Source organism: Streptomyces sp. NPDC059477, from assembly GCF_042749375.1.
GTDB lineage: Bacteria > Actinomycetota > Actinomycetes > Streptomycetales > Streptomycetaceae > Streptomyces.
Window position 1 is genome coordinate 1 of record NZ_JBHYUG010000019.1, and the last position, 45,427, is coordinate 45,427.

Here is a 45,427-nt window from a genome sequence, read left to right on the forward strand (position 1 = left end):
GCCTCACCCTCCTGACGGGAGTGAGGCCACCGGCCTGGGCCTGGGGTTCGCGGCGCGACGGGCCGAGCGGGCGGATCAGGCCAGCTTGTCCGCCTGGGCGGTGACGAGGTCGGCGGGGAAGGGGAAGTCCTCGCCGGACGCGACGGCGGCCCCGGCGTTGATCAGCGAGAAGTGCGCGAGGGTCGCGCCGTCCCGGAACACCAGCACCTTCCACGGGGAGTCCTCGCCGTCGACGGAGGTGACCGCGGTGAACGCCACCGCCTCCTCGCCGCCCTCGGGCGCGGTGTCCTCGGTGACCTTGGTCACGGACAGTTCCTCACCGCCCACGCTCACCTCGAACCCCCCGGCCGCACACGCGGCGACGGCGTCGCCGAGCGACGTGAGCGCCTCGGCGGCGGCGTCGGCGCTCGGGTAGGAGGCGAGGGTGACCATGCCGGTGTTGAGGTTCAGGAAGTCCTCTTCGGAGCTGCCGCCACCGCTGTCTCCTCCGGTGACCCGACGATAGGCGGCTGCGTCGGCTTCCCCCACGGTCGTCCCGGCCACCGTCCGCCCGACCGGCAGGCACGGGTCGTCGCTCACCTCCACGGCCTCCACGACCGAGATGTCCGCCTCGGGCGCCTCGACGAACTCGTACCCGGCCAGGTCCGTCTTCGTGAGCGACGCCGCGTCCAGCTCGGCGGCGGTCAGCGGCTTCGCGTCGCTGACGGCGGAGGCGGACGCGGGGGCGCTGGAGTCTCCGGCTCCTCCCTCACTGCCGGTGTCGGTGTCGCCACCGCAGGCGGTGAGGAGGGCGAGGGAGAGGAGGGCGGTGACGGCCGGGACGGCGGTGCGGAGACGGGGGTGGCGTATGCCGGATCTGTTCACGTTGTGCTTTGTTCGCTTTCTCTGTTCTTTCAAGACGACTGACACATCATCAGTCGTTTCTGCTCATTAACCCAACTTGGCGAGTTGGGCGTTGACGACGACTGCGGGCACGGAGAATCCCTCGGCGGCGCCACCGTCCGGCACGGCGCTGAGGTAGGCGACGATGTTCCCCTTCCGGAGAACCATTGCCTTCACAGGCGTCTCCGCTCCGTCCCCCCGAACCACCGCACCCAGCCCCATCGCCTGATCCGCACCTTCGGGGGCGATCTCCGGGGCGGCCTTCTCGAACTTCCGCTCCACCCCGTCCACGGTCGCGGTGAAGCCGTCCGCGCACTCGGCGGCGGATACGGCGAGGGTGTCCATCACGGACTCGGCCTGCCCGTCGGCGTATTCAGCGAGCGCGATCGTCACCGCCGCCCCCTCGCCGACGGCCTCCCGGACCTCCATGGACACCGGCTCCCCCACCACGACACCGGACAGGGCCCGACCCAAGGGCGCACATCCGTCCTGCGCGACCTGCACCTCGCGCAGGCCATCCGCCTGGGAGACGGCGAATCCATCCACCTCACGGGAGGCCAGCGACAGCTTCCCCAGCCCTCTTGCTTCCGCCGTGCCGCTTTCCTGCGTGACCGGCTTGAGGAGGTCCTCAGCGGTACCACCGCCTCCGCCACTGGCCACGCTGCAAGCCGACAGCAGCATGCCCAGCACCCCCGTCAGACCGGACCGCCCCCAACGCCCCATGCGTCCTCCGTAAGTTGTTGGGTGGCCCAGGAGGGCCGGGTGTGGCCTATGGGTTCTTGCCTTCAGTGGCTTCGGCCGACGCGGTCGCCGGGACTGCCATGGAAGCGGCGCGGGCCCAGCAGACCGCGCTGCCCGGCGAGGATGCCGCCGCGCAGATCGTGGCCGACCTGGCCGGGCAGATCCTGGTCCTGGACAACTGGCTGAAGCGGATCGACAAGCAGATCCGCGACACGTTCCGCGGCCACTCCCAGGCCGGGATCATCGAATCTCTGCCCGGCATGGGCCCGATACTCGGGGCGGAGTTGGTTGTCGCCGCCGGCGACTTGTCCGCCTACGCGGATGCCGGCCACCTGGCCTCCGCAGCCGGACTCGTGCCGGTCCCACGCAACTCCGGGCGCCGCACAGGCACCCTGCACCGGCCAAAGCGCTACAGCCGCCGTCTGCGACGGGTGTTCTACCTGTCCGCGCAGACCAGCATCATCCGCGACGGGCCGAACCGGGACTTCTACCTCAAGAAGCGCGGCGAGGGGTGCAAGCACGTCCAGGCCATCATCGCCCTGGGCCGCCGACGGGCCAGCGTCCTGTGGGCACTCATGCGTGACAACCGGGCGTTCACCCCCGCCCCGCCGGTCACGCAAGCGCCATGACTTCAGCATTGAGACTCCCCTTCGCTCTGCCTCTACTGTCGCGTCCAGGCGAAGCTCTGCGGCAGCACTCCGTCCTCCCAAAGGCGGTCAAGTCTGGTGAAGAACCTGGGCAAGCTCGCGTCGAACTCTTCCCACGCCGTCCGATCCAACTCCCGCCACGGATCAGAGATGATCAGGCCAGGCGGCAAAGCGCCAGTTGAGCCGGACATCTTGCGGCACACAGCACACCATGTATAGCTGATCACAGCAGGACGATTCGCGTGTTGCACATTTCTGAGGTAGGTACGGACCGAAACATTTCCGCATGAAGGGCAAAGCCACTCTGACTGGTCCCGGAGGAAGTCTCGTTCTCGCCCGAGAGCCTCGATCTCCACGGGCGTGAACCGCGTTACCTTAATCACGAACCCGTCCTTCGCCTGAAAACGCCGAGCATAGCTTGCCCGTATGCCTCAGCAGCGGACTCTGTTCCACCCATAGAACCTGGCCAAGTGGCATACGTCCGGTGATGGTAGATCTCGTGGAAGATCGTAGCCACAGCCGTATTCATATCAGCCAGTCCCATGTTGGAGATCTGGATTACCGGACGTCCTCGCGGGCCCAGATTCGGTATTCCGTCACCGTCGTGAGGGCTGTTCGCGTACGCAGATAGGCCATCTCCTGCGGTGCGAATCTCTGGCACGTGCACGATGTCGTACTCGGAGACGCTCATGTCGGCCCTACCAAGTGCCATCTTCACCTGCTTGATGCTGACAGCAGCGCCGTTCTTCCCTCCAGGAGCAGCCTGCGGGTCGGGCTTGCAGTTGTGCACCAGGACCGGCGCATCCCCAGCCACCACATAGTACGTATGCAGATCACTGACGGTCAGGTTGTGAACCGTCGCATCGGTGGCCGTCCACCGTTCCACCGCCGTGATCTGGACATACGTGCCGGCGCTGGTGCGCAGCCAGTCGCCTGAGGTCAGGTCGGTGGCGTCGATCCACTCGCCCAGTTCCGGGACCCAGAACGGGTGGCCGTCCGTGGCTGTGATTTCCGATGTCTGGGTGTCGGTCACCGCGATCGTGAGCTTTACCAGGTTCTTGGCGCCCTCGCCCTGGATCTCGGCGATGACCGTTTCCGCGGCCGATTCGCCGGACTCCGGGTCGGTGGCCTGGACCTGGTCGCCGTTTCTCACCTGTTCGATCGGCTTGGTGGTGCCGTCGGCCATCAGGACCTGGGTGCCGGGGACGAAGCTGTTGGCGGGGTCGCAGGTTTCGGTGCCCTCGCCGGACGGCTTCGAGGGCTTGGCCTTGGCCTGGGGCTCGGGCGCCGCCTTCTTCGCCTCCGCCTTCTTCGTCTTCTGTACCGCGTTGCCGGTTTTCTCGGCCGCCTTCTTGGCCGCACGGGTCGCGGCTTCCTGGGCCTTCTTCTTCAGCTGGGCCGCCCGCTGCGCCGCCAGGCGTTTGGCCTCCTTCGCCTTGCGGGCCGCCTCACGGGCCTTCTTGGCCATCTCGATGATCTTGCGGGCCTTCTCCTTGGCCTTCATCCACGCCTGGATCGCGCCCGCGATACGGTCCAGGGCCTTCACCACGGCCCCGATCTTGAAGATGGCCCCCCAGGGCAGCGCGCTGACCAGCAGGCTTCCGCACGACCACAGGTCACCCCGGGAGAAGCAGCCCTCGACGTCGTCCCAGCCGATCAGCCCCTTCAGGACGCCCCAGCCGTTCGAGAGGATGACGTCCCCGATGGTCATGTTCAGCTGGCCCTGAGCCCATGCCTCGTCATAGGTCGTCGGGCCGCTGCTGCCACCGCCCCCGCCGCCGTCCGCACGTGACATCAGTCCCGTCGGGTCGGCGAAGGTGACCGGGTTGTTCTCGCAGTACACGTATCCGTTCATCTGGACCGGGTCCGCCAGGTCCAGGACCGGGTCCGGGGACAGGAAGCGGCCGGTCGTCGGGTCGTAGAGCCGAGCGCCCAGATGGACCAGGCCCGCGCCCGCGTCCTCGGTGCCGCCGATGTAGCCCTCGTGCGAGCGCCAGGACGACGACTCCGTACGCTCCACGCCGAAGGGGTCGGTCTTGGAGAATTTGACCCTGTTGCCGGTGGCCAGCGCGACATTGATGTACGCCGTGCCGTTCTGGTCGGTGATCTGCGCCGACAGTTCCGCCGCCGCCGAGCCCTGCGCGTGCCGCATGACCGTCGGGGCGCCCGGCTGGGAGTAGTAGCGCTCGGTGTAGGCGGCGCCGCCGGCCGCGTTGACCGAGATCGTCGACTCGCCGAGGTACAGGGTGCGTTCGGTCGCCGAGACCGACATCAGGCGGCTGCCGTCACCGCCGTAGATGTACGTCGTCGCCTTGTCCGGCACCCATGACTGGGCCTGTCCGGCCGTGTCGCAGGTGTACAGCTGGAGGTCCGTGCTGTCGGTGGAGTTGGCGGCCGGTACGTCGAGGCACTTGCCGGAGCTGACGTGCTTGAGCTTGTTGCCCGCGGGCAGTGACGTCCACTGCTGGCCCGCCGCGCCCGTGCAGTCGGCGATCACCACCGGGGTGCCGTTCGCCGTGGCACCGTTCTTGGGCACCGCGCACTTGCCGAGGATCTTCAGCGCGCCCGTCGAGGGAGTCGCGGCGGAGGCCGGGTCGATCCGCAGTTTCTGCGCCTTGGAGCCGTTGCAGGTGTACAGCTGGAGCGGGGTGCCGGGGGTCGTCAGCGACGACGCCAGGTCCAGGCACTTGTTCGCCAGGCCCAGCCAGGCACCGGAGCCGTTCTCACCGAAGCCGGTGACCGACTCGACCTGGCCGTCCCAGGTCCAGGTCAGCGCCTGCTCGGAACCGTCGGCCGTGCGGGTCTCGGTGTTGCCCGCGTCGTCGTACGTCAGCGAGGCCGCCTCGGTCACCTGCGCGCCCGAGTCGGCGGTGTAGGTCGAGGACGTGCCGGTCAGGGTGTGCGGCTGGCTGCCGTCCGCGTTGCCGTACGAGTACTCCGTCGTCGCGTCCTTGGCGGTGTTCAGCCCCGGGTCGTGCTCGACCAACTGCTCGCGGTTGCCCAGCGCGTCGTACGTATAGCTCTGCCAGTAACCGCTGTTGGCGGCGGTCACGTTGGTCGTGCCGTTGGCGTACTTCGGGGCGGCCAGGGTCTGGCCCGCGGCGACGCACGAGGCCGGCGCCGTCCACGCCTGGGTCAGCTGTCCCAGGCCGTCGTAGGTGAAGCACTGGCGATCGGTCACCGAGTTGGACGTGTCCGCGATCGAGGTGATGTTGCCCGCCGGGTCGTAGGCGTAGCCCCGGGAGTTGACGCGGTTGCCCGTGACCCCCGTGGTGTCGCTGGTCGACTGGCGGTCGACGATGCTCTGGGTCAGCTCACCCGTGGCCTCGTCGAACAGGTTTGTCGTCCACACCCGGTTGGAGTTCTCTCCGCTGACCGTGCGCAGCACCTGGCCGTAGGGGGAGTACGAGGTCTGGGAGGTGTACCAGGCCAGGCCGGAGGTGGAGACGGGCAGGCCGTCCTCGTTGTAGCGGATGGCGAGTTTCTCGGCCGGGAGGGTGCCGACCGCCGGAAGGTTGACCGCCTCCAGCTGGCCCAGGTCCGAGTACTCGAAGGCGTAGGTGTACTGGGGCTGGAGGTGGTACGCCATCGCGACGGACTCGGGGATGGTGATCTTCTGGCCGGTCGGCTGGTAGTCGGCCGTGTAGCCGGTCACCGCGGTGGTGTACGCCTGGCCGTCGGTGTAGCGGGTCTGCGAGGTGGGAAGGCCCGCCCCGCCGATCAGGGAGTCGTACACCGTCTTCGTCAGCGGGGTCCCGGTGGCGGAGCCCTCGCGCTGTTCGGTGGGGCGGCCCAGGACGTCGTAGTCCGTGTGGACGGCCGCGTTCTCGGTCGTGACCAGCGTGGGCCGGTCCATGACGTCGTAGGCCGTGGTGGTGGTACCGGCGTCCGGGTCCACCGCCTCGGTCTCCCGGCCGCGGGCGTCGTACGTCCAGGTCCAGAGGTTGCCCTCGGAGTCCTCGGCCGCCACCCGGTCGCCGCGCGCGTCGTAGGTGTACGTCGTCGCGCGGTGCGCGGAGCGCAGGGCGTCGGTGTAGGTGTCGACGCGTACCGTGCGGCCGAGCGCGTCGGACCAGGTGCGCTGCGCGGGGGCGCCCTGCGGCGGGATCACCGTGGAGTTGTCGTACCCGTACTCGTAGCGGGTCGCCTTGGCGGGGACCTCCTGGCCGTTGAGGTACGGGGTCTCCGCCAGGGTGCGGCCCACCCCGTCGTACGAGTACAGGGTGGCGTTGGGGACCTGGTAGTCCGACTTCAGGTCGAACGGCTCGGCCGTCGGGGTGCCCTCGGCGAAGTAGGCGTTGTTGGTCTGCCGGATGGTGCCGTCGGCGCTGTACAGGGTGTCGGTGATCAGCCGGCCGTCGCCGACCGCCGGTTCCTGGCGCTGGCGTTCCCGGCCCAGGCCGTCGTAGATGACGACGGACGCCTCGTAGTCGCCCTCGGCGGTGAGCGCCTCGGTGGTGATCGAGACGGGCTGGCCGATGGTGGTGCTGTAGCTGAACCTCGCCGACGGGGACTGTGTGGTCGGCCGGGTCGGTGCCCACACCTCGGTGGAGCGGCCCAGCGCGTCGTAGGCGAACGTCGTGGTACGGCCGTTGGCGTCGCGCTCGGACAGCGCCACCCCGCGGCCGGGCTCCAGCTCGGTGACCTCGCTGTGCTGGAGCGCGTTGGTGGTCTCGATCTCGTAGACCTGGCCCTGCGCCGGGCGGTAGACGGTGGTGGACGGGTTGCCCTCGGCGTCCTTGGTGGAGGTCGTGCGGCCGTAGGAGTCGTAGGCGATCTCGCCGTCCTTCACCCAGCCGCCGCCCGCGCCGGTGACGGCCCAGGTGATGGTGGGGCTCGGGGAGGCCGGGATGGCCGTGGCGCTGTACGCCGTGGCGCCGTCGTAGCCGATCCGGGAGCCGTCGATCCAGTCCGCGGCGGTCGCGGTCGCCGCCTGCGCGCAGGTGCCGGCGGTGGTGAGGGTCTGCGCGGCCAGACCGATGAGGTGCTTGGTCGTGTTGTGGACGTACGACATGACGGTGCAGTTCTCGTCGCCCGTCCGGCCCGTGTCGCCCTGGTCCTCGACCTGGGTGGGCAGGCCGTAGGTGTTGTCGTAGGTGTAGACGGTCTTCAGCGAGCGCCAGGTGCGGGTGTCCTCGCCCGTGCCCGAGGAGCGGGTGAAGGTCAGGCTCTGGCTGTCCAGGACCCGGTAGGCCTCCAGGGGCGGGATGCCCAGGTCGCGGGTGCGGGTCGCCAGCAGGACGGACCTGGGGTAGTCGACACTGCGCGTCAGCAGCTCACCGTTGTACTTCGCGTACGTCAGCGTCTCGGCGACCCGGCCCGCGTACTGCTTGTGGTCGACGGCGATGGGATCGCCGGCGCTGTCGCTGACGGTGACCGAGCGGGAGCCGCCCCCGGGGAGCGGGTCGCCGTCCATGCCCCGGAAGTACCGGAGTTCGGTCATGCCGCGCTGGGTGGACATATAGGCGGTGGAGGAGTCCGCGCCGGTGATCGTGCGCACTCTGGCGTAGCCGCGCCACTGGTCGTAGGTGCGGGTCTTCTTCTTGGAGAACTCCGCCTGGTTCAGCGCCCAGGCGGCTCCGCCGAGATACTCGTACGAGGTGGTGACGGGCGGGACGCCGGTGAGGGCGGGCAGTTCCTGGACGGATGCGACGCGGTATTTGTAGAACCAGTCGATCTTCTCGACGTCCGGGTCCGCGTGCCAGTACACCGGGTAGCACAGACCGGTGTTCTCGTGCGGTTCGGGGAAGTCCCCGCCGACCTTGCAGTCGTCGGCCGGGTTCTCGTAGGTGACGAGGGTCTCGCCGCCGTACTCGCTCACCACCCGCTGGACGCGGAGCCGGTCGAAGGCCGGGTTCGGGTCGTCGGCGCCGCGTTTGACGCGGTTGGGCATCGAGACGCTGTTGGCGAGGAACTGCACCGGGTTGAGTGTCTGGGGCTCGCCGTCCACGGCGTATCCGGTGCGGGTGATCGACTCCAGCCACAGGGCCGTGCCCTCGTCGGTGAGGTCGGCGGGGAGTGACTGCTGGAGCGTCCAGCTGTCCGTCTTCGACAGGGCGGTGGAGCCCTCGGTGCGCTGGGTCCAGGTGGTCACCTGGGCCAGGCGTTTGCGCGACCAGAAGGTGGGGACGGGGACGTAGCACTCCTTGCCCGCGGCGCAGTACAGGTCGGCCGGGGTGTCGTACCAGATGCGGTTCCTGGCGAACTCGCCGGAGGTGAAGTTGTCGTTGCTGTCGGTCTCCGACGTGCAGGCGAGGTCGCCTTCCTTGAAGCAGCGTTCGTCGACGTCGAAGGTGACCTGCGCGATCGGGGCCGCGTACATGTCGGCGCTGGTCAGGCCGTACTCGATGCGCCTGAGGTAGCCCGCGCGGTCGTAGCTGACCGGGGTCTCGTACCCGTTGTTCTTCGCGTAGTGGTTCTTCTCCTTGGTCCAGTACAGCGACATGGCGTTGCCGTCGGTGTCGACGACGTAGTCCAGGTTCCAGCGCCATGCCTGGGCGCAGAAGGAGCCCGCGAAGTCGCCCGCCTGGTAGCAGGGTTCGCCCTCCTGGTTGCCGGCGACGGGGACGGTGAGCGTGGAGTTGGTCGTCGGGTCGCCGGTGCCGAAGCCGGGCAGCAGATGCCGTCCGAACCAGTACTGGGTGCCGTCCCGGGTGGTGACCCGCCAGTACTCGCCGTCGGCGTCGCCGTTGCCGAAGCCGGTGTATCTCAGCAGTTCGACGCGCGAGCCGTCGCCGTTGGCGGTGACCCACTTGTCGCCGTACGGGGAGGTCGCGCTGTCGGGCAGGACCAGCTCGGTGGTGGCCCCGCCCAGTGTGAGGGTCGCGTTGTAGGAGCCCCAGCACAGGTCGCTGGTCTTCTTGGCGCTGTTGTTGCCGTCCTCCTGGTCGTCCTGGCAGGAGGTGTAGGTGCGGGTGATGGAGCCCGGGTTGTACTCCCAGCCGTCGCCGACCCAGGACGGCTGGTTGTTGGAGGCGGAGGTACGGCCGTCCACCGACTGGGAGTTGTAGTCGAACGACACGGACGGCGAGGGGCCGCCGGGGACGGACGGGATCTGGAGCGGATAGCCGTAGCTGAACGCGCCGGAGTTGCCGCCCGCGGACCACGAGCCCGCGCTGACCAGGGGGGTCGCGCCGAAGTCGCCCTTGGAGCCGGACCCGGAGTCGGTGGCGAGCAGGACGGAGGAGCCGGAGTCGGAGGCCGCCTGTGCGAGGGACGCGAGCTGGACGGCGTCCGCGTCGCCCGGTCCGTCGTGGAGCGCGTCGGTGACCGTGCCCACGGAGCCGGCGGACGCGGTGGAGGCGGTGGAGGCGGTGGACGCCGTGGGTTCCGTGGACGCGGTGGATTCCGTGGACGCGGTGGATTCCGTGGTGCCGCCCGCGGCGAGGGTCTCGGAGTCGACGGTCGCGAGGATCTTGCGCTCGTACACCGGTTTGCCGTCGGTGTCCGTGCCGGTCTGCTCGACGACGTTGTCGGTCACCACGTCGGTCGGCTCCGCGCAGCCCGCCGTGTCCGGCGTGGTCAGGAAGCACGCCGGATACTGCACGAACGACAGGCGGTCGGCCCAGTTGGCGCCGTACAGCTCGGAGAAGTCCGTGTAGTCCAGGGCGATGACCGCGTCCCCGGTGGCGGTGGCGGGCGGGGTGACGGTGAGGGCGACGCCCTCGATGGCGGTGGTGGCCAGCTCGGCCTGACCGGCCAGCGAGACCTGCCACTCCCCTTCCAGGGCGGTGGCCTGGGCCGGGTCGGCGTCCGTGGGGGCGCCGATCTCGACGGGCAGGGCCGTGCTGCCGTCCTGGCTGCTGATCGGCACCAGCTCGCCGGGGGTCAGACCCGTGAGGTCCTTGGCGACGGTGCCGCCCTCGGGGGCGGTGACCTGGGTCGGCTCGTACTCGGCGGGCTGCTCGGCCTCACTGGTCGTCAGCTCGGCCAGGTCGCCGCCGGTTTCGCCCTCCGCCGTCTCCGCGACGGGCAGGTCGACCAGGTCGACGCCGCTGCGGTCGTCCGCCGGCGGCAGCGCCGCGGCGGCGGGTGCGACGCCGGCCACCAGCGCCACCACGAGCGCGCCGATCACCCCGGTACGCACCCTCATCCGTGCCTGGCGGCCGGTCCGCGTCAGGACGCGTTCCCGTCTGCCGCTCCAAGAAAGTGATCCCCACACAGCGGCAGCCCCCGCGGACACAGTTCCTTCACCTTGAGGTCACGAATGCTGAACGACTGGTTCACGCAAAGTCAACACTTGTGAAATGGATCACGGAACGAATTCCCGCAGGTTTATCAAAAGCTGCTCAATGAATTGTTTTCCGTGAAGATCAACTCAATACAGGCGGCAGCCTTCGTCAAATGTGCTCGCCCTGTGTGTATTTGGCACGGAACACCCCGAGACGCGAAGCAGCAGCTCGGCTCACCCTCCAAGAGGGGTGAACGACACCCGCCGCTCCACATCCGAGGTAACGGAATGGCAAAGACAAAGGGGCTGTAGCGCAATTCCCCGCCATCAGCCATGCTCTGTGCTCGCTTTCCTGGCCGCCTTTGCGCCCGCCTGAAAAGCGACACAGAGTCTGAAGAGTTCCGGGCTTTCCGGAGCTTCAGGGGGAGGGGACGAAAAGCCCATGGAACGTCGTCGCTTCGGCCTGCCCGCAGCCGGGCGCGGCCGAGCGGGGCTGGCCGCCGTGGTCGCCGCCGCGCTCGGCTTCGGACTGCTCGCCGTACCGCTGCTCGACGGCGGCGACGCCCCTGGCGCCGGGGGGTCAGGCGGGTCCGACGGGTCCACCGGGTCCTCCCGGACGGAGCAGGCGGCCGGCCCGCTCGACGAGGACGCGGCCCAGACCCGTGCCGTCTCCACGGGTGAGCGCGTCGAGGTGACCGCGCTGCGCGACGAGACGTCCACGACCTACGCGCGGCCCGACGGCAGCTTCGAACTGGTCACCTACGCCGCTCCCGTACGGGCGAAGGTGGACGGCGCCTGGCGGCCGATCGACACCCGGCTCGCCCGGACCGGCGAGGGCTGGGCGGCCGAGGCCGTCGTCGACCCGGTGGTGTTCTCGGCGGGCGGTGACGGCTCCGGCGCCGGTCCGCAGGGGGCCGCACGGGTGGAACCGGCGGTGTTCACCGCCGGGGAGGGCGGACGCACCCTGCGGATCGCCGACGAGACCGCCGAGTACACCGAGTTGGCGACGCTCACCAGCGACGGGCACGAGGTGACCCTCAGTTGGCCGGGACCGCTGCCCGCCCCGGTGATCAGCGGCTCCAGCGCCCTGTACCGCGGTGTCCTGGACGGCGTCGATCTGATGCTGACCGCCCAGGAGAGCGGCTTCAGCCAGGTGCTCATCGTGCACAGCGCGGCCGACGCGGCGAATCCGGCGCTCACCTCGCTGTCCTACGGGCTGTCGTCCCCGGATCTGACCTTCCATCTGGACCCGGTCACCAAGGTCGTCACCGGCCGGGACCGCGACGGGGAGGAGATCGCCGTCTCCCCCACGCCGTACATGTGGGACTCGGCGGGCGAGTACGCCGTCACCGAGGGACCCGATCCCGAGCCCACCGCGGAACCCGCCGAGCCCACACCGTCGTACTCGCAGGAGCCGGACGCACCCATCGGCGAGGAGACGCTCGCGCCGGATGCCGGGAGCGACAGCGCGGCGCCGACCGAGGAGCCGGTGCCGGCGCCCCCGGCCACCGAGGAGACCGAACCGCCCGCCGAGGAAACCGATCCGCCCGGCGGCGAAACCCCTGTGGCCACCGGCGAACCGGATCCGCCGGCCGGCGACGCCGATCCCGCCGCTCACCGAGGAGACCCGGCACCGGGCGCCGACGCCGTCCCGCGCACCCCGTACCGGAACGGGACGGACGGCACCGGGCCCTCCGGCGACGCCCTGCGCACGGCCCTCGACGACTCCGAGGTGTTCGCGCTGCCCGGGCTCGCCGGACCCGACCCCGGGACCCATATGGCCGTGGTCGAGGCCGGACTGACCGAGCCCGGCACCACGGCCACCGGCCTGTCCATCGTCCCCGACGCCCAGCTGCTGGCGGACCCGGGCACGGTCTACCCGGTCTTCATCGACCCCACCATCTACGGCAAGACCAAGCACTGGACGACGGCGTACAAGAAATACCCCAGCTCCAGCTTCTACGACGGAACCAACTACAACACCGGTACCACCGAGGCCCGCGTCGGCTTCGAGTCGACGACCTGGGGGCTGTCCCGGTCCTTCTTCACCCTCGGCTGGTCGACCAGCATCAAGGGCGCGCAGGTCTCCTCCGCCTCCATCGAGCTGCGTGAGACGTACTCCTGGTCGTGCAGCGCACGCGAGATGCAGGTGTGGCTGACGGGGGGCATCTCCTCCAAGACCACCTGGAACAACCAGCCGGACTGGAAGTCGGAGATCGGCACGAAATCCTTCGCGCACGGCTACAACTCCAGTTGCCCCGACGCGTACGTCACCTACGACGCCAAGTCCGTCGCCCAGGACGCGGCCGACGGCGGCTGGTCCTCCCTGACCATCGGGCTGCGCGCCACCACCGAGGACTCCGCGTACGGGTGGAAGAAGTTCCGCGCGGAGAGCGACAGCGCGCCCAAGCTGAGGCTCGTCTACAACCGCAAGCCGAAGACCCCGACCGCGGTGACGATGTCCCCCGGCAACGCCTGCGACAAGACCTCGCCCTACCTCCACATCGGCAAACGGAACGTGATTCTGTCGGCGGCCTCCTCCGACCCCGACGACACCTCCCTCCAGCAGGACCTGAAGTACCTGGACTTCGAGCTGTGGCACACCGGCGCCACGACCAAGATCCTGAACCGGAACGTCGTGGTGACCAGCACCGGCAAGGCATCGGTGGAGATCGGGAAGGAGTTCTTCACCGACGGCTGGACCTACTCCTGGCGGGTACGCGCCATCGACCAGAGCGGAGCCGCCTCGGCGTACGCCCCCACCGCCAGCCCAGGGGTGTGCCGGTTCGTCTTCGACAGCAGCAAACCGAACGAACCGATCGTCACGTCCACCGCGTTCCCGGCGGCCGACGACGACGGCACGATCTGGTCCGCCGTGAAGTTCGGCACGCCCGGCGTCTTCACCCTCGCCCCGGACGACGACACCGACGTCACCCGGTTCGAGTGGTCCTTCAACACCACCAGCTACAGCAGCGGGAAGAACGTCACCGCGGGAAGCTCCACCACCGTGTCCCTGTCACCGCCGATGGCGGGACCCAACGTGCTGTACACGCGGGCCGTGGACAGCGCGGGAAATCCCTCACTGGGCGCGAAGTACCTGTTCTACGTCACCCCGCGCGACAAGGCCGACGAACCGGGCGACCTGACCGGCGACGGCACTCCCGATGTGCTCGGCATCAGCGCCGCCGGCAATCTGTGGATGTACCCGTCCACCACCACCGGTGACCTGCATGTCTCGCTGTCCGCCGCGCACGACGACGGCATCGGACTGCTGACCGACCCCGACCGCGACGGCACGGACCACCTGCCGGGCTACTGGATGGGACCCGACGGCGAGCCCGCGCTGATCGCCCACGGCGGCGACGCCCTCGGCGCCGACGGGATCGGCGATGTCTTCGCCCGGATGCCCGACGGCGAGCTGTACATCTACCCCGGTGACGGCTACGGCAGCGTCGACATCTCCCGGCGCATGAGCGTACGGCTGCCCGCGGGCTCGCCCGATCCGGCGACGCTCGACCAGATCGTGGTGGGCGACTACGACCTCGACGGCCGGACCGACCTGTTCGCCACCGCGGCGGGCGGCGCGCTGTGGGCCTTCGACGGCTACACCGGCGCCACCTTCCTGCACGTCACCAAGATCTCCGCGACGGCCTGGCTGGAACGGGACCTCGTGTCCGTCGGCGACCACGACGACGACGGCGCACCCGATCTGCTGTGGCGCTCCGAGGCCAGCAGCAGGCTGCTGCTGCGCTACGGGGTCGGGGACAGCGCGGGCGGATCCACGATCGCCTCGCTGTCGACGGCCGCGGCGTCCAGAACGGGTGCCGACACGGTCTACGCGGAGGGCTGGGACACCACGACCGTCCCCGTGACCCATCTGCGCGGCACCCCGGACGTCAACGGCGACGGCATCCCCGACCTGTGGGCGGTGGCCGGTGACAACGCCGTCCACTTCTACCAGGGCGGGGCGTCGGTCCTCGGCTCGCATGTCGCCGTGATCAGCCCGGACAGCGACTGGCGGACCGGGCAGCTGACGCTCGGCTGAGCCGCGCCCGGCCGAGCCCCGCGGTCACCGGCCGACGCCCTCTCCCGGGTGTCGGCCGGTGCTGCTCACGGCTCCCGTCGCACTCCGTTGTCCGTGCGCCCCGCCGGGTGGAACGGGCCCGCGTGGTCCAGCAGGCCCGTCCGGGCGGCCAGGGCGGCGGCCTCCAGGCGGGAGCCGACGCCCAGTTTCATCAGGACGCGCTGGACGTGGGTGCGGGCCGTGGAAGGGGCGATGCCCATGCCGGCGGCGATCAGACGGGTGTCCTCGCCGTCGGCGACCCGGACCAGGACCTCCACCTCGCGCGGGGTGAGCATCCGCAGCAGCCGCTGGCCCTCGTCGTCGGGCTGGGCCACCGGGTTGAGGAGTTCGCTGAACGCGCCCTGGAGGAGCTGCGGCGCGACCGCCGCCTCTCCGGCGCGGGCCTTCATGATGGCGCGTTCCACACCCTCTATCCGCTCGTCGTGCCGTACGTACCCGGACGCGCCGGCCGCGAACGCCGCCGCGATACCGCGCGGGCTCGGCACCGGCCCCAGGACCAGCACCGCGACCTGCGGGCGCTCCCGCTTGATCTTCGCCACCGGGTCGAACGTGCCCGGTTCGGCCGGTGTCGCCGTCCCCAGCAGGCACACTTCCGGTGCCCGCGCGATCACCAGTTCCGCCGCGCCCGCGGCGGGTGCCGCCGCGGCGAGCACCCGGTGCCCGCGCAGCTTCAATGCCGAGGCCAGCGCCTCGGCCAGCAGTCGGTGGTCATCGACCACCATCAGCCGCACTCCCATCGAGACCCCCCAGTCCCCCAGTCCCCCCAATGGATGCCCAAGGTCAGGACCCGTGCACCCGGGCCCTGGGCACCCCGGCCCTTCATGCCCCCGGAAGCTACACGCTTGTTCGACATTGCGCTCCCCCTACCGGAGAGAAGTGCCCCGGATCGCCGAAAATCCTCGGATTCGAGGGTGTTGCGCGAAACGCGCACGGCCCCGCCCCTGAGCTGGTGCCGGGCGATACGCGACCGCGCCTGGCGATACGCGACGGCGCGGGGCGATGCGCGGCGGACGGAGCGTGCGCGCGGGGCGGGAGGAAGCGCGCGCACGGCGCCGGGCTACGGCTTCGCGCCGAAGCCCAGGGCCGTGAACACCTCCTCGCCCTCGCTGAACGGCTTGCTGATCAGCTTCTTGCCCAGGAACAGCCGGCCATCGGTGTACCGCACCTCCGCCGAGCGCGGCACCATCTTGCTGATCGCGTCCCGCACGGACTCGTCGCCCGGGGTCTGGAGCAGCGTGGTCTGCTCCAGCGTCGAGCCGTTCACCGAAACGATCTGGTCACCCCCGTCGTACGGCCCCTCCTTGTACGCGAGGACATCGCCGCCGTCCATCCGCAGCGGGAAGACCGTGTACCGGTCCCCGGCGTCGATCCGGTCGCCGGTCGTCTTCCCGGTCTCCAGGGAGAACGCCACGATCTCGTTCGTGCTGCCGTAGTCCGTGCCGCCGTCGTGCTCCGCCGTCGGCACCCACAGCTTGCCGTTGCCGACCACGATCCCGTCGCAGCCGTCGGTACGGCTGATCTCGCAGCGGTGGTTGTACTCACCGTCCCTGAGGGCGATCTTGTAGAGCAGCTTGCCGCTGTCGTCGAGCGAGAAGACGTCCGAGGCGCCCGAGGCGGTGATGTCGGCGGAGTCCAGGCCGAAGACGACCGGCTTCGTCGAGATCACCTTGATGTTCTCCAGCCCGGCCGGCAGCTGGTAACTCCAGGTCACCGCGCCCGTCTTCGGGTCGATCAGCTGGACCTCGTACCTCTCGTCGCCGTACTCCCCGCACTTGTGCACCGCGACCAGTTGCTCACCGCCCGCGTACCCGACGTCCATGCAGTTGCTGACCTTCGGCTGCCACAGCACCTTCCCGGTGGTGACGTCGAAGGCCGCGCCGCCGGTGAAGCCGCCGCCGACCGCGACCGTGCCGCCGGTGATGCTGGCCTCCGCGAACACCACCTCGGCGTCATTGACGGTGACGCTCTTGCTCCACAGCTTCTTGCCGGTGGCGACCTGGAACGCGGTGATCTGTGTGCAGGGCTCGTGATCGCCCTCCGCGTTGCGCTTACGGGTCTCCGAGAGCACCACGCTCGTCCCGTCACCGGCGATCTGGCGGGAGAAGCCGCAGGTCTGGCCGGTGAGCGGCAGCGTCCACCGCTCGTCGCCGGTGTCGGGGTCGTACCCGACGACCTCGTTCACCCCGCTCTTGGCGTAGATCCCGTCGGTCAGCCAGGAGCCGGCGACACTCTCGATCTGCTCGCCCTTCACGGCGGGCGCGGGGATCTGGAACAGCACATCGGCCGCCGGGTCCGCGGGCACCCTCTCCGTGCCCTTCGGTACGGAGTCCTCGCTCCCCCCGGAACCGCTCGCCTCGCCCTCCCCCTCGCCCTCGCCGCCGGTCGCGCCGCCCGACGCCGCCGTGTCGTCCTTGCCGCCGCCGGAGGACTGCGCGTACCAGACGCCCCCTCCGACGATCAGCGCGATGGCCACGACCGCCGCGAGGATGATCGCCAGCTGCGCGTTGATCTTCCGCCCGCCGGAGCCGGGCCCCTGTCCGGGCTGCGCCTGGAGCGGGACGGTGGGCTGCGGGTAGCCGTAGCCCTGGCCATAGGTGGGCGGGGGCTGTTGGGCGTACGGGTTCGGCTGCTGGCCCGGGTAGCCGTATCCCGGCGTGGGGGCGGGGACGGGGGCGGGGGTGGGCGACAGTGGCTGGGGTGGTGCCGGGTAGCCGTAGCCGGGGGGTGGCTGTGGGGGCTGGTACGGGGGCTGGTACGGCGGCTGTGCGGGCTGCGGGGGCTGGTCCTGGGGCGGGCCGAAGCCTCCCCCTTGCACAGGCCCCTGCACAGGCCCTTGCGGGGGTCCCTGCGCGGGCCCCTGCTCGGGCTGGTGGGGCGGCGGGGGCGGGGGCTGGGTCATGACGGAGTACCTCGGTGGATCGGAGCGAGCGGACGGCGAACGGACAGCGACCGCACGGGGAGCGGACGGACAGTCAGCGGACGGGGACGGAGGCGGGAGCGGCTGCGGGCCGACACGGTCCCGCCCGTCTACTCGCCGTACGCCAGCATCAGCTTCTCCTTCGCGTCGTCGTTGCCGGTCAGCCTGGTCGTGGACAGGTACAGCCGCCCGTCCGCCCAGGCCAGGTCGCGGGAGAAGAAGCCGCCCTCGACCTCGGAGGCGCCCTGCGGGTTCTGGAGCAGCGTGGTGGGCTCGGCGTCGCCGGTGGTCGGGATGGACACCACCCGGCCGCCCGTGCCGTAGGACGCCTGGACGTACGCGATCAGCTTCCCGTTCTCCACCTGGAGCGGCAGCATCGCCTCCTCCGCCGGGGACTTCACCCGCCACTTCTCCTTGCCGTCGGCGAGGCCGACGGCGACGATCTCGTTGGCGCCCGTGGTGGCCTCGGTCGGCAGATAGAGGGTGTCGCTGTCGACGGCGACGCCCTGGCAGCCCGTCAGATCGCGCTGGAGGACGGCCCAGCCGCACTCGGGTGCGAAGTTCTCGTCGAAGGCGACCTGGGAGGTGAAGGCGCCGTCGTCACCCAGCATGGAGATGTTCCACTGCTGCTTCTCCTCGTGGGTGCTGTAGACCACCAGCGGGTCCAGGGAGTAGGTCCGCGCGACGCGCCACCCGGCGTCGAACCGCTGCGTCCAGCTGACCGCGCCGGTCCGCGGGTCCAGTTCCCGCATCTCGTCGTGCACGTCGTCCGTGCCCGCGCCGCAGGAGGCGACCTGGACCAGTCGTCCGGCGCCGCCCGCGAACGCGGCCGGGAAGCACGTCTCGTCGTACTTCTTGGTCTCGAACAGCTTCTTGCCGGTGTTGACGTCGTACGCCGTCCCGGACTGCGAGCGGCCCACCATCAGGGTGTCGTCCACCAGGGTCAGTTCCACGGTGAGCGTGCTGTCGAAGAGCGCCCCGTCGGGGACCTCGCTCTTCCAGCCCTTGGCGCCGGTGGCCAGGTCGATCTGCTGGAGCTGGTTGCACTCGGCACGGTCGCTGGTGCCGCTCATATAGGCGACGACGATCTTGTCGTCGTCGCTCCGGCCCGGCGTGACCGCGCAGATCTCCTGCGGGAAAGTGATCGGGTCCCAGGTGGGTGCGCCGTCCTCGACGTCGAAGGCGAAGAGCTGTTTGTACGCGGCCTTCACCGCCGTCTCGTCGGTGATCCACATGCCGAGGGCGTCGGCGCCGTCACCGGGCGCGTCCGGCGCCTCCTTGTACCAGAGCACCCGTGACTCACCGGGCAGGCGGCCCTCGTTGAGGTCCTCCGGGTCGGCGCCGCCGTCGCCGCTGCCGTCCCCGGGGTTGACCGGGGTGTCGGACGCGGACGGCTTGGCGTCGTCGCTCTTCTCGGCGACCGGCGTGTTGTCCTTGCCGCTCCCGCCGTCGCCGCGCGTGACCGCGAACACCGTGCCGCCCACCACGAGCAGGACCGCCAGGGCCGCGCCGATGACCATCGCGGGCTTGCCTTTGAAGGGGCCGCGCGGACCGGGGCCGGGGGGCGGTGGGGTGGGGGCGCCGGGAACGCCGGGTGCCCCGGGGGCTCCGGGGGCTCCGGGGGCTCCTGGTGCTCCTGGGTGCGGGGCCTGCGGATAGCCGTAGCCGTAGCCAGGGCCATGGCCGGGCTGGGCGCCGTACGGCCCCGGCTGCTGCGGGTAGCCGTACGGACCGGGCTGACCGTAGCCGGGCTGGCCGTAACCCGGCGTGGCGTACGGGCCGCTCGTGGGCGGGGCGGGTGGGGCGGGTGGGGTGCCGTAGGGCCCGCTCTGGGGCGGAGGGCCGTACGGGCCGGGCTGCTGCGGGTAGCCGTACCCGGGCTGCGGTGGACCGGCGGCGGGCGGGGCCTGCGCGGGCGGTGGCGGCTGTGGCGGCTGGTCCTGCGGTGGCTGTGGCGGCTGGTCCTGCGGTGCTCCGAAACCGCCCTGCGGCGGCTGCTGATCGGGCGGCTGAGCCATCAGCGTGTCCCCCTCGCTCACTGATTTTTAGCCACGCCTCTGCGGTTCCCGATCGGTTCCCGACCTGTTCCAGATGGACCCGGACGCGCTCTCAGACTGTTCTCAGACGGCCCTTTCTATCACCCGGCACCGACAGCGCACCGGGGCGGCGCAGCCCCTGTTCCCAAGGGAGCACCGCCCCGTGACGACCCCGTTATGCACCTTCACGCCCCCTTCACGAGGCGTTCCCGTCCCGCCCTTCCACGGACTCCTGCGTCACGCGTCTTCGGCCAGTTCCAGCCAGCGCGTCTCCAGTTCCTCGCGCTCGCCCGCCAACGCGCGCAGCTCGGCGTCCAGTTCGGCGACCTTCGCGAAGTCGGTGGCGTCGGCGGCGATCCGGTCGTGCAGCTTGGTCTCCTTCTCGGAGACGCGGTCCAGCTGGCGTTCGATCTTCTGGAGTTCCTTCTTCGCGGCGCGCTGGTCGGCGGCGCTCTTCTCGGCGGCGGGCCGGGCGGGCGCGGCGGCGGCCGGGGCGGCTGCGGCGGCGGCCTCCTCCATGCGCCGGCGGCGCTCCAGGTACTCGTCGATACCGCGCGGCAGCATCCGCAGCGTGCCGTCACCGAGCAGGGCGAACACCCGGTCGGTGGTGCGCTCGACGAAGAACCGGTCGTGGGAGATGACGATCATCGAGCCGGGCCAGCCGTCGAGGACGTCCTCCAGCTGGGTCAGGGTCTCGATGTCGAGGTCGTTGGTGGGCTCGTCGAGGAAGAGGACGTTGGGCTCGTCCATCAGCAGGCGCAGCAGTTGGAGCCTGCGGCGCTCACCGCCGGAGAGGTCGCCGACCGGCGTCCACTGCTTCTCCTTGGTGAAGCCGAACGTCTCGCAGAGCTGCCCGGCGGTCATCTCGCGCCCCTTGCCGAGGTCCACGCGCTCGCGCACCTGCTGCACGGCCTCCAGGACCCGCAGGGTGGGGGCGAGTTCGGCGACCTCCTGGGAGAGATAGGCCAGCTTCACGGTCCGGCCGACGGCGATCCGCCCGGCGACGGGCTGGGTCTCGCCGCCGCTGCGGGCGGCGTCGGCGAGGGCGCGCAGCAGGGAGGTCTTCCCTGCGCCGTTCACCCCGACCAGGCCGATCCGGTCGCCGGGGCCGAGCTGCCAGGTGACGTGCTTGAGCAGCACCTTGGGCCCGGCCTGGACGGTGATGTCCTCCAGGTCGAAGACGGTCTTGCCGAGCCGTGTGGACGCGAACCGCATCAGCTCGGAGCTGTCGCGCGGCGGCGGCACGTCCTTGATCAGCTCGTTGGCGGCCTCCACGCGAAAGCGCGGCTTGGAGGTGCGGGCGGGGGCGCCGCGGCGCAGCCAGGCCAGCTCCTTGCGGACCAGGTTCTGCCGCTTTACCTCCTCGGTGGCGGCGATCCGCTCGCGCTCGGCGCGGGCGAAGACATAGTCGGAGTAGCCGCCCTCGTACTCGTAGACCGTGCCGCGCTGGACGTCCCACATGCGGGTGCAGACCTGGTCCAGGAACCAGCGGTCGTGGGTGACGCAGACGAGTGCGGAGCGGCGCTCGCGCAGATGCCGGGCGAGCCAGGAGATGCCCTCGACGTCGAGGTGGTTGGTGGGCTCGTCCAGGACGAGGAGGTCCTGCTCCTCGATGAGGAGTTTGGCGAGCGCGATGCGGCGCCGCTCACCGCCGGAGAGCGGGCCGATGACGGTGTCCAGGCCCTTGGGGAAGCCGGGCAGGTCGAGGCCCCCGAAGAGGCCGGTGAGTACGTCCCTGACCTTGGCGTTGCCCGCCCACTCGTGGTCGGCCATGTCGCCGATCACCTCGTGGCGCACGGTGGCCTCGGGGTCGAGCGAGTCGTGCTGGGTCAGCACGCCCTGGCGCAGCCCGCCGGACTGGGTGACCCGGCCGGTGTCGGCGTCCTCCAGCTTGGCCAGCATCCGGATCAGCGTCGTCTTGCCGTCGCCGTTGCGGCCCACCACGCCGATCCGGTCGCCCTCGGAGACGCCGAGGGAGACTCCGTCCAGCAGGGCACGGGTGCCGTACACCTTGCCGACGTTCTCGACATTGACCAGATTGACGGCCATTTCTCTCCATATACGCGGGGGACGGTCAGCGTTCCAGCGTATGCCCTGGGGGGAAAGGCGCGGCGCGCGAGGGGGTTGTCACTCTTTGTGATGATGCGATCGGGGATGGGCCGCAGACGTGGCGGGCAGGCCGCAAGATCCCGCCCATGGGAGAAACCATGAGCGCCGAGGCCGCGGAGCACCGCTCCCCATGGCCGGTGCCGCCGGAGAACGGCTACACCGTGGACGACCTGTTCACCTTGCCGGATCTCCCGCCGCACACCCAGTTGATCGACGGGAGCCTCGTCTTCGTGAGTACGCAGCGCATCTACCAGGTCCTGGTGATCGACATGCTGATGACGGGGCTGGGGCGAACGGTGCCGCCGGAGCTGATGCCCGTCCGGCAGATGGCCGTGAGACTCGATGACCGCAACGCTCCGGAGCAGGACATCATGGTGATCCGCGCCGATGCCCTGACCGATCTCGACCAGTGCCATTTCGCGGCCCGGGACGTGCTGCTCGCCGTTTCGGTGGTCTCGCCGCAGTCCGAGGGCCGGGACCGCGTGACCAAACCGATGAAGTACGCCGCCGCCGGGGTTCCGCACTATTGGCGCGTCGAGCGGGACGGGGTCACGGACCAGCCGATCGCCCACGTCTACGAACTCGACCCGCTCACCCGGTCGTACGTGCACATGGGCCTCCAGCGTGACCGTGTCAGGGTCGCCGAGCCCTACGCCATCGACATCGGCCTGACGATCACCAAGCCCTGACGGCACGACCCCGGTCAGACCGCTGTCGCCCCGGCCGCCGGGGCCTGTGCCACCCGCGCCGAGCGGCAGGTGGCGGACGCCGTGAGCGCCTCCGCCACCTTCCCGGCCGACTCGGCGTCCCGCACCAGAAACGCCGTCGTCGGTCCCGATCCCGAGACCAGCGCCGCGAGCGCGCCCGCCTCCCGGCCCGCCGCCAGTGTGTCGGCCAGCTCCGGGAAGAGGGAGAGCGCGGCGGGCTGGAGGTCGTTGGAGACGGCGGCGGCGAGGGCGTCGGGGTCGCCCTTGGCGAGGGCGTGCAGCAGCGGCTCGGACGCCACCGGCTCCGGGATCGTACGGCCCTCGGCGAGGCGGTCGAACTCCCGGAAGACGGCGGGCGTCGACAGCCCCCGCGCGGCCCTCGCGAACACCCAGTGGAACGTCCCGCCGACGTCCAGCGGCGTCAGCTTCTCGCCCCGCCCGGTGCCCAGCGCCGCCCCGCCGACCAGGCTGAACGGTACGTCGCTGCCCAACTCGGCGCAGATGTCGAGGAGTTCCTCGCGCGAGGCGCCCGTGCCCCACAGGGTGTCGCAGGCGAGCAGCGCGCCCGCGCCGTCCGCGCTGCCGCCCGCCATGCCCCCGGCGACGGGGATGTCCTTGGCGATGTGGACATGGACGTCGGGGGTACGGCCGTACCGCTCGGCGAGGATGATCGCGGCCCGCGCGGCGAGGTTCGTACGGTCCAGGGGGACCTGGCCGGCGTCCGGGCCGGTGCAGGTGATCCGCAGTTCGGCGGCCGGGGTGACCGTCACCTCGTCGTAGAGGCCGACGGCGAGGAAGACATTGGCCAGGTCGTGGAAGCCGTCGGGGCGGGCCGCGCCGACCGCGAGCTGGACATTGACCTTGGCCGGGACGCGTACCGTCACGCTCACTTGGCTGCTCTCCTCGTGCTCGGCGATCGGCTCGTGGTGGTCTTCGGTGCGTTGCGCTGGTCTTCGGGTGCCTGTGCTGGTCTTTGGCGCGTCGCGCTCGGCGACGGTGTATTGGTGCCGGCCCGGGTCACCTAGTGCTGGTCCCCGGTCCTCTTGTGCTGGTCGGCGATCACCTTGCGCTCGGCGGTGATCGCCTCGTGCTCAGCGGTACTCGCCTGCTGCTCGGCGGTGATCCCTTTGTGCTCGGCGATCCGGGCGAACTCCTCGACGGTCAGGGACTCGCCGCGGGCCTGGGGCGAGACGCCCGCCGCGACGAGGGCCGCCTCGGCCGCCGCCGCCGATCCGGCCCAGCCGGCCAGCGCGGCCCGCAGCGTCTTGCGGCGCTGGGCGAACGCGGCGTCCACGGCGGCGAAGACCTCCGCCTTGGAGGCGGTGGTCCGCACCGGCTCCGCACGGCGGGTCAGGGCGACCAGCCCGCTGTCGACGTTCGGCGCGGGCCAGAAGACACTGCGGCCGATCGCCCCGGCGCGCTTCACGTCCGCGTACCAGTTGGCCTTCACCGAGGGGACGCCGTACACCTTCGAGCCGGGCGGGGCGGCCAGCCGGTCGGCGACCTCCGCCTGCACCATCACGAGCGTGCGCTCGATGCTGGGGAAGGTGGCGAGCATGTGCAGCAGGACGGGAACGGCCACGTTGTAGGGGAGGTTGGCGACGAGTGCGGTCGGCGGGGGGCCGGGCAGGGTCTCCACCCGCATCGCGTCGGAGTGCACCAGCGCGAACCGCTCCGCCCGCTCCGGCAGGCGCGCCGCGATGGTCGCGGGCAGCGCGCCGGCGAGTACGTCGTCGATCTCGACGGCCGTGACCCGGTCGGCCACCTCCAGCAGCGCCAGCGTCAGCGAACCGAGCCCCGGCCCGACCTCCACCACCACGTCCTTGGGCCCGACCTCGGCGGTGCGCACGATACGGCGGACCGTGTTGGCGTCGATCACGAAGTTCTGGCCGCGCTGCTTGGTGGGCCGCACACCGAGCGCCCCCGCCAGTTCACGGACATCGGCGGGGCCCAGCAGGGCATCGGTGGAGCTGTTCACGGCACCAGGGTACGGGCCGGGCGGACGGGGCGTGACGGAGTGGGGGAGAGGACGCCTCGGGCACGGGGACCGGGGGCGGCGGGCGGGGGAGCGCTCTTGAGCGCGGGGCGGGGACGCCGTGGACGCGCGGGACGGGGGGCCACCCCCTCGGGTGCGGGAGCCCTCGCGCGCGGAACGGGGCTTCCTCCGGCGCACGGGCTGGGAGACCCCTTTGGATACGAGAGCCCTCGGGGCGCGAGACGGGGACCCTTCGGCGCGAGACGGGAGGCGGCGACGGACGGCGGGCAAGGAGGCCCTTGGGCCGGGGACGGGACCCACATGTGAACCCTCGGCCCGGGACGGGACCCACACGGGAACCCTCGGCCCGGGACGGGACCCACACGGGAACCCTCGGCCCGGGACGGGACCCACACGGCGCGGGACAAGGGGCGGCGGGACCAGGCCAGGCCGGTCAGCCGCCCAGCCGGGCCCCGCAGTGGGGCCACGGGCTCGCCCCGCGCTGGACGTACAGCTTCTTCGCGCGGAGGGTCTGTTCGGTGGCGGGGGCGTCCTGGGGGCGGCCGGAGCCGCCGAGGCTCTGCCAGGTCCGGGTGTCGAACTGGTAGAGGCCGCCGTACGTGCCCGAAGGGTCCACCGCACCGGGACGGCCGCCGGACTCGCAGGCCGCGAGGGCCGGCCAGTCGAGATGGTCGGCGCCCCCCACGGACGTCGGCATCGGCTTGGTGCCCACCCGCACCAGCCTCGTCTCCGGCTCGCGCACCACCTCGGAGCCGACCAGGCGCGGCTTCTGCCGGACCCCGTTGACGCTGCGCACGGCGTACGTGACCCGGCGCAGACCGGGCCGTCCTTCCTGCTCGATGACCTCGCTGCCCCGGAACAGCGCCGGATCATCGGTGCGCCGCACGGCGAACGGGATCGCCTCCTCCCGGACCTCCTGCGAGCCGGTGATCCGCAGCACGGTGACCGTCTGCCCGTCGCGCGGGAAACCGGCCGCCGGGACGGAGAGGGTGTCCTCGCCGCGCAGGGTGATCCCGGCCGCCGCGACCACCTCGCCCACCGTCGCCGCGTTGGTGCGGACCGTACGGGCGCGGCCGTCGGCCATGACGGTGACCGAGCGCTCGGTGCGCACGTCCAGCGTGAGGCCCTCGCGCCCGATGCGCCGGGAGCGCTCGGCGGAGAGATACGCGCCCTCCGCGCGCACCCCGATCTGCCGGAGGGCCTCGCCGACCGTGCGCCCGGTGGTCCACACCTCGTGCCGCTCGCCGTCCAGGGTGAGCCGGACCGGGCGGCCGTAGCGGACGGTGATCTCGTCGCCGCTGGTCAGCGCGGTACCGGGGGCGGGCGCGAGCAGATCGTGGGCGCCCACCTCGACGCCCTGGTCGGCCAGCAGTTCCGTCACGTCGTCGGCGAAGGTGTGCAGCGCGCGGGGGTGCCCGTCGACGGTCAGCTCCACCGCCTTGTCCTTGGCGACGAACGCCGTCGTGCCCCCGGCCAGGAAGGCGACGACCAGCGCCCGGGGCAGGAGGCGGCGGACCGTACCGGCCGGGCCGGGGCGGTGGGGGCGGCGGCGGTGGCCATCGGGTGGGGGAGGTGGTACGGGGGCGCCTGCCTGCCGGGGGAAGTGAACGTCGGCCACGGTGGGGTGCTCGTAGGCGGGCGCATAGGTGTCGTACGAGGACCCGGGCGTGCCGTGCGTGCCATACGCGCCGTGCGTGCCGTACATGTCGTGCGCGCCGTACGCGTCCTCGTACTCGTACGCCACCTCGTACGGCAGCGTCGCCGTCTCGTACGCGGGGACGTACGGGCGGACGTACGGGCGGACGTATCCGGGGACATGCGGCTGCGGCTGCGGCTGGGACTGCGGCCGGGGCCGGTCGTAGAAGTAGTCCGGAGTGCTCACGCCGACACGCTCCTGGGGCCAGGGATCCGGACGGGTCCGGTTCGGGCCCCAAGAAACTAGCGGAGCGCCCGTCACTCTCCAAAGCGACGCGGCCACGGAGAGTGGCGAAGGGGCCGGGTCAGTAGGCGAAGGCGCGGGCGGTGTTCGCGGCGAGGGCCGCCGCCAGCTCGTCCTCCTCGACGCCGCGCACGGCGGCCATCGCGCGCACGGTGACCGGAATGAGATAGGGGGCGTTGGGCCGTCCGCGGTACGGGGCCGGGGTCAGGAAGGGGGCGTCGGTCTCCACCAGGAGCAGCTCCGGCGGCGCGATGGCCACCGCGTCGCGCAGATTCTGGGCGTTCTTGAAGGTGACGTTGCCGGCGAAGGACATGTAGTAGCCCGCGCGGGCGCAGATCTCGGCCATCTCGGCGTCGCCGGAGTAGCAGTGGAAGACCGTCCGCTCGGGGGCGCCCTCCTCCTTCAGGACGCGCAGGACGTCGGCGTGGGCGTCGCGGTCGTGGATGACCAGCGCCTTGCCGTGCCGTTTGGCGATCTCGATGTGGGCGCGGAAGGAGCGCTCCTGGGCGGCCATGCCCTCGGGGCCGGTGCGGAAGTGGTCGAGGCCGGTCTCGCCGACCGCCTTGACCTGCGGGAGGGCGGCCAGCCGGGCGATCTCGGCGAGCGCCTCGTCCAGCGCCGCGTCACCGCCCGCCGTCCTGGCGCCCTGCCGGGACCAGCCGTCGGGGTCGCCGTGCACGATACGGGGCGCCTCGTTGGGGTGCAGGGCGACGGTCGCGTGGACGGCGTCGTACGCCGCCGCCGTCTCGGCCGCCCAGCGGGAGCCGGCGAGGTCGCAGCCGACCTGCACGACCGTGGTGACCCCGACGGACGCGGCTTTGGCGAGGGCCTCCGCGACCGTGCCCGACTGCATGTCGAGGTGGGTGTGCGAGTCGGCGACCGGTACCCGCAGGGGCTGCGGGAGCGGCGGCGCGGAGTTCTTGCCGGAGGCGTCGGAGCGACCGGAGGCGTCCGGGCGGCCTGAAGTGTCTGAGGGGTCGTTCGCGGGCATGCCCCGATCCTACGGAAGCCGCGCCCGGCGCCCGCCGCGCGGGAACGGCCTCGGGAACGGCCTCGGACCCGGCGGGGGAGGCCGTCCCGCCGGGTCCGAACTCAGGTGCCGGGCTCAGCTGGCCCGGCGGTGGAAGGGGTGGAGCAGGTCGGACAGGTGCCAGTGGTGGTGCTCGCGCCCGGCGGGGGCCGGGACGTCCTGGTCACCCTGGCCACCCTGGGCGTCCTGCGCGGGGACGGCGGGCCGGGCGGTGCTGCGTTGCGCCGCCTCCCGTGCGCCCGACACCCGGCCCGCGGCCATGATCCGCAGTACGTGACCGCCGCAGTTGCCGCAGGTCGGCCGGTTCAGCGGCGACGGCACGACCTCGCCGTCCGCCACGTACAGCACGAAGAGGCGACCGTCGGTGTCCGCGTGGTGCTCTATCTCGTACGACTGCTCCCAGCCGTGCCCGCACCTCATGCAGGCGAAGGAGTAGGACTCGTGGACAACGGCGCCCGCCGCGCTGCGGAGGCCGGTGTGCCCTGCGATCTCGCTCATGCCAGCTCCTGTGGTCCGCTGGACAGTGCCCCCGGCGTGAACCCACGGATCCACGGACCCCGTCGAAGGCGGGAACGGGTGCGTTCCCTCCGTCCAGAGAACGCCTCCCGCCCCCCGGACGCACTCCCCCTGTAGAGAGTTGGCCACGACTTGTACGTTCCTTGCCGAAACCCCCGGAGGGACCCCCTCCACTTTGCCCGAGCATGGGGCATGGCCTGAAAGACACGGCCGGGCAACGCCCTGAAGGGGCGCGGGGCTGTATCGATATGCGGCTCCGCCGCGTGGGCGCGACAAGCCACAACGGACGGAAAGCCCGCATCAAACCGAACCCCCCACCCCAAACCCGGCCCCCTACCCCGCAGAGCGCTTCGCAGCAACAACCGCGTCAAAAACAACCCGCTTGGCCACCCCCACCTCCAAAGCCACCGCGGCGATCGCCTCCTTCCGCCGCTCCCCCGCCTCCTCCCGCACCCGCACCCGCCGCACCAGCTCCCCCGCGTCGATCTCCTCGCCCCCGCGCTCCGGCGCACCCTCCACCACCACGGTGATCTCCCCGCGCACCCCCGGCGCGGCCCACGCCGCCAGCTCGGTCAGCGGGCCACGGCGTACCTCCTCGTACGTCTTGGTCAGTTCGCGGCACACGGCGGCGCGCCCGGGGGCCCCCCCACCCCCCCCCCCCCCCCGGGGGGGGGGGCGGGCGCCGGGGGGGGGGGGCGGAGTCACTCGCGGGGGGGCGCGGCGGGGGCCCCCCCCCCCCGCGCGGTGTGTCCGCGGCCCCGGGCTCCCCACCGCTTATTTTTTGTAGTGCCGGCCGCCCCCGGGGGCGCCCGGGCCGCCCCCCCACGCCTCGGCCATCGCGGCGAGGGTGGCGTCGAGGCGGTGCGGGGCCTCGAAGTAGACGAGGGTGCGGCGCTCGGCGGCGACCTCGCGCAGCCGGGAGAGCCGTTCGCCGGCCTTGCGCGGCAGGAACCCCTCGAAGCAGAAGCGGTCCACCGGCAGCCCGGACAGCGCGAGCGCGGTGAGCACGGCGGACGGTCCCGGTACGGCGGTCACCCGTACGTCCCGCTCGACGGCGGCGGCGACCAGCCGGTACCCCGGGTCGGACACCGAGGGCATCCCGGCGTCGGTCACCAGCAGCACCCGGGCGCCGCCCACCAGTTCCTCGACCAGTTCCGGCGTACGGGCGCTCTCGTTGCCCTCGAAGTACGACACCACCCGGCCCCCCGGCGTCACGCCGAGCGCCTGGGTCAGCCGGCGCAGCCGCCGGGTGTCCTCGGCGGCGACCACGTCCGCGCCCGCCAGTTCCTGCGCCAGCCGGGGCGACGCGTCCGCGAGATCGCCGATGGGGGTGCCCGCCAAAACAAGGGTTCCAGTCACCCCCCCATCCTCCCAGGGGCGGACCACCGGCGAGGGCCCGGTGGCCCGCCGCTCCCCCTCGGTCCCCGGATCCGTACGAATCGGACGCATCGCCACCCATCCCACCCATGCGCGGGACTCCCATAGAAGGGTTCCCTACGATGGCGCGGTGACCAGTACCGCGTCCTCCGCGTCCTCGACGGACACCCGGCATGACCAGGCCCCGCCCGACCAGCGGCCGGCGTGGCAGCAGCGGCTGCGCCGTTTCGGCTACGTGGCGCGCGGCGGCGCGGGCGGCGCCGACGTGCGGGAACGGCTGGTGCCGCCGTACGCGGAGCCCGGTCCCCGGCTGTGGACGGCGCTGGGGGTACCGCACCACCTGGCCACCCGGATCGTGCGCTGGTCCGGCTGGGGCGGCCCGCTGCTGGTCACGCTGTTCGCGGGGGTGCTGCGGTTCTGGAACCTGGGCGATCCGAAGAAGGTGATATTCGACGAGACGTACTACGCGAAGGACGCGTGGGCGCTCGTCCACCGGGGCTTCGAGGTCAACTGGGACAAGAACGTCAACGATCTGATCCTGTCCTCCGGCGGAAATGTGCCGATCCCGACGGACGCGGCGTACGTCGTGCATCCGCCGGTCGGGAAGTACGTCATCGGCCTGGGCGAACTGATCTTCGGGTTCGATCCGTTCGGCTGGCGGTTCATGACCGCGCTGCTGGGCACCCTGTCGGTCCTGCTGATCTGCCGGATCGGCCGCCGGCTGCTGCGCTCGACGTTCCTGGGCTGTCTGGCGGGCGCGCTGCTCGCGGTGGACGGCCTGCACTTCGTGATGAGCCGCACGGCGCTGCTCGACGGGGTGCTGATGTTCTTCGTGGTGGCGGCGTTCGGCGCGCTGGTCGTCGACCGGGACAGGGCGCGGGCCCGGCTGGCCGCCGCGCTGCCGGTGGACGCGGACGGCAGGGTCCGTCCCGACGCGCACATCGCCGACACCGCCCGCCTCGGTCTGCGGCCCTGGCGCTGGACGGCCGGTCTGATGCTGGGCCTGGCGATCGGCACCAAGTGGAACGGCCTGTACGTACTGGCCGCGTTCGGCCTGATGACGGTCCTGTGGGACATCGGCTCGCGCAAGGTGGCGGGCGCCCGGCACCCGTACCGCGCGGTCGCGAAGTACGACCTGGGCCTCGCCTTCGTCGCCCTCGTGCCGGTCGCGATCGTCACGTACGTGGCGTCGTGGATCGGCTGGATCCTCTCCCCGTCGGACGGCACGGGCGGCTACTACCGCAACTGGGCGGCCACCGACGGCAAGGAGAGCTCCTGGTCCTGGCTCCCGGACTGGCTGCGCAGCCTGTGGCACTACGAGTCCCAGGTGTACGACTTCCACGTCCACCTCCAGTCGCCGCACACCTACGAGTCCAACCCGTGGAGCTGGCTGGTCCTGGGCCGCCCGGTCTCCTACTTCTACGAGTCCCCCGCCCCCGGCACCGACGGCTGCCCGGCGGACGCCGGCGAGAAGTGCGCCCGCGAGGTGCTGGCGCTGGGTACGCCGATGCTGTGGTGGGTGGGTGTCTTCGCCCTCGCGTATGTGCTGTGGCGCTGGTTCTTCCGCCGTGACTGGCGGGCGGGCGCCATCGCCTGCGCGGTGGCCGTCGGCTATGTGCCCTGGTTCCTGTACCAGGACCGGACGATCTTCCTCTTCTACGCCGTCGTCTTCATCCCCTTCATCTGTCTCGCGGTGGCCATGCTCCTGGGCGCCCTCATCGGCCCACCGGGCTCCTCCGACAGCCGCCGCGTCGCGGGCGCGACCGGGGCGGGGGTGCTGGTCCTGCTGATCGCGTGGAACTTCATCTATTTCTGGCCGATCTACACGGGCCAGGCGATCCCCATCGATGACTGGAGGTCGCGAATGTGGCTGGATACATGGGTTTAGTCGCCGTCGCCGTCCGGGCGACCACTGCGCCCACTACGGGGGGGATGCGGGATGAGGGGACGTCACCGGGCCGGGCTCGCCGGGGCGGGGGTCGCGGGGATGCTGATGCTCGCGGGGTGTGCCGACCGCAGCGAGGTGGTCACCTGGACCGATGAGCACGGCCGGGCGTGTACGGGGGTCGCGGTGGTGGACGCGGACGGGGACCGGGAGATCAGCGGCATCGACTGCGACTATCCGCCGGAGGGGCGGACGCCGGGCGCGTCGACCTGGCAGCCGTTGCCGGACCCGGACTGACAGCGGACTCCACGAACGGGCCGGATACGTGCTTTATGCACCGGTTCCGTGTCTCAGGTCTGCCACCGTCCGGGAACAGCCGTCACAACTCCCCCTCGGGACATCTACAGTTCGACTCGCCCGGGTTTCTGAACGCGTTCAGATCGTGCGCGTGTCGCCGGGCCCGGGATCAGGGCACCAACGGGGCAACGGGGAGGAGCCGCGTCATGCGCAAGGGGGTCAAAGGCGCCATCGTCGGCACGGTGTTCGCCGGGATGGTGGGTGCCGCCGGGTACGGGGCCTTCACCATGGTGTCCGCGCTGGACGGGGACGGCGGGTCCGGGTCGGCCGGCGCGGAGGTGAAGAAGTCGGGGCCGCCGAGCGCGGACGAGGTCGAGAACACCAGCGCCGAGTTCTTCGCGGCGTGGGAGAAGGGCGACGGGACGGCCGCCGCCGGGCTGACCGACAACCAGTCGGTGGCGGGGCCCGTCCTCCTCGCCTTCGGCCAGGAGGCCCGGATCACGGACGTGACGATCACGCCCCGCGCGGCGAACGGCACCACCGTCCCGTTCTCGGTGAAGGCAACGGTGTCATTCGAGGGCGAGAGCAAGCCGCTCGCCTACGACAGCTCGCTCACCGTCGTGCGCGGCGAGACCACCGGCAAGGCACTGGTCGACTGGGAGCCGTCCGTCGTGCATCCCGACCTCAAGGACGGGGACACGCTGGTCACCGGTCAGTCGGCGCGGCCGCCGATCGAGGCCGTCGACCGGGACGGCAACGTCCTGACCAAGGAGAAGTACCCCTCGCTCGGCCCGATCCTCGACGAACTGCGCGACAAGTACGGCGAGGAAGCGGGCGGCACACCCGGCGTCGAGCTGTCGATCCGGCACACCACGACCGGCGCCGCCGACACTCCGCTGCTGACCGTCTCCGAGGGCGAGCCGGGCGAACTGCCCACCACCCTCAGCGCGGACGTGCAGGCCGCCGCCGAGCAGGCCGTCGAGGAGTACGACGAGTCGTCCGTCGTCGCCGTCGAGCCGAGCACCGGGGAGGTGCTCGCCGTCGCCAACAACCGCGCGGACGGCTTCAACGCCGCGTTCCTCGGGCAGGTGGCGCCCGGTTCGACCATGAAGATCATCAGCGCCGCGATGCTCATCGACAGCGGGCTGACGACGGCGAACGGACCGGCCCCGTGTCCGGACACCGCGCTGTGGGAGGGCCAGACCTTCAACAACCTGGACACGCTGGAGCCGAACGAGAGCGCGACCCTCACCGATACCTTCGCCCGGTCCTGCAACACCGGGTTCATCAAGTACACCGACTCCATCGAGACCGACTCGCTCACCCGGGAGGCCATGGAGGGGTTCGGGCTCGGCCAGGACAACTGGAAGGTCGGGATCCCGTCCTTCGACGGGTCGGTCCCCGCGGTCGAGGGGCCGGACATGGCGGCGAATCTGATCGGCCAGGGGCAGGTGCAGATGAGCCCCCTCACCATGGCGTCCGTGACCGCGACCGCCCTCACGGGGACCTTCCGGCAGCCGGTGATCGTGCCGCAGAGCCTGGACGGGCGGGAACTGGCCACGGCGGAGGGGCTGTCGGCGGACACGGTGTCGCAACTGCGGTCGATGATGAACCGGACGGCGGTGAGCGGTACCGGGGCGGCGGCGATGACGGGGCTGAGCGGGAGCATCGGCGCGAAGACGGGGTCCGCGGAGGTGGACGGTCAGGACGTCGCCAATAGCTGGTTCACGGGGTATCGCGATGATGTGGCCGCGGCGGCGATGACGGAGGAGGGCGGCCACGGGGGCGACGCGGCCGGGCCGATCGTGGCGGCGGTACTGCGAGCGGGCTGACCGGGGTGCCGGTGCGGGGCAGCGCAGGTCGGCCCCCACCCCCCAGGGGCGCGGGGAACTGCGCGACCAGCCACCCAACCACCCGCACCCGGCCGACAACGGACGCACCCCCTGCCCGCGCACCCCCTGCCCGACCCCATGTCACAACCCTGTCCGGACTCCCCCTGATGAAGGGCCCCGCACAGAACGGGACTCTAGGCTGGTGACGTCGTTGGCACGGTGAGTGTCGGGCGGGTCTGCGGGACCGGAAGAGCGCGGAGGATCGAAACAGCGTGGGGAACAGAAGGCGCGTCGCCGAGCGACGGAAGACGAGGCCGGCCGTCATCGGCGGGATGATCGCCGCGGTCGTGGGCGGAGCCGGACTCGGCGTCTACGCGCTCTACGGCGGTACCGCCGCCGAGGCGGAGACCGCGTCCGCCAACGAGCAGCGGACCAAGTCCGTGAAGTCCGGCCCCCTGTCGGCGACGGAGGTCACCACCGCCGCGCGCACGTTCCTCACCGCCTGGCAGCGGGGCCAGGTCGGCGAGGCCGCCGCCGCGACCACCGACGCCACCGCCGCGACCGCGCTGCTGACCGGCTACACCAAGGACGCCCACGTCGAGGACGTCACCCTCACCGCGAAGACCCCGCAGGGCGCCGAGGTGCCGTTCGCGGTCAAGGGCACCGTGACCTTCGAGGAGACCAGCAAGCCACTGTCGTACGCCAGTTCCCTCACCGTCGTCCGCCGGGAGTCGGACGGCGTACCGCTGGTGGAGTGGCACTCGGCGGTCGTGCACCCCGAACTCCAGGACGGTGACAGGCTGGTGACCGGCGAGGCCGGGACCCCGCCGGTCACGGCGCTGGACGCGGAGGGCGGGGAGCTGACGGAGAAGGAGTATCCGTCGCTGGGGACGGTGCTGGACGGGCTGCGGGAGAAGTACGGCAAGACGGCCGGCGGCACGGCGGGCGTGGAACTGCGGGTCGTACGCGGCAAGGAGTCCAAGGCGAAGGACGCCTCCGACAAGACGGTGCTGGAGCTGAGCGAGGGCACGCCCGGCACGGTCGAGACGACGCTGAGCCCCACGATGCAGGCCGCCGCCGAGGAGCAGGTGGCGAAGAAAGCCCGCTCCTCCGTCGTCGTGATGCGTCCGTCGACCGGCGAGATCCTCGCCGTCGCCAACGCCGACCCGGGCTTCAACACCGCCTTCCAGGGCTCCCTCGCACCCGGGTCCACGATGAAGGTGGTCACCGCCTCGATGCTGATCGAGAAGAATCTGGCGTCGGCGGACAAGGACCACCCCTGCCCGAAGTACTTCACCTACGGCAACTGGAAGTTCCAGAACCTCGACGAGTTCGAGATCAAGGACGGCACCTTCAAGGACAGCTTCGCCCGGTCCTGCAACACGGCCTTCATCAGCCAAGCGCCGAAGCTGAAGGACGACGACCTCACCCAGCAGGCCCAGCAGGTCTTCGGCCTCGGTCTGGACAACTGGGCCATAGGCGTACCGACCCTCGACGGCTCGGTGCCGGTGCAGTCGGACGCGCAGATGGGGGCGTCGCTGATCGGCCAGGGCGGGGTGCGGATGAACCCGCTGAACATGGCGTCGGTGTCCGCGACCGTCAAGGAGGGTGTCTTCCACCAGCCGTATCTGGTCGACCCGTCCGTCGACGGCCGTACCCTCGCCACCGCCTCGCGCACGATGTCCGCCGCCACGGCCGGGGAGTTGCGCGAGCTGATGGCCTACACGGCGGCCTCCGGTACGGCGGCGGCGGCGATGTCCGGGGTCACCGGGGACATCGGCGCGAAGACCGGCTCGGCGGAGGTCGACGGGCAGGAGAAGCCCAACGGCTGGTTCACGGCGTACCGGGGTGATCTCGCCGCGGCCGGTGTGGTCCAGGAGGGCGGGCACGGCGGTTCGACGGCGGGCCCGATGGTGGCGGCGCTGCTCAAGCTCGGCGGCTGAGATCCGGCTCAGTGAGATCCGGATCCGGGAGATGGGGCTCCGTGAGATCCGGATCCGGGAGATGGGGCTCCGTGAGATCCGGATCCGGGAGATGGGGCTCAGTGAGATCCGGCTGGGTGAGATCCGGCTCAGGGGGCCTGGGAGAGGCGGTCGGCCGGCCCCCCGCCAGATACGTCCGGCGCAGGAACCGCATCAGCGTCTTGGTGTCGAACTGCACCACCGAGACCCCGGCCGCCGAGTGGAACTCGACCACCGCCTGCACCCGCCCCAGCGGCCACACCTTGACCTCACCCGTGCCGGCGGGCTCCCGCAGCCCCTGTTCCAGCAGGGTGCGGGAGAAGGTCCACTCGTGCGGGCCGGGCAGCCCGATCCGTACCGAACGGGGGTCGGTCTCCGGGTCGTAGCGCAGCACGACGGGGACGGCGTCGGTGTCGTCGGGGATGTCGGCGTCGGTGACTATATGGGCTCGCGCGTACTGTTCGACTGCGGACATCGGACGGCCCCTTACCCTGCGTGACCTGCGTTGTCTGTGTGAAAGCTGTGCGTCCCGCTCCACATCCAATGTCCCACATTTTCCGGATCCCGCCCCCTGGCGGGGCTCGTCGCGGCCTTCATCTTCGCCGTGCAGATGCTGAACTTCCCGGTCGCGGCCGGGACCAGCGGGCATCTGCTGGGCGGGGCGCTGGCGGCGATCCTGGTCGGGCCCTATACCGGCATGCTCTGTATCTCCGTCGTGCTGCTGATGCAGGGCGTGCTGTTCGCGGACGGCGGGCTGACCGCGCTCGGCGTGAACATCGTGGACATGTCGATCGTGGGCGTCGTGGTCGCGTACGTCGTCTTCCGCGCCCTGGTCAAGGTGCTGCCCCGGCGGCCCTCCAGCGTGACCGCCGCGTCCTTCGTGTCCGCGCTGGTGTCGGTACCGGCGGCGGCGCTGGCGTTCGTCGGGTTCTTCGCGATCGGCGGCACCACGGACGTCCCGCTGGGCACGGTCACGGCGGCCATGGGCGGGGTGCATGTCCTGATCGGCATCGGCGAGGCGGTGATCACCGCGCTGACGGTCGGCGCCGTCATCGCCGTACGGCCGGATCTGGTCCACGGCGCCCGGGATCTGCGCCGCCCGCTGAAGCTGCGGGTCGGCGGGGAACTGGTCGACGCGCCCGGCGCCGAGCCCGTACCCGCCGCCGCGCCGCGCGCCTCGCGCCGGTCGCTGTGGATCGGCGGACTGATCACCTCCGTGGTCCTGGCCGGATTCGTCAGCTTCTACGCGTCGGCCAACCCGGACGGGCTGGAGCGGGTCGCCGAGGACAAGGGGTTCGCGAACTCCGCCGAGGAACACGCCAACGCCGATTCACCGCTCGCCGACTACGGCATCCGGGACATCGACAACGCCCGGCTGTCCGGCGGGCTCGCGGGCGTGATCGGCGTCGGCGCGACGGTCGTCGCGGGCAGCGCGATCTTCTGGGCGGTGCGCCGACGCCGTACGGACGCCTCCGCGCCGTCGGCCGCCCCCGCCGAGAGCGCCTGACGACGCCATGGGCGCCGGGCACGCGCACAGGCTCTACCGGCACGGGCACTCGCCCGTGCACCGGCTGCCCCCGCACACCAAGATCGCCGCCGTGTTCGCGTTCGTGGTGGTCGTGGTGTCCACCCCGCGCGCGGCGATGTGGGCGTTCGGGCTGTACGCGGTGCTGCTGGCGGTCGTCGCCGCCCTCGCGCGCGTACCGGCGGGTTTCCTGCTCAAACGGCTGCTGATCGAGGTGCCGTTCGTGGCGTTCGCCGTGCTGCTGCCGTTCGTGGCGCAGGGCGAGCGGACGGAGGTGCTGGGCATGTCGCTGAGCGTGAACGGCCTGTGGGGCGCCTGGAACGTGCTCGCCAAGGGCACCCTGGGCGTCGCCGCGTCCGTCCTGCTGGCCTCCACCACCGAACTGCGCGCCCTCCTGCTCGGCCTCCAGCGCCTGAAACTCCCGCCCCTCCTCGTCCAGATCGCGTCCTTCATGATCCGGTACGGCGATGTCATCACCGACGAGATGCGGCGCATGCGGATCGCCCGCGAGTCACGCGGCTTCGAGGCACGCGGCGTACGCCACTGGGGTGTGCTCGCGAAGTCGGCGGGCGCGCTGTTCATCCGCTCCTACGAACGCGGCGAGCGCGTCCATCTGGCCATGATCAGCCGGGGGTACGCGGGAAGCATGCCGGTGATCGACGAGGTGAGCGCGGACCGGGCGCAGTGGTCGTACGCGCTGGCCCTCCCCGTCGCCGCGCTCGTCGTGTGTCTGCTGGGATGGACCTTGTGAGCGACTCTGCGATGGACCCCGTGACGGCCCCTGTGACAGGGGCTGTCACAGCCCCTGTGGACCCTATGGCGGTGGCCTCGCTGGAGGTCTCCGGTCTCGCCTTCGCCTATCCCGACGGGCATCAGGCGCTGTTCGGCGTGGACTTCCGGATCGGGCGCGGGGAGCGGGTGGCGCTGCTCGGCCCGAACGGCGCGGGCAAGACGACCCTCGTCCTGCACCTCAACGGCATCCTGACCGGCGGCACGGGCACGGTGAAGGTCGCCGGGCTGCCCGTCGGGCGGGCGCACATGGCGGAGATCCGGCGCCGGGTCGGGATCGTCTTCCAGGATCCGGACGACCAGCTTTTCATGCCGAGTGTGCGCGAGGACGTGGCCTTCGGACCGGCGGCGGCCGGGCTCAAGGGCGCGGAGCTGGAGGCTCGGGTGGACCGGGCGCTCACGCGGATCGGCATGGCGGAGTTCAAGGACCGTCCGCCGCACCACCTCTCCTTCGGCCAGCGGCGCCGGGTGGCCGTGGCGACCGTGCTGGCGATGGAGCCGGAGATCCTGGTCCTGGACGAGCCGTCCTCCAACCTCGACCCGGCCTCCCGCCGTGAACTGGCCGACATCCTGCGCTCGCTGGACGTGACGGTCCTGATGGTGACCCACGATCTGCCCTACGCCCTGGAACTGTGCCCCCGCTCGCTCATCCTCGGCGAGGGCGTGATCGCGGCGGACGGCGGGACGCGCGAGCTGCTGTCGGACGAGGAGCTGATGCGGGCGCACCGGCTGGAGTTGCCGTACGGGTTCGATCCTCGGTCGGTACCGGCGGCGCGGCGGGGCTGAAACGCCCGTCCCGTACACATGGTTGTACCGAGGAATCGCAGGTGGTGGAGGCGTGTTGCATCCATTGTCATGGCGCGGGCGCGGAACGGAGTAGGGGCGTGAGTACGGGCGTGAGTACGGATGCAGGCATACGGGGCACGGTCGCCGAGGGGTTCGAGCCGGTCCGGGACGCGTTCGTGAAGAACTTCGAGGTGCTCGGCGACCGGGGCGCGGCCGTCGCCGTCTACCGCGACGGGCGCCGGATCGTCGATCTGTGGGGCGGCACCAAGGACATCGACGGTACGGCGCCCTGGGAGCGCGGCACGGCCCAGATCGTGCGCTCGGCGACGAAGGGGGTGGCCGCCGCCGTACTGCTCCTGCTGCATCAGCGCGGTGAGCTGGACCTGGACGCGCCGGTCGGGCAGTGGTGGCCGGAGTACAAGGCGCGGGGCAAGGAGCGCACGGCGGTGTGGCATGTGCTGGCCCACCGGGCCGGGGTACCGGCGCTCGACCGGCCGCTGACCCCCGCGCAGGCGGTGGACCCGGTGCTGGGGGCGCGGGCGGTGGCGGCGCAGGCACCGGAGTGGGAGCCGGGCACGGACCACGGGTATCACGCGCAGACGTACAGCTGGCTCACGGCGGAGCTGGTGCGCCGGGTGACCGGGCGGACCGTCGGGGAGTGGATCGCGCGGGAGATCGCCGGGCCGGCCGGCGCGGACTTCTGGCTCGGGCTGCCGGACGCGGAGGCGGCGCGGGTGGGCCGGGTCGGCCGGGGTGAGACCCCCGACGCGGGCCCCGGCGGGCTGCGGACCCGCCCCAAGAAGGCGGTCTCCGACGCCTACGCCGACCCCGGCTCCCTCACCCGCCGAGCCTTCGCCGCGATCACGCCGCTGCCCGACGAGAACGACCCCGGCTACCGCGCCGCCGCGCTGCCCGCGTCCAACGGCATCGCGACGGCGGACGGTCTGGCACGGATCTACGCCTCGCTGATCGGCGAAGTCGAGGGCGGGGTACGGCTGTTCACGCCGGAGACGGTGGCGCTGGCGCGGGGTGAGCGGTCGGCGGGGCCGGACCGGGTGCTGGTGGTGGGCACGCGTTTCGGGCTCGGCTACATGCTGCACGGCAGCGCGTCCCCGCTGCTGTCCCCGGGCTCCTTCGGGCACCCCGGCCGGGGCGGCGCGCTGGGCTTCGCGGACCCGGAGTCGGGCATCGCGTTCGGCTATGTGACCAACGGGTTCCGCAAGAGCGTGACGGCGGACCCGCGGGCGCAGGCGCTGGTAGGGGCGGTGCGGGCGTCGCTGGGGTCCCAGGGTCCGCAAGGCAGCCGCTAGGGCGTGACGAACTCCGGCTGGTCCAGCACCCGCAGCCAGCTCCCGTCGGCCTGCCGCCGGACCACCTGTGCCCTGGCCCCCGCCCCGTCCTTCGGCGGGGTCGCGGTGAGCGCGAGGTCGCCGCTGATCAGCGTCGGCAGCGGGGGTTCCGGCTCGAAACGGGGGTTGCCCGCGAGCACCTTCGCCCACAGCTCACGGATGGCGTCCCGTCCGACGGTCGTGGTGCCCGGCGGATACGCGATCACCGCGTCCTGCTCGTAGAGCGCGGCGACCCCGGCGGCGTCCCCGGCGTTGGAACGCTCGACGAACAGACGGGTGATGTCCTCGGGGCGCATGGCCCTCTCGTACTCGGTCACGATGTCTCCTCCTGATACGGCGGCGAAATGTCTCGGCTCCTGATAGGGCGATACGTCCCAGCCTGGCCGGACCCACACCAGAAGTCCAACAGCTGGTCCTTCTCGGAACTAGAATCTACAGCCATGGAACTGAGACAGCTGGAGTACTTCGTGGCGGTCGCCGAGGAGCGGAACTTCACGCGGGCCGCCGAGCGGGTGCACATCAGCCAGTCCGGGGTCAGCGCCCAGATCCGCCAGTTGGAGCGGGAACTCGGCACCGAACTGTTCGACCGTTCGTCCCGCACCGCCACCCTCACGGTCGCCGGAAAGGCGGCCCTGGAGCACGCGCGGGCCGCGCTCGCCGCGTGCGGGGCGGTCGGGGAGGCCGTGGGGGAGGTGACCGGCCTGATCCGGGGACGGGTGACGGTCGGGATGGTCATCGGCTGCACGATCACCCCACTGTTCGACGCCCTCGCCGCGTTCCACCGGGCGCACCCCGGGGTGGAGATCTCCCTGCTGGAGGACAACTCGGACCGGTTGGTCGAGCAGGTCCGCGCGGGCACGCTGGACCTCGCGCTGATCGGAACGGCGAGGGCCACGCCCGAGGGCCTGGAGGCGCTGACGATCATCCGGGAACGCCTGGTGGTGGCGGCCCCCGCCGATCACCCCCTGACCGGCCGGCCTCGGATCACCCTCGCCGATGTCATCGCCCACCCGATCGTCTGCATGCCGCCCGGCACCGGCCTGCGCACGCTCTTCGACGACGCCTGCACGGCCCAGGGCCTGCGCCCCACCCTCGCGCTCCAGGCCAGCGCGGCGGACGCCATCGCCGGGCTCGCGGTGCGCGGACTGGGCGTGGCGGTGCTCAGCGAGTCGATGGCGACGGCGTACGGCGCCCGGCTCACCGTACGCACGATCGAGGACGTGGAGACGCCCGCGCTGCTGGCGCTGGTGTGGCGGGGCGGCACGAACAACCCACCGCTGCGGCAGTTGCTGGTCCACAGCCGGACGGCGTTCGGCGCGCCTCAGACATGACCCGGTGAACGGGCCTCACGCGTGGATGGGCCCGGACGTCCGCCCCGAGTCCGCGTCGATCTCGCCGTGCGCCTTGGTGAGCAGTCGCATGGCGAGTTCGTTGAGGGCGCGGGCGCCCGCGATCTCCTCGCCGACCCGTGGCTGGTTGGAGTCGACCTGATGGCGGGTGGCCCGGCCGTGGGCGCGTAGCTCGGTGCCGTCGGGGAGGCGGACCATTGCCGCCGCCCTGGTGTGCTGGTCGTCCTCCATGAACTCCAGCTCGACATGCCATCCCACAGTGGTGTGCATCATGACGATCACCTCCGGAAGACCTGCTTCCAGGGTGCTCCTCGCAGGCCGGGCCCGCACACGCCCGGGATCGGCGGCCCCGGTCAGACGGCGTTCGCGGCCTCCTCGATCAGATCCGTCACAGGCCCCGGCTGCGAGGCCAGTGAAGCGTGGCTGGCGTCCAGCTCGATGGTCTTGTGGGGCTTCATCCGCTCGGCCATGCGGCGCTCGTTGTCCGGGTGGATCATGCGGTCGCTGGTGGAGATCTGGTACCAGGTCGGCTTGGTGCGCCAGGCCGGGTGGGAGATGGTGTCACCGAAGGTGGAGGCGAGGGGCGCCTTCTGGGTCACGCCCATGACCAGCCCTTCCTCGGCCGTCAGGTCCTGACAGAAGCTCTCGTGGAACTTGTCCTGCTTGACCCACAGGTAGCCGTCCGAGTCCGGGGCGAGGTTGTCGAAGGCGGCCGGGGGTTTCTCCTGGCTGATGCCGCCGGGACTCTCCCCGGCGTCCGGGGCGAACGCGGCGATGTAGACGAGCCCGGTGACATTGGGCAGGTCACCGGCCTCGGTGATGACCGCGCCGCCGTAGGAGTGCCCGACCAGCACGACGGGCCCGTCGATCTGCCGGACCATCTTGCGGGTGCGCTCGGCGTCCTCGGCGAGCGAGGTGAGCGGGACCTCGACAGCGTGCAGCGAGGTGAAGCGACGCCGGTGCAGCTCGGTGATGACCTTGGACCAGTGGGCGGCACCGCCCCAGAATCCGTGCACGAGGACGATTGCGGGCTTGTCAGCCATGGGGGATGTCCCTTCGAGGGGGGTGGGGGTGGGGGTGGGGAGAAGGCGTACGCCGGAAACGTCTCGCCGGAGGCGGTGACCGGACAGGGTCACCGCTCCGGTTACCGGAGACGGTCACCGGAGCGGTCACCGGAAGCGGCTACCAGAGCGGTCGCCGAGGACGCCCCGACGGCATGACCTCCGCGCGACGACCACGTACGTGTACGTACACCCCCACCACACCCCGCCCCCACGGCCACCGCCCACACGAACGAGCCGTTCAGGTGACGGGGATGGCAGGCGCCCTCAACAAGCCCCCTAGGGACTGTCTGCCAAATGATCATCTGGCTGGTTCGCGGAGCCAGAGGATCAGCGAGGCCAGCATGAGTCCGGCACGGTAGCGGTCGGCGAGCTTGTCGAACCTGGTGGCGATGGCCCGGAACTGCTTGAGGCGGGCGAAGCATCGTTCGACCACATTGCGATCACGGTAGACGTCCTTGTCGAAGGCGGGTGGTCTGCCGCCGAGGGCTCCCCGTCGGCGGCGGTTGGCCGCCTGGTCGCGGCGTTCGGGGATCGTGGCGGCGATGCCCCGGCGCCGCAGCAGGTGGCGGATCGCCCTGCTGGAATACGCTTTGTCGCCCAGCACGCGCTGCGGTGTCGTGCGGGAGCGGCCGGTGACGGCGCGCGAGATGCGGATGCTGTCGAGGACCTGGCCGAAGGCGGTGGCGTCGTTGACATTGCCGGGCGTGAGCACGATGGACAGCCGGAGGCCCCGGCCGTCGACGGCGAGGTGGACCTTCGTGGTCAGCCCGCCCCGGGACCGGCCGAGGGCCTGACGCGCCTGCGAGCGGCCCGGATCTTCCAGTTCGTCCCCGTCCGCGGCCCCTTTTTGCGGGCGCCGGCCGCATGCTGATGGGCCCGGTTGATCGTCGAGTCGACGGAGACGGTCCACTCCACCCGGCCCACCGCGTCGTCGCGGACCTGAACGTGCTCCAGCAGCTTCGCCCAGGTTCCGTCCGCCTCCCACCGGGCGAACCGCTCGTAGACGGTCTGCCACGGCCCGTACCTCTGCGGGAGATCACGCCACGGAGCCCCGGTCCGCAGCCGCCACAGCACCCCGTTGACCACCTGCCGGTGATCACGCCACGGACGGCCACGCCCATCCACCCGCGGCAACAGGGGCTCTACTCGCTCCCACGCCGCATCCGTCAACTCACCTCGACCTGCCACAAAATCAATGATCTGGGTGCTCACGCTCGGACTCCCGCGCGGGGTCCGTCACAAAACGGCTCAGCCGGTAGGCAGTCGGCAGCGCCAAGCGCCCGCACAGTGTGTCGATCCGGATCATCGAGCCGTCGACTCCTGCCTCCCGAAGACGGCGCAACCGCGTACGCATCTCCGCTTGGTCCAGAGTCTCAACGACCACTTCCCACTGTCCCGCGTCCGACGTGGTGCGAGCAGCAAGCCGCTGCCGCGCGTCCTCTTGCCGCAGCCTTCTTTTCCCCTGTCCTGGCACCTGCCCAGCATCACTGGCCAGCGTCAGGGCGGCAAGGCGATGGGACCGAGCACGCACACACATCTCCACTCGGTGATCATTTGTCAGACACGCCCGCCCGTCCCTCGTCCCCTGTCCCCCTCACCCCGAGCGCAACATCAACCCGATCCCCACCACCAGCACCCCCGCCGCCGCCACCCGGGCCACCCCGAACCGCTCCTTGAACATCACGGCCCCGATGGCGGCCCCCACGATGATCGAGGATTCCCGCAGTGCGGCGACAGGCGCGAGTTCGGCCTGGGTCTGGGCCCACAGCACCAGGGCGTAGGCGGCCACGGACATCGCGGCGCCGAGCAGCCCGAGCCCCGCGTGGGGCCGCAGCCGCGCGACGGTCTCCCCCCGCCACCGATAGACCGCGTAGGCGGGGAGGAAGCCCCCTTGGAGCACCATCAGCCAGCCGATGTAACCGAGCGGCGAATCGGCGGCGCGCACCCCGAGCCCGTCGACCACGGTGTACGCGGCGATGGTCAGCCCGGTGGCCAGCGCGGCCCCGATGGCGGGCCAGTTGGGGCGGCGTCCGCGCAGCCCCCACAGCGCGACCCCGGTCAGCCCGGCGCAGGACAGGGCGATCCCGGCGGCGGCCCAGGCGTCGGGCACCTCGTGGGCGAAGAGCGCGGCGAAGAGGGTGACGAGCAGGGGCGCGGTGCCCCGGGCGATCGGATACGCCTGACCGAAGTCACCGAGCCGGAAGGACCTCATCAGCAGGGCGTAGTACCCGATATGGATGGCGCCGGAGACGAAGAGGTAGGGCCAGGCCCCGGCCGCCGGAAAGGCGGCGAAGGGTACGAGGGCGAGTCCGATGAGCACCCCGCCGCCGGATATGAGCGCGAACCCGACGAGCTTGTCGGTGATGCGATGGGCGATGGCGTTCCACCCGGCGTGGGTGACCGCCGCCGCGAGCACGGCGGTGGCGACCAGCGGTGTCACGCGTGGTGCTCGCGCACGTCCACGACGGTCGCGCCCGCGTGGGCGATGAGTTCCCCGGGCTCCATGGGGAACACGGTGTGCGGATCGCCGGCCGCCGCCCACACCACGTCGTGCGCGAGCAGCGACCGGTCGGCCAGCACGCGGGTCTTCGTACGGTGCCCGAAGGGCGGGACGCCGCCGATGGCGTACCCGGTGGTCTCCCGTACGACATCGGCCTTGGCGCGTGTGACCCGTACGGCGCCGAGTTCGTCGCGCACCCGCTCCACGTCCACCCGCGAGGCCCCGTCCATCAGCACCAGTACGGGCACGCCGTCCGCCGCGAAGATGAGGGACTTGCAGATCTGGCTCAGCTCGCAGCCGATCGCGTCGGCGGCCTCGGCGGCGGTACGAGTGGCGTCCGGGAAGCGCCGGACGCGACCGCCCAGCTCGGCGAGCCCCAACTCGGCGAGGGCCTCGGCGAAACGGGGATGGGCGGCGGAGGCGGAAGAGGTCATGGGCGGCACGCTAACGCCGTATGTACGGTACAGGCGACCACGTTATTGGTCCGTCGCCGCTCTTCCCCAGGCTCCGGGCGTACTGGAAGATCACCCCATGACTAGCCAACAGAGCCCGGCCGCAAGCTACTTGGCGGCATTACGCGAGCGGCTGGAGGCGGACGGCTGCGTGGTCTCCTCGACGCGCTGGTACGGCCACGAGGTGCTGGTGGGCAGCCGGTCGGACCGCAAGGCGCGCTGGCTGGGCACCAAGGCGCAGTTGTTCATCTACGCCGCCGCCGTACCCAGCGTGGCCGAGGCCACGCTCTCCGAGTTCACCGGCTGGGCGATGACCGGCGCCAGGAGCCGGCTCGGCCGTATCCCGATCATCCGCAACGCGGGGCTGGTGCTGCCCGCGCTGATCAGCGCGGATGTCCAGCCGGGGGCCGCGGGGTGGGGGGCGGGCGCCGGCCGCGTCCTGGGGACGTAGGTGGTGGGGCCGCCCCTCACCGGAACGACGACGCCG

At 71.4% G+C, this 45,427-nt stretch carries 29 protein-coding genes and 5 pseudogenes; 13 read left to right on the forward strand and 21 right to left on the reverse strand.

Annotation, left to right across the window (positions count from 1 at the left end; genetic code table 11):
* Positions 1-75: 75 nt before the first annotated feature.
* Both ACFXAZ_RS12700 and ACFXAZ_RS12705 read right to left on the reverse strand, forming a co-directional pair.
* The gene (locus ACFXAZ_RS12700) at positions 76-864 is read right to left on the reverse strand and encodes a hypothetical protein (protein WP_384588633.1); all 789 of its coding nucleotides are present in this window, start codon (positions 862-864) and stop codon (positions 76-78) included.
* A gap of 66 nt (positions 865-930) precedes the next feature.
* Positions 931-1,605 (reverse strand): hypothetical protein, encoded by a 675-nt coding sequence (locus ACFXAZ_RS12705; RefSeq protein WP_384588636.1) that lies wholly within the window; start codon positions 1,603-1,605, stop codon positions 931-933.
* Between the two features lie 65 nt (positions 1,606-1,670).
* On the opposite strand from ACFXAZ_RS12705, the pseudogene ACFXAZ_RS12710 reads away from it, so the two are divergent.
* Positions 1,671-2,252 (forward strand): annotated as a pseudogene (locus ACFXAZ_RS12710) (transposase); the annotation flags it as partial.
* Between the two features lie 397 nt (positions 2,253-2,649).
* Here ACFXAZ_RS12710 and ACFXAZ_RS12715 read toward each other — a convergent pair.
* Entirely contained in the window at positions 2,650-10,356 is a 7,707-nt protein-coding gene (locus ACFXAZ_RS12715; protein ID WP_384588638.1) for an RHS repeat-associated core domain-containing protein, read from the reverse strand.
* Between the two features lie 526 nt (positions 10,357-10,882).
* Here ACFXAZ_RS12715 and ACFXAZ_RS12720 point away from each other — a divergent pair.
* Entirely contained in the window at positions 10,883-14,485 is a 3,603-nt protein-coding gene (locus ACFXAZ_RS12720; protein ID WP_384588641.1) for a DNRLRE domain-containing protein, read from the forward strand.
* Between the two features lie 65 nt (positions 14,486-14,550).
* Here the strand turns inward: ACFXAZ_RS12720 and ACFXAZ_RS12725 are convergent, their stop codons facing one another.
* The 4 genes from ACFXAZ_RS12725 to ACFXAZ_RS12740 all read right to left on the reverse strand — a co-directional run bounded on the left by ACFXAZ_RS12725 (position 14,551) and on the right by ACFXAZ_RS12740 (position 21,526).
* Positions 14,551-15,261 carry a LuxR C-terminal-related transcriptional regulator gene (locus ACFXAZ_RS12725; protein WP_384588644.1) on the reverse strand — a complete coding sequence of 237 codons (711 nt, stop codon included), beginning with the start codon at positions 15,259-15,261 and terminating at the stop codon, positions 14,551-14,553.
* Positions 15,262-15,581: 320 nt separating this feature from the next.
* Positions 15,582-17,423, reverse strand: coding sequence for a PQQ-binding-like beta-propeller repeat protein (locus ACFXAZ_RS12730; RefSeq protein WP_384588648.1), 1,842 nt, complete (start codon positions 17,421-17,423; stop codon positions 15,582-15,584).
* 128 nt (positions 17,424-17,551) lie between these two features.
* Positions 17,552-19,459, reverse strand: a complete 1,908-nt coding sequence (locus tag ACFXAZ_RS12735; RefSeq protein WP_384588651.1) for a PQQ-binding-like beta-propeller repeat protein — start codon at positions 19,457-19,459, stop codon at positions 17,552-17,554.
* Positions 19,460-19,714: 255 nt separating this feature from the next.
* Complete coding sequence (locus ACFXAZ_RS12740; RefSeq protein WP_384588654.1) at positions 19,715-21,526, reverse strand: ABC-F family ATP-binding cassette domain-containing protein; 1,812 nt, start codon at positions 21,524-21,526, stop codon at positions 19,715-19,717.
* Positions 21,527-21,672: 146 nt separating this feature from the next.
* Between ACFXAZ_RS12740 and ACFXAZ_RS12745 the strand changes: the two genes are divergently transcribed.
* Positions 21,673-22,275 (forward strand): Uma2 family endonuclease, encoded by a 603-nt coding sequence (locus ACFXAZ_RS12745; protein WP_384588657.1) that lies wholly within the window; start codon positions 21,673-21,675, stop codon positions 22,273-22,275.
* A 14-nt stretch (positions 22,276-22,289) separates the two neighbouring features.
* On the opposite strand, the gene ACFXAZ_RS12750 is transcribed toward ACFXAZ_RS12745, so the two are convergent.
* From ACFXAZ_RS12750 to ACFXAZ_RS12780, 7 genes and pseudogenes are all read right to left on the reverse strand, one after another.
* A complete protein-coding gene (locus tag ACFXAZ_RS12750) occupies positions 22,290-23,210 on the reverse strand; it encodes a 4-(cytidine 5'-diphospho)-2-C-methyl-D-erythritol kinase (RefSeq protein ID WP_384588845.1) in 921 nt (306 codons plus the stop codon).
* A 104-nt stretch (positions 23,211-23,314) separates the two neighbouring features.
* On the reverse strand, positions 23,315-24,271 hold the full coding sequence (gene rsmA / locus ACFXAZ_RS12755) for a 16S rRNA (adenine(1518)-N(6)/adenine(1519)-N(6))-dimethyltransferase RsmA (protein ID WP_384588659.1): 957 nt from the start codon (positions 24,269-24,271) through the stop codon (positions 23,315-23,317).
* 451 nt (positions 24,272-24,722) lie between these two features.
* Entirely contained in the window at positions 24,723-25,994 is a 1,272-nt protein-coding gene (locus tag ACFXAZ_RS12760) for a ubiquitin-like domain-containing protein (RefSeq protein ID WP_384588848.1), read from the reverse strand.
* Positions 25,995-26,289: 295 nt separating this feature from the next.
* On the reverse strand, positions 26,290-27,219 hold the full coding sequence (locus tag ACFXAZ_RS12765; RefSeq protein WP_384588662.1) for a TatD family hydrolase: 930 nt from the start codon (positions 27,217-27,219) through the stop codon (positions 26,290-26,292).
* A 114-nt stretch (positions 27,220-27,333) separates the two neighbouring features.
* Positions 27,334-27,756 carry a hypothetical protein gene (locus ACFXAZ_RS12770; RefSeq protein WP_384588665.1) on the reverse strand — a complete coding sequence of 141 codons (423 nt, stop codon included), beginning with the start codon at positions 27,754-27,756 and terminating at the stop codon, positions 27,334-27,336.
* Positions 27,757-28,107: 351 nt separating this feature from the next.
* Positions 28,108-28,419, reverse strand: a pseudogene (locus ACFXAZ_RS12775) (16S rRNA (cytidine(1402)-2'-O)-methyltransferase); the annotation flags it as partial.
* 177 nt (positions 28,420-28,596) lie between these two features.
* Positions 28,597-29,133 (reverse strand): annotated as a pseudogene (locus tag ACFXAZ_RS12780) (16S rRNA (cytidine(1402)-2'-O)-methyltransferase); the annotation flags it as partial.
* Between the two features lie 148 nt (positions 29,134-29,281).
* Between ACFXAZ_RS12780 and ACFXAZ_RS12785 the strand changes: the two are divergent.
* From ACFXAZ_RS12785 to ACFXAZ_RS12800, 4 genes are all read left to right on the forward strand, one after another.
* Positions 29,282-31,039: a dolichyl-phosphate-mannose--protein mannosyltransferase gene (locus ACFXAZ_RS12785; RefSeq protein WP_384588668.1), complete on the forward strand. Its 1,758-nt coding sequence runs from the start codon at positions 29,282-29,284 to the stop codon at positions 31,037-31,039.
* Positions 31,040-31,090: 51 nt separating this feature from the next.
* A complete protein-coding gene (locus ACFXAZ_RS12790; protein ID WP_384588671.1) occupies positions 31,091-31,333 on the forward strand; it encodes a hypothetical protein in 243 nt (80 codons plus the stop codon).
* Between the two features lie 206 nt (positions 31,334-31,539).
* Positions 31,540-33,165, forward strand: coding sequence for a penicillin-binding transpeptidase domain-containing protein (locus ACFXAZ_RS12795; protein ID WP_384588674.1), 1,626 nt, complete (start codon positions 31,540-31,542; stop codon positions 33,163-33,165).
* 272 nt (positions 33,166-33,437) lie between these two features.
* Positions 33,438-35,108: a penicillin-binding transpeptidase domain-containing protein gene (locus ACFXAZ_RS12800; protein ID WP_384588677.1), complete on the forward strand. Its 1,671-nt coding sequence runs from the start codon at positions 33,438-33,440 to the stop codon at positions 35,106-35,108.
* A gap of 163 nt (positions 35,109-35,271) precedes the next feature.
* Here the strand turns inward: ACFXAZ_RS12800 and ACFXAZ_RS12805 are convergent.
* Positions 35,272-35,601, reverse strand: a pseudogene (locus ACFXAZ_RS12805) (SsgA family sporulation/cell division regulator); the annotation flags it as partial.
* A 93-nt stretch (positions 35,602-35,694) separates the two neighbouring features.
* Here ACFXAZ_RS12805 and ACFXAZ_RS12810 point away from each other — a divergent pair.
* The 4 genes and pseudogenes from ACFXAZ_RS12810 to ACFXAZ_RS12825 form a co-directional block, all read left to right on the forward strand.
* Positions 35,695-36,633, forward strand: a pseudogene (locus tag ACFXAZ_RS12810) (energy-coupling factor ABC transporter permease); the annotation flags it as partial.
* 7 nt (positions 36,634-36,640) lie between these two features.
* Positions 36,641-37,402 carry a cobalt ECF transporter T component CbiQ gene (cbiQ, locus tag ACFXAZ_RS12815; protein ID WP_384588680.1) on the forward strand — a complete coding sequence of 254 codons (762 nt, stop codon included), beginning with the start codon at positions 36,641-36,643 and terminating at the stop codon, positions 37,400-37,402.
* A 65-nt stretch (positions 37,403-37,467) separates the two neighbouring features.
* Complete coding sequence (locus tag ACFXAZ_RS12820; RefSeq protein WP_384588683.1) at positions 37,468-38,226, forward strand: energy-coupling factor ABC transporter ATP-binding protein; 759 nt, start codon at positions 37,468-37,470, stop codon at positions 38,224-38,226.
* Between the two features lie 110 nt (positions 38,227-38,336).
* Entirely contained in the window at positions 38,337-39,536 is a 1,200-nt protein-coding gene (locus ACFXAZ_RS12825; RefSeq protein WP_384588686.1) for a serine hydrolase domain-containing protein, read from the forward strand.
* Here ACFXAZ_RS12825 and ACFXAZ_RS12830 read toward each other — a convergent pair.
* Positions 39,533-39,892, reverse strand: coding sequence for a YybH family protein (locus ACFXAZ_RS12830; RefSeq protein WP_384588689.1), 360 nt, complete (start codon positions 39,890-39,892; stop codon positions 39,533-39,535). The genes ACFXAZ_RS12825 and ACFXAZ_RS12830 overlap by 4 nt on opposite strands.
* A 123-nt stretch (positions 39,893-40,015) precedes the next feature.
* On the opposite strand from ACFXAZ_RS12830, the gene ACFXAZ_RS12835 reads away from it, so the two are divergent.
* Complete coding sequence (locus tag ACFXAZ_RS12835; RefSeq protein WP_384588692.1) at positions 40,016-40,906, forward strand: LysR family transcriptional regulator; 891 nt, start codon at positions 40,016-40,018, stop codon at positions 40,904-40,906.
* A 15-nt stretch (positions 40,907-40,921) separates the two neighbouring features.
* Here ACFXAZ_RS12835 and ACFXAZ_RS12840 read toward each other — a convergent pair whose 3' ends face one another.
* The 5 genes from ACFXAZ_RS12840 to ACFXAZ_RS12860 all read right to left on the reverse strand — a co-directional run bounded on the left by ACFXAZ_RS12840 (position 40,922) and on the right by ACFXAZ_RS12860 (position 44,922).
* Positions 40,922-41,197 (reverse strand): DUF1876 domain-containing protein, encoded by a 276-nt coding sequence (locus ACFXAZ_RS12840; RefSeq protein ID WP_384588695.1) that lies wholly within the window; start codon positions 41,195-41,197, stop codon positions 40,922-40,924.
* Positions 41,198-41,277: 80 nt separating this feature from the next.
* Positions 41,278-41,967, reverse strand: coding sequence for an alpha/beta hydrolase (locus ACFXAZ_RS12845; protein WP_382689737.1), 690 nt, complete (start codon positions 41,965-41,967; stop codon positions 41,278-41,280).
* Between the two features lie 319 nt (positions 41,968-42,286).
* Positions 42,287-43,176, reverse strand: a protein-coding gene (locus ACFXAZ_RS12850) for an IS5 family transposase (protein ID WP_384588698.1) whose coding sequence is annotated in 2 segments (ribosomal slippage) — positions 42,287-42,828 and positions 42,828-43,176 — 891 coding nt in all. Because the reading frame shifts where the segments join, the coding sequence is not laid out codon by codon here.
* A 406-nt stretch (positions 43,177-43,582) separates the two neighbouring features.
* A complete protein-coding gene (locus ACFXAZ_RS12855) occupies positions 43,583-44,428 on the reverse strand; it encodes an EamA family transporter (protein WP_384588701.1) in 846 nt (281 codons plus the stop codon).
* Positions 44,425-44,922, reverse strand: coding sequence for a YbaK/EbsC family protein (locus ACFXAZ_RS12860; protein WP_384588704.1), 498 nt, complete (start codon positions 44,920-44,922; stop codon positions 44,425-44,427). Before ACFXAZ_RS12860 ends, ACFXAZ_RS12855 begins: the two co-directional genes overlap by 4 nt.
* 97 nt (positions 44,923-45,019) lie before the next feature.
* Here ACFXAZ_RS12860 and ACFXAZ_RS12865 point away from each other — a divergent pair, with 97 nt between their 5' ends.
* The gene (locus ACFXAZ_RS12865) at positions 45,020-45,391 is read left to right on the forward strand and encodes a hypothetical protein (protein ID WP_384588707.1); all 372 of its coding nucleotides are present in this window, start codon (positions 45,020-45,022) and stop codon (positions 45,389-45,391) included.
* The last annotated feature ends 36 nt before the right edge of the window (positions 45,392-45,427 follow it).

Coding starts and splice junctions, on each gene's coding strand:
- ACFXAZ_RS12705 (WP_384588636.1), bottom strand. CDS start 1,605: ATGGGGCGTTGGGGGCGGTCCGGTCTGACGGGGGTGCTGGGCATGCTG.
- ACFXAZ_RS12720 (WP_384588641.1), top strand. CDS start 10,883: ATGGAACGTCGTCGCTTCGGCCTGCCCGCAGCCGGGCGCGGCCGAGCG.
- ACFXAZ_RS12725 (WP_384588644.1), bottom strand. CDS start 15,261: ATGGGAGTGCGGCTGATGGTGGTCGATGACCACCGACTGCTGGCCGAG.
- ACFXAZ_RS12730 (WP_384588648.1), bottom strand. CDS start 17,423: ATGACCCAGCCCCCGCCCCCGCCGCCCCACCAGCCCGAGCAGGGGCCC.
- ACFXAZ_RS12735 (WP_384588651.1), bottom strand. CDS start 19,459: ATGGCTCAGCCGCCCGATCAGCAGCCGCCGCAGGGCGGTTTCGGAGCA.
- ACFXAZ_RS12740 (WP_384588654.1), bottom strand. CDS start 21,526: ATGGCCGTCAATCTGGTCAATGTCGAGAACGTCGGCAAGGTGTACGGC.
- ACFXAZ_RS12745 (WP_384588657.1), top strand. CDS start 21,673: ATGGGAGAAACCATGAGCGCCGAGGCCGCGGAGCACCGCTCCCCATGG.
- ACFXAZ_RS12760 (WP_384588848.1), bottom strand. CDS start 25,994: ATGTACGGCACGCACGGCGCGTATGGCACGCACGGCACGCCCGGGTCC.
- ACFXAZ_RS12765 (WP_384588662.1), bottom strand. CDS start 27,219: ATGCCCGCGAACGACCCCTCAGACACTTCAGGCCGCCCGGACGCCTCC.
- ACFXAZ_RS12770 (WP_384588665.1), bottom strand. CDS start 27,756: ATGAGCGAGATCGCAGGGCACACCGGCCTCCGCAGCGCGGCGGGCGCC.
- ACFXAZ_RS12790 (WP_384588671.1), top strand. CDS start 31,091: ATGAGGGGACGTCACCGGGCCGGGCTCGCCGGGGCGGGGGTCGCGGGG.
- ACFXAZ_RS12795 (WP_384588674.1), top strand. CDS start 31,540: ATGCGCAAGGGGGTCAAAGGCGCCATCGTCGGCACGGTGTTCGCCGGG.
- cbiQ (WP_384588680.1), top strand. CDS start 36,641: ATGGGCGCCGGGCACGCGCACAGGCTCTACCGGCACGGGCACTCGCCC.
- ACFXAZ_RS12820 (WP_384588683.1), top strand. CDS start 37,468: ATGGCGGTGGCCTCGCTGGAGGTCTCCGGTCTCGCCTTCGCCTATCCC.
- ACFXAZ_RS12835 (WP_384588692.1), top strand. CDS start 40,016: ATGGAACTGAGACAGCTGGAGTACTTCGTGGCGGTCGCCGAGGAGCGG.
- ACFXAZ_RS12840 (WP_384588695.1), bottom strand. CDS start 41,197: ATGATGCACACCACTGTGGGATGGCATGTCGAGCTGGAGTTCATGGAG.
- ACFXAZ_RS12845 (WP_382689737.1), bottom strand. CDS start 41,967: ATGGCTGACAAGCCCGCAATCGTCCTCGTGCACGGATTCTGGGGCGGT.
- ACFXAZ_RS12860 (WP_384588704.1), bottom strand. CDS start 44,922: ATGACCTCTTCCGCCTCCGCCGCCCATCCCCGTTTCGCCGAGGCCCTC.
- ACFXAZ_RS12865 (WP_384588707.1), top strand. CDS start 45,020: ATGACTAGCCAACAGAGCCCGGCCGCAAGCTACTTGGCGGCATTACGC.